A 57,671-nucleotide genomic window follows, 5' to 3' on the forward strand; every position below is an offset into this window, starting at 1 on the left:
CAGCACGAACAATGCGATCGAGAGCAAATTGAAAGAGGTGACCAGAACGAGGCCGAGAGCGGCCGTCGCCGCAAGCCCGGCAATCAGGCTGAAGAAGACCGCAGCAATGATCTTCCAGGAACGAAGACCCAGCCAGAGAATGATCAGAACGCCGAACACCGCCGTCAGCGTGTCACGCACAGCACTGTATCTGATGACCGAGAATTGATCATCATTCATCGGCACCTCACCGGTTAGATCAACCGTCGCGCCGAATTTGTTTTGCAGGTCCAGATCCGAGGCTGCTTGCCGTATTCCGTCTTCCGCCTTGTGACCAGGCTGAAGCGCGGCAAAATCGAGCGTGGGTTGAACTCCAATAAGGTGTCGCAACCGCCTTGCCGGCAGCAACTGATTTTCCAATAGTTCCTGCCAGGAAAATGTGGCCGGTTTCCCGGACAGAACCTGGTTGAGTGTTCGATTTGCCAATGACAGAGGCCACGCAAGCTGATCCAGCGTGATTTGGCCTGCCCGCATGCCCTCGGCCGCAAACGAGAGCGCCGTCATCACGCCGCGCAGACTCGGATCGCTTGCGAGCGCCGCAATGAGCGGCTTGGCTCTCGTCAATCCCTCCGCGGTCCTGTTGACGTCCGCCGGAGACTCGAACAATAATCCATTGCGTTCGAAAAAATCCCCGCTGTCGAGTAATTCCACGGTGGGAAACAGATCAGAGTTTTTCGAGAGGGCCTGCGCCAGCGTGCCAGTCGCCCGTTCGGCGTTTTCAGGCGTCATCGCTTTCACGACAACCAGAATGCCTTTCCTCGGAAAAGCCTTGGACAATTCCAGCTCGCGCTGACGCCATGGCAGATCCTGGGAAATCAAACCCTCTATGTTAGTATTGATCGAGAATCGGGCGGCATCAAAGGCCGAGGCTCCAAGCATCAGCAGCGCGCCGGCAATAACGATCGTCCACCGATTGCGAGCGCAGAAATCGACAATTCGCACGATCACAGAATGAATCATAGCCGGGCACCAGCTCTCGATTTGCTACGCCCAGGATCGAGATGAACCTAGAATCGATCAAGGATCGCAATTTGCGAGCGTTCGCATCCACGTACCGCAATCGAGTTCTTAGCATCATGGTATTGCCCGACGGAAATGTCGTTGACAAACGTCAAATGTCCATCAGTGCAGGACGCGCCTTGCTAATCGTCGCCGCTGCCATCTAGGTCGCCGCCACATTCTATGCAACGGCTCTCGTCGTCGGGATCTGTTTGATCTTTCGTAGTTGACGTCCGTCATTTTCAATCCCGTTGCCAATGCGTTACTCAAGGCGGAAAGCCGAAACCCAGTCAGCTTTAGCGGTCGAATCTATGGATAGCGTACTTATGTTGCGACGAAGGTGGACCAGCGCGACCTGCTTCGCTTTGCGATTGGCGGTACGGGAGCTGCCGCCGGTTGCCCGTGGTAGGGGAGCCGGCGACCGCCAAGGCTGTCAAATATCCCGGTGGTCGGCAAGAGCATGAGCACGTGCGACATGCGGCTAAGATCCAGCGACTGTCACGCAGGAGCCGAAGGCGAGCCACGGCCAGATCCGGGGGGAATGAAAGGAAGAAAGCGATGGTGCGCATGAAATTCCTTTGTGACGCGGATCGATGCATCGACTGCAACGCCTGCGTCACCGCATGCAAAAATGAGAACGAGGTGCCTTGGGGGATCAACCGCCGGCGGGTCGTCACGATCAACGATGGCAAGCCCGGCGAGCGCTCGGTGTCGATGGCCTGCATGCATTGCACCGATGCGCCCTGCGCGCACGTCTGTCCGGTCAGCTGCATCTATCCGACCGAAGACGGCGTCGTGCTTCATTCGAAGGATCTGTGCATCGGCTGCGGCTACTGCTTCTATGCGTGCCCATTCGGCGCGCCGCAATATCCGCAGGTCGGCAATTTCGGCTCGCGCGGCAAGATGGATAAATGCACCTACTGCGCCGGCGGCGGCGGACCCGAAGCGCCGGGCAGTGCCGAGGAATTCGCAAAATACGGATCGAACCGGTTCGGGGAGGGTAAGTTACCGATGTGTGCCGAGATGTGCTCGACCAAGTCGTTGCTGGCCGGCGACGGCGAAGTCATTGCTCAGATCTACAAGGAACGAGTATTGAAGCGGGGCTACGGTTCTGGCTCATGGGGTTGGATGACTGCTTATGGCGAGGCAGTTCGAGTTTGAACCGCAACGCGGAGTGGGCAGTGAAGTGCAAGGTGGAAATGCGGAGAGGCTGGTCGTCATGGCGTTTCGCGTGCGTGTTCGCCTTCTTGTCGTCGCAGTCGCCCTCCTTTCGATTGCCGCGGCGGTTCCGACCCAAGCGCAAAAACGCGGCCCGGATGGCGCCCCTAACCCAACAGCCAGCGTCATCGATGAGCAGACGCTTCTGAGTCAGGCCCCCCGTGTCGAAGGTCGGGTAGATATTCCCGACCCCAAGGCTGGTGTTTTGATCGAACCGGCTGGACGAACGTGGCAGTATGTCCATGAGGTGCTGCTGCATCGGGCCAGCGCAGTCATAATCCTCGGCACCATCGCGATCCTCGGATTGGCGTACTTGATTGTGGGACCGATCCGGATTGCCGAGGGGCGCTCGGGAAAGAAAATCTTCCGCTTCAAGGCGTATGAGAGATTTGCACATTGGCTGACGGCGGTGTCGTTCGTCGTTCTTGCCTTGACCGGCCTTAACGTTACCTTCGGCAAAGTGTTGCTGTTGCCGGTGATCGGCCCGGACGCGTTCACGCTCGTCTCGCAGGCGGCAAAGTACGTGCACAACTTCACAGGTTTCTCGTTTGCGATCGGCCTCGTCCTCATTGTCGTGATCTTCTTCAGGGACAACCTTTTCCAAAAAATTGACCTCGACTGGATCAAGCAGGGCGGGGGTTTCATCAAGAACAAACATGCCCCGGCCGGACGCTTTAACTTTGGCGAAAAGCTTGTCTATTGGCTTTCAGTGGCGGCTGGCGCTGCGGTCTCCGTATCGGGGTTCCTGATGCTGTTTCCTTTTTATGGTTTGAGCATCGCCGGGATGCAACTCGCGCAGATCGTTCATACTGTGGTGGCCGTTCTGTTCGTCGCCCTGATCTTGGCCCACATCTATATCGGTACGATCGGAATGGAGGGTGCATTCGAGGCCATGGGTACCGGCGAGGTCGATCTCAACTGGGCTAAAGAACACCACGATCATTGGATCGCTCAACAACTGGCAAATGAAGTTCGGTTGAGGCCGCCTTCGGCGACTGTGGCGGAATGAGCGTTGGCGGGACGGCGCGCTTCGATCCCAGCCGGCGCGCCGCATCTGGCTCATCGTCAGTCTGCATAAGGAGCAATTGCCGGCGGCCCGAAAGGAGGCGTTTCATTGAGATCAACAGCTCTTGCGGTGATTCCGGTCGGCGTCTTGGTTGAACGGCGCAAGGCGAGAAGCGTCTGGGCTGACTTTCTGTGGGGACCGGTTTCAGTGCTTGCCGGAACACCAACGGCCGCTCCTTGGACACCAGTTGACACGCGAGAGGACACGACCTTGTTTTTTGTAGGTCAAGCCGTGATCGAACTGCACCGAACCGAGACTGCCAACTATCACGCCAACCTCGCGTCGGGAACACCGGCGTTATGGACGGCCTTGCGTCCAGTTGCCTCGGAGCGAGGGCCGTATGAAATCCTCGCCGTAACGGCCGATCCAGCCGAGGGAGAAGGGTTCACCAACGCGGAAACCAACCATGTGGAAGCCGTGCCAATGCCGCCGGACGTCGTGAAGATTGTCGCCCAGTTCATCGCCGAGCATCATGTCGATCGTCCTTTCGTCAAGCGCCAACGTGACCAACAGACGTCCTCGCATCGGAAAGTAAGACAAGAGCGCGAGCGATAACGGAACGGGATAGTGTCATCTTGCGTTCGATGTAACCGGAAACAGGAGAAATACAATGCGCGCGTTCATCGTCGCATGCTTTGTCGTCGGCATCATTGCTGCGGGGGCGGCTGCTGTTCTCGACAATTTTGTGCAAAAATCTTCAGCGGCAGCGCTGACGGAACCGGGCGTGAGAATTTAGCGCGGGTTCTTCGGCCCCTTGGCCGCCCCGATCAAAAGTGCGCATGATCCCTAACTGCGTGCAAGGAGAAGTCCCATTTCAACCGAGTTCGAACTGAAATTCGCCGCACCGCCGGAGAAGTTCGAAAAGCTGAAGAGCATGCTCCTGGCGATGCCGTCCGCAAAATCGGAGGCCCGGTCGACGCTAGTCAGTACGTACTACGACACACCTACGCTTGCGCTCCACCGCGAGCGGTTATCGCTTCGGGTACGCAAGCAGGGCTCGGAGTTCGTCCAGACCGTCAAGGTCGAAGATCCAGCTCGGTTGGATACTTTGGAGAGGGGCGAGTGGGAGGACCATATCCGGAGCAAATGGCCGATTCTCGATGCGCCGATGACTGGAAGGTGGCTGCGCGACCTGGTCCGCGATGAGGAGTTGCGTCCCGTCTTCATGACGATAGTCACGCGAACAACGATCGAAATTACTCGGGACCCATCCGCGCGGATCGAGGCGGCCATTGACGAGGGAGAGATCCGCACTTGCACCCGCGGTGCAGGCGCGCCGGTCAGCGAAATCGAACTTGAGCTCAAGGAGGGCGATCCGCGAGTGATCTTCGATGTAGCGTTGCAACTGCTCGAAACTGAGCCAATCCGCATCGAGCCTTGTAGCAAGGCCGAGCGAGGTTATCGACTGCTTGGAGCCGATAGGTTGATACCGCAGGCAGTCCATGTGGGACCTATCACGCTCGATCCTGCCATGAGCGTCGAGGCCGCGCTACAACGCATCGGGCGACACTGCCTCACCCACGTTCTTAGCAACGAACAGGCCGTTCTCACGGGTGATCCGGAAGGCATCCACCAGATGCGGGTCGCCGTTCGCCGTCTTCGCTCCGCGCTTTTGGCCTTGAAGCGGCTCCTGCAGGAGAAGCATTACCACTGGGCCTCGGAGGAATTGAGATGGCTCGCTCACTCCCTTGCACCGGTGCGCAATCTGGACAGTTTTGCCGCCTCCCTGATCGGCGCGGTCACCCATGCATTGCCTGCCAGCTCAGACTTCGAACATCTCATCGATGCCACGGAGCGCCAGCGAGATGCGGCGCTTGAGCATGTTAAACAGGCGATCATGTCCGAAAGATACGCTACGTCGATGTTGCGGCTGTTGCGATGGTTTGCGGCCCGTGGGTGGCGTGATCAGGAAATATCAGAACATGCGGTCGTTCTTTTAGCGCCTATCGTCGATGTCGCTCCCGACCTGATCGATCGGCATCACCGCAAGGCTTGCAAACGTAGCAAGAAGTTCGAAGAGTTAACGGCAGCTCAGCGGCACAGGCTGCGTATCGCGCTGAAGCATTTGCACTACATCGTCGAATTTCTGGGAAGCCTGTTTAGCAGGGCCAGAATTCGAACGTTCGTCGGATATTTGAAGTCTTTGCAGGACGATCTCGGCTATACAAATGACGTGCGCGTCGCCCACGATCTCGTTGATCAGATTGGTAACGCAACGAACCGGGATGTTCGCGCGATTAATCGTGCGGGAGGGATCGTGCTAGGTTGGCATGAGCGGGTTCTGGCTGAACGACATCCGAAAATCAGAAAGCGTATTCGTCGCTTTAGACGGTTGGAGCCGTTCTGGTGAGGCAAAACGATGGCGTCGAGCAACTTCTTTCGAGGTCAGAGTGGTACTAACGCTGGGGCTTTCGCTCGCGTTCCGGTTGGTAGGTGAGCGCCCATGTTCGGCTGCGATCTGCTCGACCGACTACCCACTGACGCCAGGGCCCGGCTTCGAAAGCGCGCGCAGCCAGAATGGGTTGCGCCCATGTTGGCGACGCTTACGAATGAAGTCTTCTCGCGACAGGGATGGATATTTGAGCCGAAATGGGATGGGGAGCGCTGCCTCGCCTTTCGCCGAGGTCGCGATCTCGCTCTCTTTTCGCGGAATCGAATTCGACTGAATGCAAAATATCCCGAGGTGGTTCAGGCGATGCATCAGCAGGAAGCCACGTCCTTTATTGCGGATGGTGAGATTGTCGCGTTCGACGGCCAGATCACTAGCTTCGCAAAGCTGCAAGCTCGCATGCAGGTGGTGCGTCCGCCGACTGAACTGGTTCGCAAGGTGCCGGTATGGTTCTATATGTTCGACCTGCTCTACCTGGACCGGTACGACATCCGGCGGGTTCCGCTCCGGCACCGAAAGCAGGTACTTCGCCAGGCCTTTGACTTCCATGACGCCTTGCGGTTCACGGAACATCGCACGACTGAAGGCGAGGATTACTACCGACAGGCGTGTCGGACGGGAAGGGAAGGTATCATCGCAAAGGACGCGGACAGTGTGTACGTGTCCAAGCGAACGCGCGATTGGCTCAAATTCAAGTGCAAGCGAGAACAGGAGTTCGTCATTGGCGGTTACACCGATCCACGAGGTAGCCGCGGCGGATTCGGAGCGTTGCTGCTGGGTTACTACCGCGGAGGAAAGCTCGTGTATGCCGGGAAGGTAGGGACGGGGTTCGCCGACGATCTGCTGCGGCGTCTTAGCAAAATGCTCGCTCGGCTGGAGACGCCGATTTCCCCCTTTGCCGAGGATGGGTTGCCGCGGCGCGGCGTGCATTGGGTGAAGCCGGAGCTCGTCGCGCAGATCGGATTCACCGAGTGGACGGTAGGAGGTAAGTTAAGACACCCTCGATTTCTCGGCTTGCGGGATGACAAGCGGCCGGAGGATGTCGTGCGTGAGGGCTGATGTGCAATGAGGCGACATCGCCAAATACCGCCGGCGGAACTCTAAATCGGTCTAAAGGACAACAGGTGTCGCTCGCAGCATATCGAGGCAAAAGAGCCTTTACGGAAACGCCCGAACCGGTGGGGCGAGTGCGGCGACGCGGTCGCACGCGTGCCTTTGTGGTTCAAAAACACGCTGCCAGCCGGCTTCACTATGATTTCCGGCTCGCCGTAAATGGGGTTTTGGCATCCTGGGCAGTGCCAAAAGGCCCTTCAATGAACCCTGCAGACAAGCGCTTGGCCGTAAGGACGGAGGACCATCCGCTCGAATATGCGAAGTTCGAAGGCGTGATCCCGCCCGGCCAGTACGGAGCAGGGATCGTGATGGTCTGGGACTTGGGAACGTATGAGCCACCGGAAAATCAGCCGCCAGAGGAGCAACTGGCTCGCGGCAAAGTTCAAATTGTGCTGCAGGGAGAAAAACTGCGCGGCGGTTTCACGTTAATCCAAACCAAACATCGATCCACGAATTCTGGCCGAAGAGACTATTGGTTGCTCGTCAAAAGTCGCGACGAGTACGCTGATCCGTCGTGGGACATCGAGAGCGCACGTTTCGATCGCTCTGTTCTTACCGGCCGCCGCATGAAGGAGATCAGGGAGAGAAAACCAGCAAAGCCTCGACCTGGCCGGCAGCGTGTCTGAATGCAGCCGCGGCTGCCGATCGGAGAGCGGCATCTGCCGCGTGGGTCAATTCGTTAGCATGGCAGGGACTGGCAGCCTCATCCCTCACAGAGTTCCTTCGCGACTTGGCCTCTGTCAATGCGGAGCGCACGGGACCCCGTAGGATTGGCCCGGTAAGTGCAAAAAATGGAGGCGCGGCACCACCACTTAAGAGTCTTCGGAATCTGGAGAGTTCCTGATGTGGCTGTGGGTGGCATTCATTGTTTTCGTATTCTTCTTGGTGGCATTGGATCTCGGTGTACTTCATCGCGAGGCTCGCACGATAGCCTTCAAGGAGGCGCTGATGTTGAGCGCGGGGTGGATCACCGTCGCTCTCGCTTTCAATGTCGTGATCTTTTTTCTCTATGAGAATCATTGGTGCGGGCTTGATCTTGCCGGGAGTGAACCAGACGGACGAGCGGCCGCGGTTCTATTCCTTACAGGCTTCCTGATCGAAAAATCGCTCGGCCTGGACAATCTCTTTTTCATCGCCTTGATTTTTTCGTACTTCCGCATTCCGATCGCGTCTCAGCATCGCGTACTATATTGGGGAATCTTGGGTGCAGTAATCATGCGCGCCGCGATGATTCTTGCCGGCACCGCGTTAATCGAGCGTGTCGACTGGATTCTCTACATTTTCGGCGCGTCCTTGATTGTCAGCGGTGTCAGGATGGGACTGGTCGGACACCCCCCGGATATTGAAAAGAATCCGATCATAATATGGATAAGGCGTTTCTTTCCTGTCTTCCCGAAATTCGCGGGTGAACGATTTGTCGTGAGGCGAAGAGGGCAGCTGGCCCTTACGCCGCTTGCGCTGGCATTGATCATGATCGAAGCGTCTGATCTGATCTTCGCTCTGGATTCCATTCCGGCGATTTTTTCCATCACGCGCGATTCGTTCCTGGTGTTCACGAGCAATATCATGGCGCTGCTCGGCTTGCGTTCGCTCTATTTCGCGCTGGCCGGAGCCGTTGATCGGTTTCGCTATCTCAGAACCTCGCTTGGGCTGCTCCTGGTGCTGATCGGGATCAAGCTACTGCTGAAAGACGTTCTCGTTGAAGGACCGACCAGCATGTTCCTTACGCTCGGTGCCGTAGCGATCCTTTTGGCAAGCGGGGTCATTGCATCGTTGCTCTTTGGGAGGCGTGCGCCAAATTGCACTTAGGGAAATCGAGCGCAGCGAGAGTAAACAGCGCGTCAGCATGGGCTATGCTATAGTGTTGCCGAACGTTGCGGGCTGGACCTGTGGCTGGTCTAGTTTCCAATGTATGCGATCTCGCGGTTTAGCGGCCGACGTGCCCACGCAGTTCCGGATGGAGTTCGGCTCGAACTGCAGTGATGATGCGTGCGGCATCATCCTGGGAGAAACCGCAAACAAGGAGCACTTGGTCAGCCAGCGCGAGGCCGGCCGCGATGTTCTCTGGAAACACGGTGCTGGCGCCCGCCAGCGCCAGCGATGAGATTCCCTCATCATCGGTAGCACTTACGACGGAGGATGCCGCTGGATTTTGCTGGCGCACATAGTGAAGAATGCGTTCAATCAAATGACGTCGATCGAAGGTTACCACGACGAGGCGCGCTCGGGCGACGCCGGCAGCTTCCATAACCCGTTTGCGGCCCGCGTCGCCGAAGACGACCTTGTGTCCAGACTGTTTTGCCCTGCGAAAGCGCATTAAGTCAGACTCGATCGCAATGTACGGAGCCTTTGCTGCCTCCAGCACGAGCGCCACTGGACGGCCCACGCGTCCACAGCCACACAGGATCACGTGATCGCTGAGATCTCGGCTTTCCTGGCGGATGGCAGCCTCTTCGGCATGTGCTTTGAGGCGATGTGATGCTCCGCGAACGAGTTCTGCAAATCGGTAGCTCGCTTGAATCAGCATTGGACCGAGCGCCATGGTGACCGCTAGGGCCAACAGAGCCGGCTGCCCAACGCCCGCTTCCAGGGCATTCACTCGCACCGCCTGTGTGAGTAGGAGTAAACCGGCTTCTCCGCCGTGTGCTAGAATAAGGGCAACTCGCACTGCGACCGGTGCTGGCCAGCGCATGATTGCACCAACCAGGATCACGACGACGGCCTTTCCTGGCAGGCATACGGCTATCCACGCGAGGACGGTCATGGGCGCCACAGCCACGGTTGAGGGATCCACCTCCATGCCGACGGTGACGAAGAATAGGCCCAACAGGATGTCACGAAAGGGTCGGATATCGTCCTCTACCTGATGACGGAAGTCGCTTTCGCTGACCACCATACCGGCGAGGAATGCTCCGATCGGCCCGGAAAGACCGGCGACATGTCCGACGAACGCCGTACCGAGCGCGAGCAACAGAACGGTGAGCAGAAATAGATCCGCCGAGCTGGTCCGGGCAACCCAGGTAAGCCACGTGCGAAAAACCGGTTTGCAGACGAAAGCCGCGGCGCCGAGTGCAATCGTCGCTGTTGCGAGCTGGCGCAGTGCTCCCAACGGTTCCGGCCCACCGCCTGGTTGCCACCCACCCAGCACGACGAGAAAGGGAAGGACAGCAAGATCCTGAAAGAGCAGGATTCCCAGCACAAGGCGGCCTTGTTGGCTGCTGACCTCTCCCTGATCGACCAATTGCTTGAGCGTGATGGCGGTCGATGACATCGCAACTGCACCACCGAGCAGCACCGCGCCGGATAAGCTCACACCCGAAAGCGTCGCAATTCCCGTCACGATAAAAACGGTGAACCCGACTTGGAGACTGCCGGCGCCGAAAACGTCGCGGCGTGCGGCAATCATTGCCGAGAGCGAAAACTCGAGGCCGACCATAAACATTAGGAAAATGATGCCGAGCTCGGCCAGAAATCTTGCTTCATCGCTTGCGGTGATGAGTTGCAAACCGTGTGGCCCGATTACCAAGCCGGCCAGCAGGTAACCGCCGGCCGCCGCAAATCTCAGACGCGCGACCAGGCTGATGGCGCAGACCGAGGCAAGGATCACGATTAGTGTCTTGATCAATAGGTCGTCGGCCATGCGCAGCTCCGATGCGCTTCGCCCCCCAGTTCGTTGTCCAGATTTGTCATTGCCGTGATGAGCATCAAGTTCCGCTAATCGGAGAAAAATGTTTCAGCGCTCAGCGGCTGACAACCGTCAATGTGACGAGGCGGATGAAGGATAAGCATTTTGTCCCGAGGGCTATGACCGTTGCGCCACGCAGCAGAAAATCCGCATGACGGGCGCAACTCGGAGTCACTGAATATGGCCACGTTCAAAGCAACCGACACTATTACGGTGATTGAAGGCTATGACGCGATCCGGATCTTTCTCGAGGCCGTTTGGCGTCGCCATGGTAGGCCGGTCGAGCAGATCGCATTCTTGCTCGGTAGCTTGAAGTGGGCCGACGGGACGCCAGTCGATCCGACATCGTGGCAAGACTGGCAGGCAGCCGTCCAAATGGCGGTGTCGGCCGGATCCTGCGAGATTGCCGTCGGCAGATGATTGCTTTGCTGCAGCGTGAGCGCTGGACCCCGGGAACACGCTGTTAGGCGCGGTGAGGTCGTTTCTCGTGAAGGTGGAGCGCAAAGGCAGCCCGATTGTTCCGCAGGGGCGCACCGCTCGTCTCTGGCCAACGCAACTCCTCAGCGCCGCAAGCGAATCCTCAGCGTCGCAAGCGAGACCAACGGTAGGCGCACAACTCGACGAAATCCCATGTTCCGTTGACGCTCGTCAAGGTGACGTTTCTTCGCAATTGACAAGAATAGTGGTGCTACCTGCCAATCCGCAAGTGGCCGATCCGTGGCACTTTCACGCAACGGGAGCGTGTCATGCCAATCACTATCTGCCGCCTCTATGATTCACATGCTGACGCACGCCGGGTCATCTTCGCGCTTGCGATCGCGGGTCTGCCGCCTTCGGAGACTAGCGTGATTTCGAACAATTCCGACACCTGGTACCGAGCTACCGAGAGCACGAATGTTGTGCCTTTGCGGAAACAGGTTACGAGCAGCGACACCGCCCGCGACGGAAAGCTCGAGGGTGCGGCCGTTGGAGCCGCAATCGGCGCAACGGCGGCGACCGCTGCCAGTCTCGTTACAATGCTGGCGCTTCCCGGCATCGGCGCCGTGGTGGGCGTGGGATGGCTTGCAGCGATGTTGGGTAGCATGGCGATCGGTGGCGTTACCGGCGGCCTGCTGGGAGCGCTGACCAACGCCGGCATCAGCGAAGAAGATGCGCACGTCTTTGCCGAGGGCGTTCGCCGCGGAGGAACATTGGTCGCCGCGCGGGTGCCTCCGGCCGATATGCCGCGAATAGAGCCGATTATGAACCGGTCAGCGGTAAGGCTTCAGGAACGCTGCGAGCTATACCGCAGGTCGGGCTGGCAGGCGTTCGATCCAAACGCCGTGCCCTATAGCGCTGACCAGGTACGGAACGAGCGCGCTTTGCATACGAATTAGCAGGCCTATCGGCAACTGACGTTCAAGGTTGCTCGATCAGTCGACCGCACAGGAGTAAGCCATGAGCTATTATGATTTTGATGCTCGCAAGTCACGGGACGCGGGCTTTCCACCATCGGTCGCCGAGATCGACGCCGCCTTGCGGGCCCATATGCAGCGCATCTACGGCTATATGGCCGGTGGCCTCGCGCTGACCGGCCTCGTGGCCTACCTGGCCGCGGCCTCCGGTTTCTACCAGTCTATCGCGGCGACGCCATTGATTTGGCTTGTCATGCTGGCGCCCCTCGGCTTCGTACTGCTCTTGAGCTTCGGGATCCAGCGTATGGCCGCAGGAACGGCGATGCTGTTGTTCTGGCTCTATGCCGCCGTCATGGGGCTGTCGCTGGGAGGCATCTTCCTGGTATTCACCGGGGAATCGATTGCGCGTGTGTTTTTCATCACGGCGGCGACCTTCGGCGCGATGAGCCTCTACGGCTATACCACCAGAGCCGATCTTTCCCGCTTTGGATCGTTTCTCATGATGGGGCTGATCGGTATCGTGATCGCATCCCTCGTCAATATCTTCATCGGATCGAGCGCGCTTCAGTTCGCTATCTCGATCATCGGCGTCATCGTGTTCGTAGGCCTCACTGCCTACGACACACAGCGCATCAAGGAGATGTATCTTGAATCCGATACCGGCGAAATCGCCGGCAAGAAGGCCGTGCTTGGCGCGCTGGCACTTTACCTTGATTTCATCAACCTCTTCATGATGCTGCTCCAATTGTTCGGTCACCGCCGCGACAATTAGGCGGCGCACGGATTGATAGCGATGACACGTGTTCTGATCCTACTAGGCGCGCTGATCCTGGCGGTTGGCCTGCTTTGGCCCTATCTGAGCCAACTCGGATTGGGGCGGCTGCCCGGCGACATTGTCATCGAGCGGGGAAACACGACGTTCTATTTCCCGCTGATGACTTGTATACTTATCAGCTTGGTGTTCAGCCTCGTTCTTTGGGTCGCGAACCGTTGACGCGGCGTCGGAGCTAACGGGCAGTATGCCGGCCCCATGCGACACTTGTACTTGCAGCAGTCGCCTGTGCGCGCTCGGCGGCGACGTGGACGCGCGGCTTGCCGCGTTGACGACCATCAATTCCCCAATTGTCTTTGTACAGCGTTGCAGGGCGAAGCGACACAGGCGGCAAGCGATTCTTGACAGACGCCAATGTGGACCATTTTCCAGGCGGCTAGAGTCAGCGTCGCTGCGGGCTGGCGTCCGGGATCTCGGACACCGGGCGGTTGATTCGTCACAAGTGAAGAAGCGGAGGTCTCATGATGAGGAAAACAATGATTGCACTCGCGGTTGGTGCGACCGTTGTCGTCGGCTCGGTGGCAAGCTCAACCTCGGCGGACGCTCGATGGCGTCATGGATTTCCTGTCGCTCCGGTCGTCGGCGGCCTGGCGGCGGGCGCACTCATTGGCGCCGCACTCGCCGCACCGAAGCCATACTACTATAGCTACGCCTATGAGCCCGTCGATTTCGGGCCGTACTGTCGCGTTAGGCGTGAACGCTTCTGGGACGGTTGGAGGTGGCGAGTTCGCCGGATCGAGGATTGCTACTGATACTCTCACGTTCGGGAGGCGGTCCGGCAAGGGAACCCTGGCGAGGGTTGACGTCAGGTTTCTCCTTGATCTGTCGGAGTGAGTATCGTTCCGATGCTACGTTGCACCGTTAAAACTGCGGCCCGCCGATTGATCGTCATCAATGCCCGTTGCGCCGTGAGTCTTGAGACTGCGCTCAGGGGCCGCATCGTATATTTGCTGGAACGGTTCGATGATCAAGGACATTGTCATCAATCTCGAGCATCAGGTAACCCGCGATCCGGCCGGTGAGTTTGCCATTTCGATTGCGGAGATGTTTGGCGCCCACCTTGCCGGTGTTGCCTTCGCATATTCCCCTGAGTTTCCGGGTTACCCCGTGATGGAGCTTCCGCCTGATGTCCTGGCCCAGATGGTCGCGAGCAGTGAAAGATCTGCGCTCGCCGCGATCGAACGCTTCGATGCGGCGGCCGCGCGTTGCCTTGTTTCAACAGAGCACCGCTTGCTGAGGACGATAGGGGCGGAGGCGCCCGCGATCTTTGCGGCCCTGGCTCGGCGCTTCGATCTGAGCGTGTTCATGCAATCCGAGCCGTCTCGCGCGAACAACGATGACATGATCGAAACCGCGCTGTTCCAGTCAGGGCGCCCGCTGATTGTTGTGCCTTACGTCCAGAAAGACGGGTTGAAGCTCGATCGCGTGGTGTGCTGTTGGGATGGCGGCCGCGTGGCGGCACGCGCCTTCAGCGACGCGTTGCCGCTGCTCGCGAAGGCGACGGCTGTGGATCTTTTGATCGTGCTGAACGGGAAGACCAACGCAGAGAACAAGGAAGTCCGCGGTGTTGAGATGGCGGCTCACCTCGCGCATCATGACGTCAAGGTCGAGATCGCGACTGTTGTGACCCCTGACACTGATGTTACCTAATGCGATCCTTTCCTATGTCGCAGATAATTCCGGGACCCTGATCGTGATGGGGGGGTACGGTCACGGGAGGCTGCGCGAAGTCATTCTGGGTGGCGTGACCCACGATATGATGAAGTCGATGACGGTGCCCGTGTTCATGTCGCATTGAAGGGTACGACAACCGCCTGCGCCAGGAGTGAGATCGATGCGGCTCGGTCTTTACGCATTTGCTGTCGCCGCGGCCTTCTCCGGCGCTACGGTTTACATCGGCCTCGTTGAGCAGCCAGCGCGACTCAGGCTCAATACTCGTGCGATGATCGAGGAATGGAAACTGAGCAATCGGCGCGGCACGCTGGTGCTGTCGGGTGTGGCCGTGCTGTCGGCCGCAATCGCGCTTGTACAGTTCAGGCAGAGTGGCGACGTTCGGTGGATCATTGGGGGCACTACGATTCTGGCAAGCTGGCCGTATACCTATTTTGTAATGATTCCAGTGAACGTCTGGCTGTTTGCCGTTCGAATCGGAAAACCGGTTTCGCCGCTGCGCAGGCTGATGCGGGACTGGGGGCTCTTGGAATGGGGATACGCGCTGATCGGTTTCGCAGCCTGTGGCGTCTTCGCGTGGGCGTTGGAATTGCCGCCCTGATTGATCGCCGTCAATGTCAGAGTACCGCGCTTCGGCCAAAGTCGGTCTCTCAATGCTACAGGCGAGCGAAGGGTTCTGCCGGCGAGGGCCAATGTTGCATATCGATATTCCAACGTTGGAGGAGTTCAGGACGCTGGCGCAGATCAAGGGCGAGACCTGCGTTTCCCTGTATCTGCCGACATCTCCCTTGGGGAGTAACGCCCAGCTCAACCGTACTGTGTTCAAGGACTTGGCCAGGGACGCGCTATCGCAGCTCAGGGCAGGCGGCGCCGACAACAGCAAGATCGTTGCCTTCGAGGGGCAGTTCGATCACCTCGCGGGTGTAGAGCACAATGTCCAGGATGAAGACAAGATCAGAAGGCTCCAGCGTCGAAAGCCGGACCCGGTCGATTCGTTCTGGCATTACCTGTCTACTGGATTGGCGGTGCTCACCACGTCCGCGACAATGCGAACGTTCCGCCTGCCGGAGTCCCCAAAGCCGCTCGCCGAAGTCGCGGACCGCTTCCATCTAACACCGCTGACCCGCGCCATGACGTCGCCGCACGATATCTTCGTGCTTGCGTTGGCGGAGGAGAGCGTTCGGCTAATTCACGCCTTCGCCAATTTTCCGCCAGAACGGCTGCAGGTTCGTGGCCTGCCCAAGAACGCGGAGGAAGCGACCCGGCGGCCGTCATTTCACGTACGCGCCCCGCGCGGCAAACTGCAGAACCTCGAAGGCGAAAAGGTCCTGCTGCACCAGTATGTCAGGAAGGTCGAGCACGCCATCCGCAGTCTGCTTTCGGGACGCAATGCACCACCTTTGGCTCTTGCGGCGGAGGAGCCTCTCGCGTCGATGTTCCGGTCCGTCACTACGTATTCAAGGCTGGCCGACGAGACGATCGAAGGAAACCCAGGCCGGAAGACGGATGCCGAACTGGGAGATACAGCGATTCCGATTCTCGACCGTCTCTATTCCCGCGAATTGAGAGCTGTGATCGCGCGCTACGACGAGCTCAAGCCCCGACGTGCAACTACTGACGTTTCCTATGCGGCGCATGCTGCGACTGCAGGTGCTATCGATCAGCTCGTTGTCGATCTTGATGCAGTTGTGCCGGGTCTCGTCAGCGACTTCGATGGCAGCGTGACATATTCAGCTTCTGATGATGCCGAAACTTACAGCGTCGTTGACGAAGTCGCGCGGCGGGCGCTGTCCACCGGCGCTAGGGTCATGGGCGCCAAGCAACATGAACTACCGAATCGGGCTCCACTTACCGCCATCCTCCGCTACGCATTCCATTGAAGCACCGTCAGGCCGCCGTCAAGTGTCGCCACAGTTCGGTCGGACACCTCCGTTGTCTGCGTCCGTGTTTTCCGGATTGATGATGCTCTGCCGGTGCCCGACCAGGACTTCCCCATCGTCGAGGAACGCAACCATGGTGGTGTGCGCGCGGGCGCGCCGTCGACATTTTCGATCAACCTGGCCTTACTTCCCTTCGTCACGACGACGCAAGAGTTGGTGGTTCCGAGATCGATCCGAATTGCTTTTGACCAGGAGTTCTGCTTCGTGGCAAAAGCAATCTCTGCGGGAATGAGGGGGTGAGGCGCCGCGATGGGCTGTCGGCGATCGTATGCGGGACGCATTGGCCGAGGAGGAGGTGCTACCTACGCGTCCGCTGCTGCCGGCTCAGGCGGCTTTCTTGGCCTCCGCCTGCGAGGCGTCCTCGACCTCGATCTTCGTCGGCATGGACTTGGCCGGTTTAGGTATTGTGACCTTGAGGACGCCGTTGGACATGGCTGCCTGGACGCTGGACGGATCAATGCCGGAAGGCAACTGTAACACACACATGAACATACCGTAGATGCGCTCGCTGTGCTGCACGTTCTTGTTTTTTTGATTATCCTCGACCTTTTTCTCGCCCTGGATCGTGAGGTATCATCCTGGATCGATATTTCGACGTCCTTGCCCTCAAGGCCGGGCATCTCAGCGGTTACCTCAACGGCCTCCTCGGTCCGGTGATTTCGATGTTAGGGGTAAGCGACCTCGTGCCATCGTTTGAGGCTATTGCTTGCACGAGCTCGTTGAACAGCCCGTCGATCTCTCAATGCTGGCCGAACAGTCTGAAATTCGCTCGCGTCGGTGCGTCGCTCTCACGAAACGGAACTAATGACCTTGGCACTCTCCTTTTGCCTCGATAAGACGATAACTAACGGGCGGATAACAGGCCGGGGCCGTTATGGACTGACCACAATCCGGTCTTCGACACGGGTGATGCCTGGTGCCGACCATGCGACACGCTCAGCTTCCTCGCGTTCGATCCACGAGCGAACGGTGCCTTTCAGGATGACCTCGCTGCCGTGGGTTTCGACGGCGATGCGATTGGCATCGACCTCCGCATTCCGCTTGAACGCCTCTTGGATCCTGCGCTGAATGTCGGTAGGCTCGACCTTGGGCTTCAGTGAGATGACGTTAGTCACGCCCTTGACCCCTTTTACCTTTCGCACGGCATTTTCGGCGGTGGTTTTCTGGTATTGCCATTCCACTGTGCCTTCGAGGGTCAGCCAGCCGTCTTTGACGACGACCTTGATATTTTCGTGCGAAAGGGGCAGTTGAGCCTTCAGACTGTCAATCGCATCGCGCGCGATGTCTGGATCCGGCCTTTGATCGATCGACGGTAGCCGGACCTCGATGTCATTCGCGACGGCATGCACGCCCGCGACGCGCTTCGCCGCGTGCTCGGCTTCCAGCCGGTCACTGTAACTTCTGGTGAATCCAGCCAGTGTGACCACGCCATCCTTCACTGAGATGGCGATGTCCTCGGCATCGAGATCGGGATCCCAGTTTAACTCTTCGCGGACGTCGCGTTCTATTTCACGGTCGGATCTCATGATTGGCTCCTGGTCTGTACAATGCGGATTGTGGGATCGGCGGGTTAATTACGCTACCGATCAACGGCAATCCTAGGAGGTGTCACACGTCCAGCCATGATGCTCATCAACTTTCGCAGCAGGTTTCTCGGTGCGATCTTCGTGTAATCACTTTGCAGGATCGACCGAGTTAGCGGTTGGTTCAAATCGTGAGTGAGCCCTGCGGCCATCTGGCTGGCGGCCGGAGGCGTGCGATATGCAGCGGTTCGCTGTACAAATTTCAAGGCGGAGACCGGCTTGCGGGCGCTCGAGAGTGTCCGCCACGAGCGCGTCCTGTTTGCCTCCGCCAATTCGATCGGCGACGCCCAAGAGCGGCGATCGGGGACCGCAGAGCGAAGGTTGATGGTTCTTAGCTACCCGACCTTGCAGGAAAGATTGTGCCGGTCACCAATGCCGTTTTCGAGCAGACTTGGATTTGGCCCGTCGCTCAGGAACGCCAACGCGAGTGAGAGGTATCCAGGCGGGAGGATCGCTTGCCGGAAATGTCTCGATTAGGCTCATCAGGACGAATTCGTCCTCAGCCGGGGTCGTTTCAATTTCGCGGGGGAGCTGGGCTTTGGCCCCGCTCTTGTGACTTTGATGGCTCGATCGTCGTGGCGTCATCACAGGTCCGCTAGGCAACCGTGCCCACGGCCGCAGGATTGGTCGCCTGCTGCTGCCGCGCTCGAAGTCGGAACGAGAATATGATCAGGGCGACGCCAAAGGCGATGGCGTACGCGCCCATCCACCAAGTCAGAACGAGAGCTCCGATTAATGGCGTGAAGAAAAGCAGCGCGCCATATGCCAGCGACAGAATGCCACCCAAGACCAGCCACCATCGGCCATGCTCCAGGTTGAGGCGAGAACCCGCAGCCGTCATCAACGCGCCGGTGACGATCGCCCATGAGGCAACCAGTAACACGAAGGCAAGCACGGTAAGGCCCGGCCAGAGGAGGGCTCCGATGCCCACGGCGATATTGACCAGCCCTTCGAAGATCAGAAATCCCCAACGGCCCCTGCGGCGCATCGCGCGGACCGCCGAGACGATCCCGGCCACGCCATCGACCAGCATGTACGCGGAGAACAGGAGCGCCAGCGACAGCATTGTCGGGCCGGGAAAGATCAATGCGAGACATCCGAAGATGATGCCCAGAATGCCTCGCACCACGAACAGCCACCAGGTTGGAGCGAGCGCCGCCGTGGCAGCATCGGTATTGGCGTCCGAGGGGCCAGTGAACGTCGTGCTGGTCATGACATGCTCCCGCAATCTGATTGACCTTTGGTGATGCTTAGCGCGTGCCGGATGACGGGCGCCTTGACGGGCGTCAAAAATGTTTCCGTGCACCTTTGGGCCGTATCGATCTTCGCGGGTGACCGCTCAGTCGAAATTGTTGGAATTCTATCGGTCGTTCTCGAACTGGAGACCACGGCATTCCTCTCCTAAGCGTGCACTAAGCTTCCGGTGGAAAAGGAAACGCTTTATCCCACCCCAAATTTGTCTGATGTCCAGCACAATATGAACGAACTGCCGATTTCCGATCGGCCATTTCTGATCTAGTGGCAGATGTAATCGCGGGTACGTGGAAATTGCCTCCTGTCGGCGAGCTTGGGCGCGCGGAGCGCCGAGATACACGTCTCGCCACTACGAAGCGTGTATCGCTAGGATAATTTTGCCGACTACATGACCCTCGGCTAGACGTTCGTGCGCTTTGTGCGCGTGGGCCAGGGAATAGCATTCCGCGATCGGAACTTTGAGTTTCGCTGCGTGGGCCGCCGCGTTGAGGCGTTCGAACTCGCGAACGCCTGAAATGCCGTCGTAGCGGATCAATTCCGTGCCGCGCCGCTTCTTCGGGGCCGGCTCGATGCCGTTCGGGTGCGCCAGCCGGCCGCCCGGCCGCAGCACGTTCAGACATTTCTCCAGCGCATCTCCACCGACGAGCGCCAAGATGGCGTCGACGCCGTCGGGCGCGAAGCGGCGCGCTTGGTCATCAATGTCGATGCGCTTGCCGTCGACCACGACATGCGCGTTCATCTCCCGCACGAGTTCCACGCCTTCCTGGCTTGATGCTGTTGCGAAGACCCGGGCGCCGCGAAGTCTTGCGAATTGCACGGCAAGCGTTCCGACGCCGCCGGAAGCGCCGTGAATGATGATGGTCTCGCCCTTCTTCAGCTTCAGTGCGTCGTCAATCCCCTGCAGTGCCGTCAATCCCGTAATCGGGATCGCGCCAGCATGTCGCAGGTCAAGCCGTTTTGGGATCGGCGCGACCTTGTCGGCAGGCACGGCGACGTATTCGGCGTAGAAGCCGCCTTTCGGGTTCTCCCAATTGTAGGAATAGACCTCGTCGCCGACTTTCAACCGTCGCACCCGCGAGCCGACAGAGACGACGATTCCGGAACCGTCGTAGCCTAGTACCAATGGAAAATGCGGCTTGCGGGGCGCATAAAACCCCTCCCGGACGTCGGCATCCCACCCGCCGACGCCGGCGGTGTCGACGGCAATCATGACTTCGTCAGGGTCCAGCGGCGGCACCGCTAAAGCGTGACCAGTGATCACCTCCGGTCCGCCGAAGCGGTCGATGGCCGCCGCAAACATGGTGCGGGGGACGTGCATCGTGTGATGCCGAAAAAGCAAAGCATTGCGGGGACGATCGAGCATGGTGGCTATCTCGCGTGGGCCTTCCGCCTGCATGGAGGAAATTGCCGGCAGCGACGCTGACGTCGGTCAATTTCGGAAGGAAATGCGAGGGTCCGCCTGTGAGCCCGCCGCGCCGCCCTGTCGTTCCGCCGCGTGGACCAACCTTAACGGCCTTCAATCGCGGGTTCGGGGTGGAAGAACGCGCCCGAAATTCATGCGCGATGAGGAGGCAATGGCGAGATGCGCAGGATACGGATGGTCGTGCTGCGTAGCACTAATTCGTGCAAGCTGTGCCTGGCGATGTCCTCATGAGTTCGGGTTCGAAAGATTTGAGCAAGGGTCAACAGCAAGGCCGGCCCGAGATCACACTGGAACAGATAGCCTCAGCTCCGCGTCGAAACCACCTGATGCCTGTGAATTCGATCTGGGTAAATTGAAAACCGCGCCCGCGAAAGCGGCACCCACTCGAACGGCGCATCGGCATCGGCAAGTTGATGTCCATCAACGTGCGGAAGTAGCTAGCCATGTAGCTTGCGAGCAGACGGATCGGTGCCAGCACGATGGATCCCCAATGCAGCGCCATGACTTCGTGCGAAGCGACGACGGAAGTAGACTTCGCACGCTGGAAGAACCTCCACCCCCATTCGAATCGCACATGCGGGCGATCACCCAGACCGGTATCGCAGTCGCGGTGGTGTTGCTCGCGCTTTGGGTCGCGCGCGATTTCCTGGTTGCATTGATTTGGGCAGGCGTGATTGCCATCACGACCTGGCCGATCTATGTTAGGTTTGCGCAGCTGATTTCTGGCCGTCCTTCATCACTGCTAGCATCGTTGTTGTTTACTTGCATAATCGGCCTTGTTCTTCTCGTACCCATTGTCTTGACCGTGCGTCAGGTCGCCCAGGGGAGCGACGCTCTTGTGCACGTGCTCGATCGCCTGCGCGAGGGCGGCGTTGTTGTCCCTGCTTGGTTCGCGCAGCTGCCGATCGCCGGCAAATACCTCGATCTCTGGTGGCGTGCCAACCTCAGCAGACCCGAGGCTCTCACGGAATGGCTTCGCGGTGTAAACATCGAAAGTCTGACGAGCTGGACCGGAACGCTCGGCGGCGCACTGCTACATCGTCTCTTTCTCTTCGCCATTACGTTGATCGCGCTTTCCTTGATGCTGCGTGACGGAACATGGCTTGCGAACCGTTCGGTCGTCGCCGCTCGGCGGCTGCTCGGCAAACCCGGCACTCGCCTGATCGGCAAGATCGCCGACGCAACTCGCGCCACTGTGAACGGAACGATCGCAGCGGCGATTGTGAAGGGCGCTGTCGTCGGTATCGCCTACGTCATGGTGGGCGTGCCGCGCCCGCTGCTATTTTCGGTGATGACAATTGTGTTGGCGATGGTGCCGCTCGGCGCCTGGGTTGCGCTTGCGGCGGCTTCTCTGACCTTGGTTGTTCAAGACGGAAGCTTGTTGGCGCCTATCGGACTGTTTGTCTTTGGTGCGGCGGTGCTTCTGATCGGCGACAATTTCATTCAGCCGGCTCTTATCGGAGGCAGCGCTGAGCTGCCCTTCCTGCTGGTGCTGGTCGGAATTCTCGGCGGGATGCAGTCGTTTGGATTGGTAGGCCTCTTTCTTGGCCCGGTAATCATGGCGGCGCTCCTGACCGTATGGCGTGAATGGATCGGCATTCGGGAGTGACGGTTGGGGTGACCGTCACGAGGTCCCGTTGCTCTCTCGTCGTTCATCGGGCGGAAAAAGCGGACCGCGCGGCTTTCGCCGGCGGTCCAAGTCTTGGGAGGAGCGCCCACGCAGGGCAAGCGACGCGGGGGCGCCAAAGTCAAATCGCAAATCGAGCAGCCTCATGCATTGTCGAGGCTCAATTTTCTGCCTGGATTTTGTATTTTGCGAGAGGCTGACACCCATCAAGGTGCCGACGATCGATTGACGCAACATTGCGACTAACCGGGACGGCGAGTATCGCGCCATGCCAGATAGCGGCTTCGAAGCATTTACGAAAGTTGGCGAACCCACCACGGCCCGCGCACTCCCGAGGCGTTCTCCTTACCTGGATCGGGATCTTCAGGGTTCGACGGAGAAGCCTGGTGTAGAAGGCGCGCCGGCGCCATCGCGAAGCCGCTGGCGCCGACCGCTGTTGGCCCTTGGTCCGATCGCGCTGGTTGCCGGCGCGCTCGCGATTTATCTGATGACCGGCCGCTACGTGTCCGAGGAAGACGCTTATGTTCAGGCGGTGAGCGCGTCGATCAGCGCGCAGGTCTCGGGCCAGGTCATCGGCATCGCGGCGAAGTCGAACGCGCCGGTGAAGAAAGGCGACCCGCTCTTCAACATCGATACGGAGACATATCGGCTTGCGCTAGCCAACGCCGAAGCGCAGCTCGGCATTGCACGCGACCAGGCGCACACGCTGATCGAGACTTACCGCGCACGCCAGAAGCAGATCGATGAGGCAAGGGCCTCGGTCGACTACACGCAGGCCAATTATGAACGCCAGCAGCAGCTCTACAACACTGGCACCTCGCCTCGGGCGACGCTCGATGCCGCAATCCGCGACTTTCAGGCGGCCAAGGCCAATCTGGCCAGCTTGGAGCGGGAGGCAGCGGCGGCGCTCGCCCAGATTGGCGGCAACCTGGATTTGCCGGTCGACCAGCAATCCACGGTCAAACAGGCGCAGGCGGCCGTCGATCTGGCCGCGCGCAACCTGCGACTGACCTCTATCGTCGCACCTTTCGACGGCATTCCGCACAACGTCGAGAGCATCGCGATAGGCGTTTTTTTGAATGCCGGACAAGCCGCGTTTCCGCTGGTAGCGACGCGCGATCTCTATGTCGAAGCCAATATTAAGGAGACGGATCTCACTTATGTGAGGAAAGGAAATCCGGCGCGGGTCATCGTTGACGCCTACCCGGACACGCCGATTGCAGTGCAGGTAACGTCGCTGGCACCCGCGAGTGGATCGGTCTTCGCACTACTGCCGCCGCAAAATGCCACAGGCAACTGGGTGAAAGTCGTGCAGCGCATTCCGGTTCGTCTTTCTTTCGATCAACCCGCGAACCACCCGCCACTGCGCGCAGGGATGAGTGTCAAGATCTCGATCGACACCGGCCACCAGCGATCGCTCCGCGAGCTGTGGCGTGACTTCACCGCGATTTTCGGGGCCTGACATGGCGAGCAGCGCCGCAGGTAGCAGCATCATGAACCGCGGAATGATCACAGTAACCGTGATGCTTGCGACCCTGATGCAGGCGCTTGATACCACGATAGCCAATGTCGCGTTGCCATATATGCAGGGCAGCTTGTCGGCAACGAGCGACCAAATCAACTGGGTCCTGACTTCCTATATCGTCGCAGCGGCGATCGTTACGCCGGCGACTGGCTGGCTCGAAGCAAGGCTCGGGCGCAAGCTATTATTCCTGACAGCGGTGATCGGCTTCATTGTGACCTCGATGCTCTGCGGGGCGGCCGTATCGCTAGGACAGATGGTCGTCTTTCGGCTGCTTCAGGGTATCTTTGGCGCGCCGCTGGTGCCGCTCTCGCAATCCGTGCTGCTCGACGTTTATCCGCCGGAGCGGCAAGGACAGGCGACGGCGATATTCGGCCTCGGCGTCATGTTGGGCCCGATTCTCGGGCCGACACTCGGCGGCTGGTTGACCGACTCCTATAGCTGGCGCTGGGTGTTTTATGTCAACTTGCCGGTTGGCCTGCTGTGCGCGCTTGGCATTTTGCTGTTTCTCGGACGGCGCGCCGATCGGCCCCTTGCGCGGCGGCTCGATTGGCTCGGATTTGCGTCGCTCAGCCTGGGCATTGGTGCATTGCAGCTTTTCCTGGACCGGGGCGAGCGCCTCGACTGGCTTTCCTCTCCCGAGATTCAGTTGGAAGCCGCCCTTTTCGTGCTCGGCTTCTATCTCTTTACGGTCCACTCCCTGTCGATGGCCGATCCTTTCATTGATCTTGCGTTGTTCCGCGACCGGAATTTTGTCGTCGGGGTCATCCTGATTTTCATCGTCGGTGTCGTGCTGCTAGCGACGCTATCGATGCTGACGCCCTATCTCGAAAAGCTCATGAACTATCCAGTGCTGACGGCGGGCCTCGTGCTAGCGCCACGTGGTGTCGGGACCATGGTCGCGATGTTGTTGGTCGGGAAACTCATCCGCCATATCGACGGACGCATCTTGATCGCGACTGGTTTCGGACTGACGGCGCTGTCCCTCTATTTCATGACCGGCTTTACTCCCGACGTATCGCAGGGCACCCTGGTCCGCACCGGTTTACTGCAGGGTTTCGGCCTTGGATTCGTCTTCGTACCGCTCGGCACGGTGGCGTTCGGAACCCTTCCCTCGACGTTGCGCACGCAGGGAACCGGGCTCTTCAATTTGATGCGAAATATCGGGGCGAGCATCGGCATTTCCCTGATGAGCTATCTGCTGGTGCGCAATTCAGCCACCGCCCAGGGAGAACTGGTCGAGCACATCACCCCCTACCGGCAGGTGATACGCGACCATGCCCAGCATTTCGGTCTCGCAACCGTTCAGGGGCGGGCCGCACTTGCCCAGCTCGTTTCAGCACAGGCAGAAGCTATCGCGTTCATCGACAATTTCAAGCTGATGATGTTCGTGTCCTTGCTGGCGATCCCGCTGGTAATACTGATACAACGTCCACCCCGGGCGCCTGCAAAGAGAGTCCGCCAGGAAGGATTGTGGAAGCGTGAGACGCCAGAAGCGTGAGACGCGGCGTGTCGGAGGCCCTGATGTCGATCAAGCACGAGTTGAGGGATGCGAGAGAACGATTGGGGCTGCTGTCACTGTATCAACGCTTCGAGTACGTCGTCGTCATGTTCCTCACGGCGTTGATTGCCGTCATCGTCGTCGCCGCCATGTGGACCCTGACCTTGAAGATCTTGTTTGGCCTGGTTCTCGCTGGAGGATTCGATCCATCCGACTACTCGGCGTTTCAGGCTGCATTCGGCATGATCCTGACGGTGATCATTGCACTCGAGTTCAAGAAAACGCTTCTGGTGGTTGCTGAGCGCCGTGATACCGTTGTCCAGATACGCTCGGTCGTGATGATCACGTTATTGGCTATCTGCCGGAAGGTCATCATCCTCGATCTCACAGAGACGGACGCGCTGCACATCTTGTCGCTGGCGGCGGCGATCGTCGCGCTCGGCGTTATCTATTGGCTGATAGGTCGTCGCGATCTGGCGGAGGACGAGATGGCCTGACGTTAGTACGAAGCGCTATCAACTGCTGACGAAAGCCGGCAGTTTCGGGGCGCACTACCTCCGACGGAGGGAAAGGTTGAACTTAAGGTAATGGGGAATAGCGTAGGCTGGCCTACAAGACGGACGAAATCGTTGACGGCGACGATGGCATCGATGTTACCGTCTTTGCCGAAGATGAAATCATTGATACTCCGACCGTCTCGCTCTTCATTGACGGCAAGGTTTAGCTTTGGGCTACAGAAGGGTAGCCTTGGGCAAGCTCGTTCGTTGAGTGCGTGAGTCCGAGTTTCCTGCGGCAGCACGATTGATCCACGGAGCAAGAGCGACGATCGTCGAGACGACCGTCGCTGGCGATGGCAACGAGAAACGGGATTTGAAAATCAAATCACTTTCGGTTGCTGCCCGGAGACGCGCCATGCGATACACGCGCGTCGCCGGTATCATCCGACGAGATCAATCTAGCTGCGGATCGTTACCGAGAAGGCCGGTCCAAGGTATTGGTCGTCGATCCGCTGGTATTCGATCCCGTGGTGCTCGAATCCGTCGTGGTGCTGTCCATGACGATCTGCGTGACGAGCTTGTTGTCGGGATCGATCAGCACGATCCGGTCCGGCAGTTTGACGAAGAGAAGGTTCTTCGTCTCGGGAACCTTATCGGTAACGTTGTCCGGCATCGACTGCGCTGACATGGAATCGGGAACTTTATTGCCAACCTGCGGTTGCTCGCCGGAAGGCGCGGGCTGTGATGGCGAAGACACGAGTCCCTGGCTGACAGCCTGTTGCTGACTTGCCGTCAAATCGGGGTGAACGTCGCCAGAGGCGCGCTGGGCGGCGGCGAAGCTTACGCTGCCAAGAAGCGCAACGGCGATTGCGCCTCCGCGAATTAGTTGGTGCATGATCGTCTCCTGAATAGACTAAGGGATCAACCGAGGCGGTCGGGGATACCACGACACTCGAGCCGCTTGGTGATCAGGTATTTATACATGTGACAGAGCCGGGCACGTTGACTGCCGTCAAGTTCACACGAGTTTCGTGACTTGATAATTGATGAGGATGAATTGATCGTGCGACTTGGATGCCTTACGGAACCCGCGGCCATCCGAACGCATCCATCTACGGTCCTTCCGATCCGCGCCGCTCGACCGGCAGGTACTCCACGCCGCCGCCGCTTTGCATTCGGACGGGTTGCGGATAGAGCTTGAGCAGCTTGAGGACGTTGTGCGGCATGTCGGTGCTCACGGGCAAGCCGAGCGACGTCGCGACGGAGGCCCATATCGGATAGTCGTGGGTCCAGGTGCCGGAGGTTAGGGTGTCCGCGACGGCACCGGCTTTCTCCGCGGATAGTCGACGGGTCAGCAACTCGCATGCGGCCTGTTTGACCTGCGTGATCGCCTTGCGGCCGACGTCGGCCATGACCAGCGTGCGGTCGTCGACCTTTGCAATCGGCTTGTCTGCCAAGACCTTGATCAGCGAGGCGGCCGGCGAGTCCCCGAGTTGCGGATCGATCGGGCCCAGCATGGAATGCTTGCTCATGACGATTTCGTCAGCGGCGAGTGCGATCAGCGTACCGCCCGACATGGCGTGGTGTGGCACAAAGACGGTGACCTTCGCTTTGTGCTCCCGTACCGCTTTGGCGATCTGCAATGCGGCCAGGACGAGTCCGCCCGGAGTATGAAGCACGAGATCAATCGGCACATCGGCGTCCGTCATCTGGATAGCGCGCATCACGTCCTCGGAATCGTTGATGTCGATGTAGTGCGCAAGCGGAAAGCCGAGAAACCGCATCGTTTCCTGCCGGTGCACCAGCAGGATCACCCGGGACTGTCGCTCGCGCTCGATCTGCGAAATCTTGCGTACCCGCAAGACTTCGAGAAACTGCTGCCGCAGCATCGGTTGGAGCGCTGAGAATATGAAGAACATCCAGACAATATCGCCTGTCGACATCGTGTCCTCCTCAGCGAGCGGAACGCTGGTTAGTCGTAACGACTAGGCCAAGGGCAAAACGCTGCTCCGCGTGCAGAGCACAGAGATGTCGTCTTCATCCGAACTCGCACGGGGAACATTGAGCGCCGTCGTGTCGTGCACCATGATCGTTGTCAATATTGCGTGGCTCAAGGCGGCGCAAATTGACCTTCGTATCGCATTGGAATTGATGCCTCTTCCAACAGAGGCGCTACCATTTTCTTAGGCCGACCGAACCGAACAATCTGGCGAGCCATCCCCTCGCAAAATTAGTGCAACTCGTTCTTCCATCAGGGAGATGAACGACGAGCCTGGTCCCCAATTCCCGCGCAGCTGCTTGCGCGGCAAATTCGGCGTTTTCCCTGGTCGGATAGTGACCGAGCTCGCACCCCTTGTCGTCGCGAACGACCCAGTCGTCGAAATTGTCGTCGGGAAAAACGTGAATGGCCGCAACCATAGGGGAACTCCGCACCACGTACAAAGATACTGCAATGTCGAACAGGGCGCCGTGATAAAGATCAATTTCGTGCCCGGTCCGGGCCGGGGTGGTGGTGTGTGAGAGAATGCGAAACTGATGACAATTATCAAGGAGGAGGCTGATCCGTCCGTCGAACTTCCAATCGCCGCGGGGAAGGCCATTTCGGACTCTTCCGCGCGATGCTTATGGAATTCTCGTTGCAAGAGGGCTGATTTGCGAGCTTCGCAATCAGTTCGCGTTCTCCTGCTTGCACACGAAGCCGTTCTGGCTGTTCCTACAATGGGTGCCGGCTCAGTGCTTCGTGATCATACTCTACCGAGAAGCGGCACGATCATCCCTCCATTGACGGACGTCATGGTCGGGCGAGACCTTGTTGGGCAAAGTTCTTCCAAAAGCTCGCTGCGAACCAAGCTGCGAGCCAAGGTGTATTGCTCGCGATCAGTGCCTATTGGCAAGGCAAGCGGCGTTTTCGCTCCCAGCGGATAGGCGGGAGAGATAGCGGTCGCCGCAGCGCATTTCAGGAAGGAAAGTGACGATGCGCAATCCTGCCGCTCTAGCGATTGAGGACCAGCTAGTAGCCATCCCGGCGGGCTCGGAATCGCTCTACGGCAGGCTGACGGTGCCGCTAGAATCCAGCGGCCTTATTCTCTTCGCGCAAGGCAGCAGTGGCTTTCACAATCCTCGCAGTCGCTACCTGGATCGCTATGTGGAGCGTCTGCTCAACGAGTCCAATCTTGCGACTCTCCTTGTTGATTTGCTGACGGTCGAGGAGCAAGAAATAGACCTCCGCACGAAAAGGTTGCGGCTCAACATTGCGCTGCTCGGCGAACGGCTGATTGGTGTAGCCGATTGGATCACGCAATACCCGGATACGAAGGGCCTACGGCTCGGCTATTTCGGAACTGACACCGGCATAGCGGCAGCATTGGAAGCGGCGGCGGTACGTTCCGATCAAGTTGGTGCGATCACATCGCGAGGAGGCCGTCCCGATCTTGCCGGTGCTGCCTTGGTGCGCGTCTGCGCACCGACGCTGCTCATAGTAGGCGGAAACGACCTTGAGGCGGTTAAGCCGAACCGGGAAGCGTTCAAGCAGCTGAAATGCGAAAAGCAATTCGCCCTCGTGCCAGGCGCAACACGCTTCTTCGAGGAGCCCGTTGCGCTGGACGAAGTGGCAGCGCTGGCGCGTCGGTGGTATTACAGACACCTCGTTGGGTGAACTCGATCCGCGAAGAGGCGGCAAGGGATCGGTTGAACGACCGTTTCGAAGCCGCTGCGCGAAGCCTGGACGTAAGACATCTAGAGGCGGAGTTCTCGCAGGCTGCCGACGTCAGGGATGTCAAGACCGTTTACCGACTACTCGTCAGCGAGTTCAGCCAAGTCGGACAAAGCGAGGGCAGGCCGCACGCGGAGCGATTGGTCAGTATAGGTAACTGCTGTCTTCTCATATTTCTGTAGATGCTTGGTTGATGCGAATGCCGATGGAATCTTACGCACAGCAAATCATCGACTTCGTGCGTCAGAACGAGGCCTGGGCGCCGCCGATTGTTTTTGCGCTCGCTTTCGGTGAGTCGCTAGCATTCATCTCGGTGTTGGTTCCGGCTTGGGCTGCGTTGATCGCGATTGGTGGGCTGGTCAGCGTGAGCGAGATCAAGTTCTGGCCGATCTGGGTCGCCGCCTCGACGGGCGCTGGGCTCGGCGATTGGGTATCCTACTGGATCGGCTTGAAACTGGGGAAGGCCATCTACTACAGGTGGCCTTTCTCCCGGCATCCGCATCTCATTTCGAAGGGGGAGTCCTTCGTGAGGAAATGGGGCGTGTCCGGCGTCTTCATCGGTCGTTTCTTCGGCCCGTTGCGCGCGGTCGTTCCACTTGTCGCTGGCATCTTCGCCATGCCCTATTGGCCCTTTCAGGTCGCCAATTTCGCTTCGGCATTCCTGTGGGCGGCCGTGGTGCTGCAAATTGGCAAATTCGGATCGGAAGCCCTGACTTGGCTCTGGGAGTAGGCGACACCAATTTCGGCGCCCAAGAGCGATGCAATGGAGAAATTCAATGCGAGAAATACTGCTTGGCTGAGGAGGCAACTGGGTATTGCGATTCGTCATTCACACCCGGCGCTGCGAACGCCCACGGCTCGAACGAGACAATCAGGAATATATTCGAGGTCGCGAGCCCGCAGCCTCGCAAGATCAAAATCGACGGCCGCAAAGGGTTATCGAAACCGACAACGTCGGCGATAACCGGTCCGTTTAGGCTGCCGCGGGCCGGTGGCCGCTGCTCAGTCGGTATCCTGGCGGCATGGCGCTCGCGATCATCAGCATTTCGCCTAGCCTTTCGGAACTCACAAGTCCAACCAGCCGGTCCGCACCATCAAGGATGCCGACGGCGGGCGCACCTTTTTCCTGCAGGAGTTTGAGTGCGTCTTCCAGCGTGCAGCGACGATTGCAGGTCGGGAAAGGCGACAATGTCGCGTCCTTTAGCCGAGCCTCGGGACCGAACTCTTTCAGAGCGCGGATCAGGTCGGCGCGGGACAGGATACCGACTGGCCGCTGTGCATGATCGACGATCGGGAATTCGCTCTGGCTCGTGTGCAGCAGGAGCTCGATCGCCTCGTTGAGACGCGATTGCGGCGTGAGCATTGCGAACTGCGTCATCGTCGCGGCGTCGACCGGCACGCCTTGCGACAAGGAGCGGAGGGCGACCATATGGGCCTCCGAGGAGGCCGCCAGATAAACGAAGATCGCGATGAAGATCAGCATCGGGCTTCCGAACAGACCGATAAAGCCGAGCGCGAACGCGACCCATTGACCGATCATTGCAGCGATCTCGGTGGCGCGAACGAAGCCGAGCCGCGCTGAGAGGAGCGCGCGCAGGATGCGTCCGCCATCCATCGGGAAGGCGGGGACCAGGTTGAAGAGCGCGAGGAACAGATTCACCGATGCGAGCCGGTCGACCATTGAGACCTGGGCGCTTTCGACCGCCGCGAGCGAGCCGCCGTCCAGTGTCGCGCTCGTGAGGAGGACGAGACCGAACGCGATCACGACATTGACCAGTGGGCCCGCGATCGCGATGAGAAATTCCTCAAGCGGCGTTTGCGGAATGCGTTCCAGCCGCGCGACGCCGCCGATTGGAAGCAAAATGACATCGGGTGTCAGAACGCCGAAGGCGCGCGCCATCAGGATGTGGCCGAACTCATGCGCCAGCACGCAGATGAACAGGAGCATCATGAACAGAAGGCTGCTCCAGGCCGCATTGGTCCCGCCCGAGACGTAACTCGCGCCGAAAATCCAGGCGAGGAAGAGGAGGAAAGTGATGTGGATTCGGACGGCTGTTCCGGCGATGGAGCCGAGCTTCAGGTACCAAGACATGGCTTGCCTCACAACGGTCGAGCTTCGGGGCAGGGGCAGGATGAAGTGGCTGTCCTGCTGCTGCGCTGACAGACCGCAACCCCAACGGTGTCAATCCGCTTGCATATTTGGAGGCCGACCCCCGGCTCAGGGTCATATCGCTGCAGGCCGAACACGCTAAGAATTTCGAAATTCTCCGTATGCCCGTAATCAGGGGGAACTCGCAGTTGTCTCGTGCGTGCCTCGATCGCCACTTCGTGACAAGAGCGGCCCTCTCATCAAAGGCGGCTGTCGTGAGCAGGCCGGAGGAGGTGACGTCGTTAGACATCTGAGACGATCACACGCGGCTCCTGCACTGACGACAAGGACCAAGCGAGCCAGAAGTCGTTACAAAAAGGCTGCCGTGCGAACGAGCGTTTCCTCTCAACGCGGCTGATTGCGCCTGCAAAATGGGGTCCGCGGCTGTGCCAGGAAGGTGCGTGAGGTATCTTGAGCGTGGCCGTGCCGCGCGTGGAGGCGTCATCGACGGCCGCCAACCTCGTCGACATGCCTCAACAGATCGGCCGGATCATCGTAAACGCGGATTGCACCGGATTGCCTCAACTCGTCTTGCCCATAGCCACCGCTCAAAAGACCAACACCCAGGGCCCGGCAGCGTATTGCCGCCAGCATGTCCCAGACGCTATCACCCATAACCACTGCTGTTTCGATAGGTGCTTCCAGTCGGGCGGCGGCCGCGAGAAACAGGTCCGGATCGGGTTTGGCATATTTGACCTGATCGCGCGTCACTACCGGGATCCTGTCTGGATCGACGCTGAGCGCGGCCAGATTGACGGCTGCGGTTTCCATGCGGCCGCTGGTCGCAATCGTCCACGGAATACCGGCCTCCGACAACCACGACAGCAATTCTCGCGCTCCCGGCAGAGGCCGGATGTATCTGGCCTGCTGACGGTACGCGGCGGCGTGGCCCTCGCGCAGCCGTTCCGCGCGCTCATCGCTAATCTCGAACCCGGTCTCGCGCAGAAGCTGGTCGGTGAACAAGCCGCCGCTCATGCCGATCTTGCGATGGATGCGCCACACCGATAGCTCAATGCCTTCAGCGTCAAGCGCGTGCTTCCAGGCAAGGACGTGTTGGTACACGCTGTCCACCAGGGTTCCATCAAGGTCAAATATAAAGACGGGCTCGATCCGCATCGATTTCTCCTTCTTCGATAGCATTGTCATCTGCAATGACCGAGCATCTTCGATTTGACGGTGCCAGCGAGCGGCAATCCTCGGCCTTGGCGATCAAAAGCCGTTCAGGCGGCGAAGACAAAGGCCACCACAGCGCAACTGCTCCGACCAGGTAGCGATTTTGCTGACGGTACGACGCCAAGAATGGCCACCGCCGCATCTGACGTGCTCAAGATGTCAGGTGTGAGGCGCGCCATGGACACCCAGGGCTCGCTTAACGTCGACGCCAGCCCCGTTCGAGGCGACCAATAGCCCGATGCCGAGCGCGACCGCGAGACGGGAGACCAGCGCTTGGGGGGCTTTGGACGGGTCCATGTCCGGACTGTTCTAGGCGCGACCATTGCGCCGCTCGGTAATGACTACCAGCGTTCGACCGGGTCTCCTTGGTTGCAACAGCGCAATCCAGCATTCACCGAAATCTAGGGGCTCCCGCATCGCGAGCACCTTGATTGACGTCAGCTTGCTTGAGGGTTTTCAGTGGCCAATATCTTTGTCGGCCGCTCGGTGCAGCAATCGCGATGCGGATCGTGCGCGCGCAAGCACGGTATGCAGGCTGTGCTACTACGACCGAGTGACAGCCAAAGCTTTCGGGAAGCTTTATGGAGGTCAACGCGCTGTGGGTTCGGCCTGGACGATCGAAAAACAGGACGTGGAGCGTAAACGTCTTGCCACACAATCGGATGCAATTCCCTCATTCAACCGGCGCGCCGAGCTAGAGATACTAGTCGGGCTGGTAGCCGGCGGAGAACGGCACCGCTGCGGCGGGGGGCGCGGCTATGCCAAATGAGGTCGACGACCACCGGCCGGTTGACCGATATCAACGCGGCCAGGCGGAAACTCAATAATGATATTAGGGAGTGCCTTCGGGCTTGAGCGTCGCGCTGAAGGAAGCAAACCGATGAATATCGAGAAATATACCGAGCGTTCGCGCGGCTTCATCCAGTCGGCGCAATCGCTCGCCATGCGCGAGGGCCACCAGCAGTTCTCGACACTGCATCTGTTGAAAGTGCTGCTGGATGACAATGAGGGGCTTGCGAGCGGCCTGATTGACCGTGCGGGCGGCAACTCCCGCGCCATCCTGAAAGCGACCGAGGACGCGCTGAACAAATTGCCAAAAGTGTCCGGCGGCGGGGCCGGACAGGTCTATCTCGCGCCGGAACTGGCGCGCGCCTTCGATGCTTCCGAGAAGGCGGCCGACAAGGCCGGCGACAGCTTTGTCACCGTCGAGCGGCTGCTACTGGGCCTCGCGATGGACAAGAACAGCGAAGCCGGCAATATTTTGAGCAATGGCGGCGTCACAGCGCAGAATCTTAACGCGGCGATCGAGTCCCTGCGCAAGGGCCGCACCGCGGATTCCGCGACAGCCGAAAACGCCTATGACGCGCTGAAGAAATATGCCCGCGACCTGACCCAGGCTGCGCGCGACGGCAAGCTCGACCCGGTGATCGGCCGCGACGAGGAGATCCGTCGCACGATTCAAGTGCTCTCGCGCCGCACCAAGAACAATCCCGTGCTGATCGGCGAGCCCGGCGTCGGCAAGACCGCTATCGTCGAGGGCCTCGCGCTGCGCATCGTCAATGGCGACGTGCCGGAAAGCCTGAAGGACAAAAAGCTGCTCTCCCTCGACATGGGCGCGTTGATTGCCGGCGCAAAGTATCGCGGCGAGTTCGAGGAGCGGCTGAAAGCCGTGCTGCAGGAGGTCATCTCCGCGGAGGGCAGCATCATCCTGTTTATCGACGAGATGCACACGCTGATCGGCGCCGGCAAGGCCGACGGCGCGATGGACGCGTCCAATCTGTTGAAGCCTGCGCTCGCGCGCGGCGAGCTGCACTGCATCGGCGCCACAACGCTCGACGAATACCAGAAGCATGTCGAAAAGGATGCCGCGCTCGCCCGGCGCTTCCAGCCGATCTATGTCAACGAGCCGACAGTCGAGGACACCATCTCGATCCTGCGCGGCCTGAAGGACAAATATGAGCAGCATCATGGGGTGCGCATCACCGATTCCGCGCTGGTGGCCGCGACCACGCTGTCGAACCGCTACATCACCGACCGCTTCCTGCCGGACAAGGCCATCGACTTGATGGACGAGGCGGCGGCGCGGCTGAAGATGCAGGTCGATTCGAAGCCGGAAGAGCTCGATTCGTTGGATCGCGACATCATCCGGCTGAAGATCGAGCAGGAGGCGCTAAAGAAGGAAAGCGATCCGGGTTCCAAGACCCGGCTGCAGACGCTGGAGAAGGAACTTGCCGATCTCGAAGAGAAATCCGCGGCGCTGACGGCGCGCTGGAGCAAGGAGAAGAACAAGCTTTCCGATGCGGCGAAGCTGAAGAGCGAGCTCGATGCCTTGCGCATTGAACTTGCCAACGCGCAGCGCCGCGGCGAATTCCAGCGCGCGGGCGAACTTGCCTATGGCACGATTCCCGAGCTGGAGAAGAAACTCGCCTCCATCGAGGACAACGAGGCGCCCGGCGAAATGATGGAGGAGGCGGTCACCGCCAACCACATCGCGCAGGTCGTGTCGCGCTGGACCGGCGTGCCCGTCGACAAGATGCTGGAAGGCGAAAAGGACAAGCTCCTCAAGATGGAGGAGGCGCTTTCCAGGCGCGTCGTTGGCCAGGCCGAAGCGGTGCACGCGGTGGCGACCGCCGTTCGGCGTTCGCGCGCGGGCCTGCAGGATCCGAACCGGCCGACCGGCTCGTTCATGTTCTTAGGCCCCACCGGCGTCGGCAAGACCGAGCTGACGAAAGCCTTGGCGGAGTATCTCTTCAACGACGAGACCGCGATGGTCCGCCTCGACATGTCCGAATACATGGAGAAACACTCGGTCTCCCGTCTGATCGGCGCGCCTCCGGGCTATGTGGGTTATGACGAGGGCGGCGCGCTCACGGAAGCGGTGCGGCGGCGGCCCTACCAGGTCGTGCTGTTCGACGAGATCGAGAAGGCGCACCCGGACGTCTTCAACGTGCTGCTGCAGGTGCTCGACGACGGCCGCTTGACCGACGGGCAGGGCCGCACAGTCGACTTCCGCAATACCCTGATCATCATGACGTCGAACCTCGGTTCGGAATTTTTGGTGAACCAGCCGGAAGGCGAGGACACCTCGGCCGTTCGCGATCAGGTGATGGGGATGGTGCGGGCACATTTCCGCCCTGAGTTCCTCAACCGCGTCGATGAGATCATCCTGTTCCACCGCCTGCAGAAGAGCGAGATGGGCCGGATCGTCGAGATCCAGTTCGCGCGGCTGCAAGAGCTGCTCGAGGATCGAAAGATCGCGCTGACGCTCGATGCTTCCGCACGCGACTGGCTCGCCGACAAGGGCTGGGACCCCGCCTATGGCGCGCGCCCCCTGAAGCGGGTGATCCAGCGCAGCGTGCAGGACCCGCTCGCCGAGATGATTCTGGCCGGCGAGGTCGCCGACGGGGACCGCGTTGTGATCTCGAGCGAAGGCAATGTGCTGACCTTCAATGGCAAGGCGGCGCAGACCGCCGAGGTCGCCCAGTTCGAGGCGCCGCAGGCCAGGCGCAAGCTGCATTAAAAGGAATGACGTCGTGCTGATCGACGGCGCCTCATAGCCGGCCAGCCATGTGTGCGGGCGATTAAGCTGAAGTATCCCACCAGGATAGAAGCGAGTGGAGCTGGGGAGTAGCCCGCGGAGGCGGAACCCGGGGAGGGTGCCCGGGTTCCTAGCCCGCCGCAACAACATCCCTCCCTCCAGGGACCGCTCGGCATGGCCGCCCTGTTATGTTCACAAGCCAGCTGAACGGTCGGTGAACTATGCACTTTTAGGAACTAAGAGCGCATGAAACAATTGGTTCGGCCGTGAGAGGTGGCCGGGTGTGCGACAATAAGCGATTTCCGCGAGCCGCCAAGCCGACTTCACCCCGGTCATCACAGAAGTCCGTTTTTGAGCCGGGCCATTGCTGCGCGGCTATGAACACGTTCTGGGGGAGCAAGGTACGAGGAGGACCGAACACACAGCCGATTATTATGTGCCTCACCGGGCGTGAGCACGAGACGGGCCGGTAACCCGTCGGTGTCCACCACCGCGTGTATCTTGCCCGTGAGACCTCCTCGCGAGGGACCCATACTTGCGGGGACCAAGCAAACTTCTTGACGCTTGATTGCCCCGGCCAATCTATCGTACTTCAGAACAATAACGTCCGTTTCGCCTGCGCCCGCGAGAAGGCCCAGTGGGCAAGGACCTTCACCGAGGACGATCAGCTTGGCCGTCCAGCGGCGGCGAGATGGGCGCGCGCGATCGTACTTCAGGACAATGATGTCCTTTTCGCCAGCGCCCGCGAGAAGCCCAGGTGGGCAAGGACCTTCACCTAGGACGATCAGCTTGGCCATCCAGCAGCGGCGAGATGGGCGCGCGCGTTCGCGCGTTCGATTGGGAGAAGACTCCGCTTGGGCCGATTGCCAGTTGGCCCCAGAGCCTCAAGACCACCATTGACCTCATGATGGCATCGCAACTCGCGATGAATCTGATCTGGGGTCCCGAGCGCATCCTAATCTACAATGAGGTCCATCGGGCGTTCATGGGGACGATGCATCCTCGTGCCTTCGGTCGACCGGGGCGCGAAGTCTGGGGCGAGGTATGGGAGGCGGCTGAAAGCGGCGATCCACCGTCGTGTTTTCGCGGGCGAGACCGTTACGTTGGAAGACCATCCCTGGACACTCCTGCGCAACGACGGTCCTGAGGAAGCGTTTTTCACGTCGTATTTTACGCCCATCCGCGACGAGACGGGCGCGGTCGTCGCCAATCTCGCCACTGCTTTCGAAACCACCAACGCCGTGAAGGAAAAGGCGGCGCGGGACCAGGCCGAACGGGCCTTGCGCAAGAGCGAAGCCAGACTGCGCGAGGTACTCGAAGGGATCGGCGAGGCCTTTTATGCGCTTGATCAGGATCAACGTTTTCTTTACGCAAGCCGCAAGGCACTCGAGATTTGGGACAAGAAGCCCGACGATTTGATAGGCGTCCCGTTTCTCTCAGTGTTCCCGAACGCTGTCGGCGCGCTGGACTATGAGGCGCAGCGGCGCGCACTCGAGACAGGCACAGCCCAGCATTTCGAGAGCGCCTCGCCTTTGATTGGGCGTTGGTTCGAGGTCGACATCTATCCAACCTCGACCGGTGTTTCTGTTGCGTTCCGAGACATCGATCGGCGTAAACAAGCAGAAGCGTTACTGCGGGCCAGCGAAGCGCGGCTAAAGGCGGCAGTCGAACTAATCGGCTTATCGCCTTATTCTGGCGATCCTAGGACCGGCGCTCTCGACTGGGATGCACGCCTTAAGTCAATGTGGGGATTACCCGCTGACACCACCGTCGACGCGCCGATGGCTGTCGCGGCCATACACCGTGACGACCAGGCTCGGGTCGCAGCGGCGTGGGAAGCCTCACTCGACCCCGATAGCGATGGCGTTTTCGTGGCCGAGTACCGTGTGCAGGGAATCGAGGATGGCATAGAACGTTGGGTCTCTACCCACGCCCGAAATTTCTTTAAAGGCCGACAGCCGGTCGGATTCATCGGTGCCATACGCGAGATCACGGAGGAGAAGCATGCCGAGGCGCGTCTGCGCGAGAGCGAAGCACGGCTCCAGGCGGCCGTCGATCTCGCGCGGCTCGGCCGCTATGCTTGGAATCCGCAAACCAATGAGTTGCAATGGGACGATACGCTGCGGGCAATGTGGGGCCTGGCTGCAGGCGCGCCTGTCGATTACGAGGTGTGGAGGGCCGGCGTGCATCCAGACGATCTTGCACGTGTCGAGGCTGCGGTCCAGCGGTGCGTCGACCCGCGGGGCGATGGGGTCTACGATATCGAGTACCGGGTCATCGGAAATACGGACGGCGTGGAACGCTGGATCGCGACGCGCGGGCGGACCAATTTCGAGAACGAGGCGCCAGTTGCGTTTTTCGGTATCGCCCTGGAGGTCACCGAGCGCAAACGTATTGAAGAAAGGCTCGAGCGCCGCATTGAAGACCTAAGGCGCGAACTGGAGGAGGCCAACCGGCAGCTCCGCTCTCAAATGGAGAAACGTGAGTTTGCCGAAACTGTGGTCCAGCAGTTGCAGCGGCTCGATGCGATCGGGCAGATCACGTCAGGCGTGGCTCACGATTTCAACAACCTACTCACAGTCGTGCTCACCAATGCGCATCTGCTCGCTCGCACAATGGAACGCCCTGACGATCTGGAAGGCGTCGAACTCATCCGGACCGCTGCTGACCGGGGCAGGAAGCTCGTTGCGCAACTCCTCGCCTTTTCGCGGAAACAGCAACTTGCACCCCTCGAGGTTGATCTAAACAGAAAGATCGCCGGAATCCGCGATCTGCTCGTCGCCACCTTGGGCGGGACGGTGCAACTCAAAACAATATTTGCTCCGGATCTCTGGCCCGCTCTGGTCGATCCAAACCAAATCGAGATGATCGTTCTCAATCTCGCCATCAACGCCAGGGACGCGATGCAGCCGGGCGACACACTCACTATCGAGACGCTCAACACCGTCATCGAAAGCGAGTCCTTTCGGCCGGAAGAGCCGTTGCCGGGAGACTACGTGGTTCTCGCCGTCAAGGATACCGGCACTGGTATCCCAGACGATGTCCTGCTGCATGTGTTCGAGCCTTTCTACACGACGAAAGAACCAGGAAAGGGCTCGGGCCTCGGATTGGCGCAAGTCTTCGGTTTTGCCAAACAGTCCGGTGGTGGCGTGCGTATTGAGACTCGCCTCGGTCAGGGCACTGCGGTGAAGGTTTTCTTGCCTCGCGCGGGGGGCGACAATGCTGATCACCGTGCGGACACCGTTGATGCGAGCAAGCGTCTGCAGACCACCAAGAGATTTCGTGTTCTGGTCGCCGATGACGAAAGGGCTGTCCTGAGGTCCATGGTTAGGATGCTCGATGTTCTCGGATATGCAACGGTGTCGGCGGAGAGCGGCGGCGAAGCGCTTCGCATGCTCGCAAGCAATCAGGAAATAGATCTCGTTCTCGCGGATCTCGCCATGCCGGAAATGAGCGGCGGCGAGCTTGCGAAAGCGATCCGTGCAATGCGGCCAACTTTGCCAGTCATCCTTATCACCGGCTATGGCGATCGCGCCGCCCTGAATGAGTTGAACGACTTGCGAATTATTTTGAAGCCGTTCACGGAAGACGAACTAGTTAACGCGATCAGCGCCGCACTAGAATAGGCGAGCTTCCGATGTCGTTGATGGCCCGTCGTATCATTCGCTGCGATGCGGAATTTGATCGCTACGGGGGCATAGCGGACTTTCGCGAGCCGTCAGTCGGCCCATTTAGGTGGTGCCGGATGAAAGCTTTTCACGTGAGTCTAATTGAGATGCGAGGCCGATCGGGATTCTTGTCGAGCAACGACAAAAATGCGCGTCTTCCTTTGAGGAAAGATGCTCTCCCTATTGATTCTCGAACGCGGACAGCCACGCGAGCGGCACTCACCATCCTTGTAGAAAATTCCGCGCTTTTGGGTTGCCCTGTCGGCACTGAGCTGGGCCGGGTAATTGCAATCAGCACTTGGCTGATCTAGGTTCGCTTCAGGCCTCTTTCTTTGGTGGGCGTTCATCACCCTCAGAGATGCCACCGAGTACGTCGGCAAGCTGCCCGAGGCGAAAACTTACCCTGCCGGACGGGCAAGCCGCTATGGAAGCGCTGATCCTGGTGGCGGAGAGCGGCGGCCCGGTGATGCTGGCGCGGATCGGCGTCATGCGGCATTGAACCGCAACCAAGTCCGCGAATTCAATCCGACGCGAAAGGATCCGCTCCGGGGCCGGCACAAGCTCAAGAGGATTCAGCCATCGCCGTTTTCGTCTATGTCCACATCAGGAAGCCGGTCGGCGAGGTTAAACACCGGGGTGTCTGCAAACCGGGTTGCCGCGGAAACGTGCAGCTCCTCACCCGACCCTCTCCCCGCAAGAACGGGAAGAGGGAGAACAGCCAGCCTCAGTCGATCACCTGGACGATCTTCTGCTGCTGCGGGTCAACCAGCACCACCTCGTCGCCGATGGCGAGATAGCGGTAGTTTGCGAGCTCCGGATGGTTGCGCGCCAGTTCTTCCGGCACCGGCTGCAGCGACAGACAGTTCGACGCGGAGGTTCCGCCGCCGGCCGAAGGCGAGGTCGAGCCGACCGTCGTCGAAGAGCTCCGCACCAATTCTCTGAACCGTCTGCGCGTGTCATCGCCGATGACGATATGATCGCGGCTGTAAGCGGCTGCCCTGCCGTAACCCGGTCCGTCGTCGAGAATATCGACAACCTCGCGCCGCCGCGGATCGATAATGGCAACGCGGTTGTCGATCACCGTGTACTCATAGTCCCGGTATTGCGGCATAATCCGCACGATATCGGGCGGCAACCGGCGCGCCTGCACGCCCCGCGGCAACCGCGTGCCGACATTGACCTGAACATTGAGCTTTTGGCTGGTGGCAGTCCTGTCGCGCCGCAACTGATCGACGACTTGCCGGCGCTGATCGTCGTTGAGCGCGGCCGAGGAAGTCTGGCCGTTCGATTGGTCCGGCTTTTGGCCAGTCTTCTGGGTCTGTGTGTTGTCTGCCGGCCGCGCGTTCTGCTGCGGGGACGTGAAGGGCCGGGCGGCCTGATCGCGTTGCTCCTTGCGATCGCGATCGATCTGCTGCTGGGTCTGCTGCTGCTTCGTATCGGCCGGCCTGGTGGCGTCCTGCGCGCGGTCCTGCTTGGCCTGACCCTCGCGGCCCCGCAGCTTTTCCTCAGCCTGTTGCTTCTGATCGGCAGCCGGCTTGGCATCGCGGCCCTGCTGCAGTTCCTTCTGCTGCGCCGTGCTCGAGGGAGCGCGCTCGCCACGGCTGGGCTGATCCTGGCTCTGCCGGGTCGGTTCCTTGGACTCGCGGCCCTGCGGCTTCTGCGCCTCCTTACTGCGCTCGGCCGGCGACGGGACCTCACCGCGCTGCATATCCTTGGTGCCACCCTTCGGCTCGGACTGCGCGCGCTCCTTGATGCGATCGGCCGCGCCGCCGCGATCCATCTCCTTCGACTGGGCGGCTGGACGGTCCATTTCCCTAGACTGAGACGCCGGTGACTGGGCGCGGGGGCTCTCCTCGCGCTTCTGCGAACCTTCCGGCGATTGCGCAATGGCGGGACCAGCGCCAATCACCAACGCCATCGCCGTCGTGTAAAGCCAATTAATCCTCATGGGAGAATCTCCTGTTGGTTCCCCCCGTCTCGGATTCGGCAAACTAGGTTGCCGCGTTTGGTTCCACCATGACGACGGTCAACGGGGCCGAGGCGATCCGCGCAGCGGGAGGACCAAATTCCAGGCAAGTGGCTGGTAGCCCGCTGGCGGACGGTGCAGCCTTTTCTTGACGCCTGGAAGAAGGTAGCTGCAAACAAAGGTTTGGAATTGTAGGCGGCCGGTCAGCTAGGCGCCGAATTGTTGAAGCGGGATGGGGCGCGGCTTTCGGAAACTCTGGCGGAACTTAGCGGCTGATTTGCGTTTATGACAGCCAGAATAATTTTGTTGATAGGAACGAAAGCTGGCCCTCCTCATTCCTTGGCATGACCCGATTTTACTTCCATCGACACCTGAACGGGCAGGCGGTAATAGATCAGAAGGGTGTAGTGCTTGACGACGCCGGCGCAGCATGCAGTTACGCTGTGCGTCGCATGCCAGGTGCGCTTAGTCGAGCTCTTGGCCAGCAACGACCTGATGTTCACGCGGCGACAGAAATTTCCAACGGCACAAGAACCCTCTATATTATCAGGGGGAAAATCGTCGTGGAGAAAAAGTAGATTGGTCCATTAGCCTCGATGTAATATCACCGATCCGCCGCGTTTTCTACGCGCTGATCCCGCCACATTTTGGGTAGCGCGGTCGACGTGTCGCGTTCATTTGCATTGATAGTACGTCGCGATGGTGCTCCGAGTGACTCGCCCTCTTCGACGCCTCGACGAACGATGTATCACCCACCTGTTTAGCCTGCCTGCTACATCAACAGCCTGTTACAAGACGTGTGACGACGGCTGAGATCGGCAAGATCCCGCAAGCTATTACGACTTAGCGAGACGTTCGTGCTAGCGAGGCTAAGATCTTAGCACAGCGATGATTTCCGGCACGAAGCAAAGAGGCGCAGCTTCCTCCTGTCGAACAATGCCATTGGACCCATTTGATGCATTTAAGGAGCTGCTGCGAAGGGGCAGCCCGCCGTCGCTGTGTGCCTGCTTCCAGGGACCGAACTCACATTCGATCACGATGTGAAATACAGGTGCACCGTTGTTTCACGAGAAGCGGATACAGTTGGATCCGCTCCGCCGGCTTTAGCGTGGCTCGGTTTTGCAAAATTGACCCACTTGTTTCGGATCCTCACCGTGATGCCCTGTCCTTTCCAGATGGAACGATGGTTCTCGTGAACATGTTGGAGGAGTGGCAGTGCGCCCGTGTAATCCAATTGCCTGTTGTAGAGCGGCAGCGGCAAGAGAGGACAATCGACATGCGCGGCTCGCGTGGTTCGCTTTCTGAGGCCGACCCGTCGGGCCTTGGCCCAATGGCGCTCCAGAGCTTATGAGATTTTTTGAGACGAGCGAAAGCGTCGCCGGCAGAGCAGTTAAGCTGCACTACTATACGTGACCACGTGTCAATTACATGACTAGGTGTCAACCGGGAAACGAGCGTGCTCGGCCTTGTTGATGATCATGGCCGGCAATGACGAGTTACTGCGGATCAGCCAGGCCTAAGCCTCGCCACGACGCCGAGCCGGATGGCTTCTGAGAGCTGGCGTACTTCAAGCCGATCCATCATGCGCGCGCGATGTACCTCAACGGTACGCACGCTCAGGCCGAGTTCGTATGCAATCAACTTGTTGGGACGACCAGCCATCAGCCCGTCAAGGACGTCCCGCTCGCGTGGGCTGAGGCTTGCCACCCGCCGGACTGCGTCGGCGCCCTCACGATCGCCCGTGATCTGGGGCTCCTTAGTGAATGTCGCCTCGATTGCCCCCAGCAACGCGTGATCGCTGTACGGCTTTTCTATGAAATCGCAGGCACCCGCCCTCATCGCCCGGACTGCCGTTTGGATGTCGCCCTGAGCGGTGACGATAATGACCGACAGGTCGCTCCGCATCCGGGTCAACTGTGCCTGGACTTCCAGCCCGTTTGTGTCTGGCAGACGGACGTCAAGCAGCACGCATGCCGGTTTGAACCCCATGGCGGCTGCCAAGAACTGATCCGCTCTCTCGAAGGTAACCGGCTCGAAATTGGCGGAACTCAATAGACGTTCCAGCGAACGAAGCACGGCTTCGTCGTCGTCGAGAACGTAGACGGTTCGCTCAATTGGCATCGCCTACACCTTCGGACGGAATGGTGAAGCGGAAGCTGGTGCCGCCGCCCGCCTTTGACTCTGCAGTCAACTGTCCGCCGTGCGTCTCGATAATCCAGCGTGAAATTGGCAGGCCAAGTCCCATGCCATTGTGCTTGCTTGAAACGAACGGCTCGAAGAGCCGGCAGGCTATATCCTCGCTGATTCCGGGGCCGACGTCAGCGACCGTAACCTCGATCATCCCATCGTCTACTACTCTTGTCGCCAGAGTAATTTCGCGCTGTTCCTGATCTGCCATCGCTTCAAGCGCATTGCGAATGAGATTTACCAGGACCTGTTGGATTTGGACCCGACTTACAAATGCGTGCGTGGCTCTAGCGTCTAGTTCAAACTTGAGGTTTGCCCCGGGCGAAGCAGCACTGCCCAACGCGAGCTTGCCGGCTTCCTCAATCATCAAAGACAATGCTTCAATTCGTCGTTCCTTCTCCTCTGGTCTGACGAGTTGGCGGTGCCGCCGGAGGATTTCGCTTGCTCGAAGCGCCTCGGCAGCCGCTTCGCTCGCAACGTCTTGCGCTATCGCGAGGCTGGCGGGGTCCGTGCGGTTCAGAAGCCGCTTTGCCGCATTCATCGAGTTGATGATGGCTGTGAGCGGCTGTGAGAGTTCGTGGGCAATCGACGCAGCCATCCGGCCAGCTGCCGTGAAGCGCGCCATACGATACATTTCGTCGCGCAAGCTCCGGAAGCGGAAATCGGATTGCTCACGTTCGAATTTTTCCGCCATGAGCTTTTTGTGTGCCGCGGCCAGTTCGATTGTTAGCTGCTCCAGGCGTCGTTCGAGAGTTTCGTTGAGGTGGCGCGATTCTGCCGCGGCATGATTCTCCAAGCTGAGATCGCGGCTAACGGTTGCGACGTTCATCGGTTGCCCGGTTCGCGGATCGTCTATCCTAAAGCAATCCACAAGGAAAGGCATCGGAAGTCCGGACCCGAAGTGCACAAGATCGAGTTCTCCTTTCCATTGACCTGTACGCAGCACCAAGGGCCAAATCGTTTTTCGGACGACCTGCCGGTTTTCGCGTGATACGAAGTCGAGTACGCGAAGTCGCAATGCATCGTCGGGCGTGGCAAGACCCACCGATTGTAGGCCAGCCGGGTTGACGTATTGAATATGACCGCTCAATGAGGCAATGCCTATAAAGTCAGTCGATCGCTTCGCCAACATGGTGAATCGTCTCTTGTCGGCATCGTCCAACCAGTGCGGGAACGCGATCGCCGCCTGATTAGCCCCGATAGTGAGCAGCAATCGTTCCGCTTTGGTTGGAAACGCGGCGCGAAAGGAGCCGGCAGCAAGCACAGCATACTCGCTTAGCCCGATTGGTGCGGTTGCGACCTGCAGGTTGCGGCCGCTGGATCCGTTGGCGACGATAAACCCCTGATCGTCGCCAAATGTCGCTCTTTCGCGCTTCAGCACGGCCCGTACATGATCCACACTTGCAGGATCCAAGTCAGGATGACAGCGGAGCAGCTCCGTGAGGTGAGTGTCATGATTTTGCAGGATAATGAGGACAAAGTCAGCGCGGAGCATCGTGAATAGTGCGCCGGCGATGCTGTCGCACATCCGCCGCAAATCATAGTTTCGCCACGCCTTGGGAAGCATCGAAAGGGCGACAACGTCGCGCATACAACGCCGCAACTCATCAGGATCTGCAATGGGATCGGTCCACGGCATTGCGCTGGCCTCGCAGCGACCCGGATGAATTTGATACCTATTTTGCGAGGCCGGCAACTTCCGGGCGGCCCTCATGGCGGTATCCTCGTCTGTGTATTCCAGAATGATGATGCTGCCTGTTCCCGAAACGCAGCGGGGTCCGATACGTCGAGAATAATCAGTGGTGGCTTGGTCATTCCGACGGTGACCCGTCAGGCCTTTGGTGATGGTCTACGGTAGGCCCCCTGACCAACCTTGCATTTAGCTAGGTTAAAGGGCGGCCAAGGCGCGGCGTTACTCCTTCCGCTCGACCATCCGGTTCACGACCTTGCCAGATTGCTCTAGAAGGCGAGCGCTTTCGGCGAGCACGCGATAGCTATCTGCAAGCGTGCTAAGTTGTTGCCGCGAATGTCGATCAGGGGCAGCGTCGGCAGCCAACGCGTAGTGACGTTCCAGCCGCGAATACTCTTTGGACGACGTTAATGACGGGGAGCGCGCGACCGTTCCGGCTCACCGGATCGATTTCAACAACGCCTCAATAGACCTCATGCCGTATCTAAGTTCCTCTCGAGGGAACGGCTCTTCTTCTTGCGGTCCATGAAGATGTCAGGCGGCGGCAGTGGGTCAGTTTGATTGTGGCAGGGTTCCTCACTGGTATGTTGACTGTCGAGGGCATACACGCGCGGCGTCAGCTTAACTTGGCCCGCGTGGCATAGCGGCCGATTTGATTGCAGAAGGTACCGCAGGTTTTCCGGGTGTGGGGAAAGGCGGTAACGCTCCACTGACTCGAACCCCGCCGCGACGCTTCATCCCTTGGTTTGTTCGGGCGGCTCGAATTTGGTATCACGCCGGGGGGCGATCCCCTCCGCTCGGCTCGCTCTGGCACTTGCTACCCCGGATCGGCTCGCGGAGGCCGTGTCCGTCGATATGCTGGGCTACTGGCGGCCGACGCGTCACCAAGGCGCGTATTCTGAAGGCAGTCTGCGAAGGCGTGAGCGAGGAAGCGGCCAGCTTGGGGGACATGAAGAAGGTCGACATGGCAGAAGCTGCCAAGCAGTCGCTAGCCGCGACCGACTGGCTGCGTTCCTTGCTGAGGACGGTTAAGCCGCAAGATCTGGTCGATGCATCCAGCGAGTCCCAGGGTGGAGGCATTTTCTCGCAAGCGGCCGAATGAGATTCGCGCCGGGGCCACGCGAAAGCGGCCCGGCACATTGCGGAAATTTTGGCCTCGCGCCTGACCGCGCGCGGCCGTTTTCGATGGAAGCAAAGCCGCGACTGTCCGAAGGCCCCGACTAGGCGCTGCGCCTGACCTCGGCTGTCATCAGGCTTTCCAGCTCTTTCCCGGCTTCTTCTTCGGTCATGCCGCTTACAAGAGCAACTTCTTCGGACAAGCGATCAACCGCCGCCGTGTAGAGTCGCCGTTCGGCGTAGCTCTGGTCTGGGCTGTTAGCGCGTCGGTGGAGGTCGCGCACCACTTCAGCAATGGCGACAATATCACCCGAATTGATCTTGATTTCGTACTGTTGAGCAAGTCGAGGCCAATTGCCCCGTCCCTTATGAGGTGGTTGACCCAGGATTCGTCGTATGTGCTGGATGGAGCCCGGATCGGATAGGTGACGCATACCGGTGTTTGTCGCTTTGCTCGTTGGAACGCGTAGCGTCATCTTGCTCTTTGCGAAATAGATGACAAAGAACTCGAGACGAACGCCGGCCACCGTCTGCTCTTCGAGCGCAACGATTTGTCCGACACCGTGTGCAGGGTAAACGATCGAGTCAGTTGCTTTGAATCCAAAGCGCGTTTCACTGCACTGGCCTTCATTCGCTGGACCGGCAGAAGTCGTAGCTGAATGCGTGGGGACTGAATGGTTAGTCCTGGATCGATTGTCAAAATTCATTTCGTAACTAGCTCCAATAACATCTCGAATTGGCTTGCCGCCAATTCTGGCGTTGATCAATGAACTTATTAGAAACAAACTGGCGGGGCTCAAAGATAGTCGCCCCAATTATTCCTCACCAATAAGCTGGGAGCGCGAGCGCCGCCACGATAATGACGCCGCCAATGTCCATTCCGTTCGATGACGTGGCTTCTTGGCAACGTGTTCACAGCCTACGAATCCAGCAGTTGCCATGCTTGCAGGCAAGTGTCTGACAAACCTGGCGTGCGAATGGGAGACACAGTGAACTTTCACTGCCACACGAATCGAAGATCGTCGGGAATAAATTGCGAACATATGAGGCCAATGCACCGGCATGCGCGCGTGCGCTGTCAGGAATTGTCTGCTGTACCGCAACGGTCTTTACGCGATGATGTGGCTGAGGTTGGACGTCTCGTTTGTTTGATGTCTTTGTCACGATGGCGGGTGACCCGGGCTCGCTTTTCGATCTGGAGCGCGGGAATGGGATGGCGTCCATAGCATTTGCCAATGACCCGGCCGGTTGCGACGTCGAGGGCGGCAAACAGCGAGGTGACGCCATGGCGTTTGTAGTCGTGACTACGGCGCGCCGGCTGGCCAGGTCGCATGGGCAGCATGGGCTGGCTGCGATCCAGCGCCTGGATTTGCGACTTCTCATCGACACACAGTACGATGGCGCGCTCGGGCGGAGCTACGTAAAGGCCGACGATGTCGCGAACCTTGGCGACAAAGTCGGGGTCGGTTGAGAGCTTGAAGGTCTCCAACCGATGCGGCTGCAAGCCGAAAGCGCGCCATATACGCTGTACTGTTGAGACTGACAGCCCGCTGGCCCGCGCCATGCTGCGCGAACTCCAGTGGGTGGCCCCGGGAGGCTCGGTCTCAAGGGTGCGAACGATCACCGCCTCGATCCGGGCATCCTCAATCGTGCGTGGCGTCCCCGATCGCGGCTCGTCCCAAAGACCTTCAAGCCGATGCTCGGAGAACCGCCGCCGCCATTTGCCGACCGTGTCGGGATCGACAGCCAAACGGGCCGCCACGACCTTGCTCTGCTCGCCCTCAGCACAGGCCAGGACGATCCGAGCCCGCAGTGCCAACGCCTGAGCAGTGCTTCGACGCGACGCCAACGATGTCAACTCAGCACGTTCCACCTCATCAAGCTCCGGCGGAGCAAAGCGTCGACCCATCGCCAATCCTCCCCAAATCAGGAGAGTCCGCTATCATCGAGTCGATTTGGAGTCCGCCGAACTTTTGATTCAGGACACTAGTGCTGGATTTGCGAATCCAAACGAGGCGGCCTCAGCAAACCTCGGAGGCCCTAGGGCAATTGCTGAGGCCGCGATGACCAGTCCCTCGTTACGAGAGTGGTCAGTTCGATCGCACTCCGAATCCGATGAGGAGACAAGCGCTAACCGGAGCGCCGCGGCGCGCCGCCGGGAAACAGTGGCAGCATTATCACGGGGATTAACGTGGGTTATTTCACCCCGTGCAAACATCTGCAACGCACGATGATGTTGGATTGATGTTGAAGAGAGTTTTGTCCGCTAAGCCATGGTCCCAAGAGGACGAGTCCCGAGAATGCGTCAGGATTTAAAAGTTTGATGATGAACAACGGTCTTTTCTGGACGATCATTTCACCGTGCGTTTAGGGCGGCCTTGACGCATTGCGAATGCTGCCGGCCGGCCCCGACCTCCGCCGCGCGAATTCGGTTCCTCAGCTCCTTCGCTACTATCTCAGCTTGTTCTTTGGTCAGCTTTTCAGCAAAGTGGCCTCTTTCTTGATCTGTGCGGGTCCCTTGAGTTCGCTGTCGTAGACCATCCAACCAGTGCTTCCCTGCGCGCGGTCGCATCGGGGACCGCGCTGCACGCGGACGGGCTTCTTCATTTGGAAACGACTGCCAAGCTATTGAATTTACTGGAGCGCGTTCGTGATACCTTTTCCAAATGCGCCTTGAAATCGTTGAATAATCAAACTGATTTTGATTCCGCCATTCGGAGGTTCGATCCCTCCCGCCCCAGCCAGCAAGCAAGCCGTTGATTTCAAGAGAGGAATCGTTTTTTGCCGGCCGCCCCCGCCGCCATTTCGGGCGGATTGGGCCGGCTTGGCTGGAAATCTGTGCCGCTTTCGCTTCCATGGCGGCGGGCGACAAGCCCCGAGTCGCCCGGAGATCCAGGTCAACGGGCGATCGTAATCACGACATAACGACGGATCTGACGTGGCGAATACCAAGAAGGCCCGCGCTGCTGCTGGCGCGAAGAAGAAAAGCAAGGGATCGGCGCGTTCCGGGATCTCGTCTTCCTCACCGCTTGGCATGCTGGCGCTTCATCTTCTCGAGCAATGGAAGAAGTCCGGGCGGGACGGCATCGTTTTCCTTGCGGAAAGCGAGAACAGGGCAGAGCGTCTCGGCAGCGTGCTGCATTCGCTCGATCCCTCGCTCGAGGTGCTGGTGTTCCCGAGGCTGAATACCTTGCCCTTTGACGGGCTGGAGCCGTCACGAGAGATCGCCGGCCGGCGCAGTTCGGTGTTGAGGCGCCTCGCCCGGAGCAAGAAGCCGGTCTTCCTGGTGTCGACGGCCGAGGCGATCATGGAGCGGTTGCCGTTGCCCGCCAGCTCGGCGCGCCTCAGCATCAGCCTGAAGGTGGGGGCGGGCTATTCCGAGCAGGAACTCAAGGATCGTCTGGAAGCTCTGGGATACGATCTCGACGAAGAGGCGGATTATCCCGGCAGCGCTCTGTTCCACGGAATGACGTTCGAGGTATTTCCCGCGGGCGCGCTGGGGCCGTTCAGAATTGAGCATTCCGGTGGCGTGATCCGCAGAATCGCCGGTGTCGATCCGGACGAGCACGACGTCGTGTTCGACGCGGAGGAACTGCACATCGACCCGATGTCCGAACGGATCGCGTTGGGAGGCAAGCGGGCACAGCGGGCGGCGCTGCCGGATTATTGTCAGCGCGCGCGCTGGATCGCGGACGCCGGCGTTTCGGGCCACGCCGATAGCTGGCTGAGCACGATCAAGGAGGCGGCCGGCCGCAGGGAGGCGGAGCGCGAGTATCTGGGGCCCGCTGACTGGAAACGGCTGACCAAACGGATGAGCTCGCTGCCCCGAAAGGCAGCTTTCACCGCCACGCCTGATTTCTCGAAGGTCGCCTCATCGCGGAAGGCTCTTCGCGCATTTGTCGCCGACACCGAGCGCGCCGGATCGCGGCTGCTGTTTGTCGCGGCGGTCGAAGATGACCTGCGCGCGATGGAGCGAATGAGCGGGATCAAGGCGGAGCGCTTCGCCGACTGGAACGAGGCGGCGAAGGGGCGGGGCGGCGAAGGCGCGCTGCTGGCCGACTTCGACACCGGCTTCATCGGCTCAGGGCGCAAGCCGCTCGTCGTCGTGACGGCGACCGACGTGCTCGGCAGCAGGGCGCATCATCCGCAGCCCATGGCGCGAGCCTGGAGCTCGGCTTTCGATCATCCCGACGTGCCGGAGCGCGGCGCGGTCGTCGTGCATCTGCAGCGCGGGCTGGCCGTGCTCGATGGCTTGCAGACCTTCGATATGGGGAAGGGATCATCGCGCGAGATGATCAGGCTGGCATTCGCGGGGGATGATGCCGTCCTCGTTCCGCCGGCCGATCTTGCGCTGATCTGGCCGTATGCCGCGGAGCTCGGCAAGCTGGCATTGGACAGGGCCGATGGCAGTACGTGGTGGACGCGGCGTGGCAAGGCGGAGCGGGAAATCCAGACTGCCGCCAAGGCGCTTGCCAAACACATCGCGCAACGGCGCCGCCGGCGCGCTCCCAAGCTGGTCGCTCCCGGTCCCGCCTATGAGCGGTTCGTCGCGCGCTTTCCGTATTTCACGACCGTCGACCAGGCGAAGGCAATTCGCGACGTCCTCGATGATCTGGCGTCCGGTCATCCGATGGATCGGGTCGTCTGCGGCGACGTCGGGTTTGGCAAGACCGAGGTGGCATTGCGCGCGGCGGCGGCCGTTGCGCTGTCGGGCAAGCAGGTCGCCGTCGTCGTGCCGACGACTGTTCTGGCAAGGCAGCACGTTGCAACCTTCCGCAAACGGTTTGCTCCGCTTGGCATCGAAGTGGGAAGCCTGTCGCGGGCGACGTCGGCTCCGGAGATGAAGGAGACCAAGGAGGGCCTGCGAAGCGGCAAGATGAAGGTCGTGGTCGGCACGCAGGCGATCGCATCGAAGGACGTGAGGTTCGCCAAGCTGAGCCTGGTCATTGTCGACGAAGAGCAGCACTTCGGCGCGGCCGAGAAGGCGAAGCTTTCAGGGCTGGCGAAGGGCGCCCATACGCTGTGGATGAGTGCCACGCCGATTCCGCGCACACTTGCGGCGGGCCTTGCCGGATTCAGGGAGCTGAGCGTGATCGCATCCCCGCCCGTTCATCGGCTTCCGGTCGCGACCAAGATCGCTCCGCTCTCGGACGCCGCCATCGCCGCAGCATTGCTGCGCGAGCAGCGACGTCACGGGCAAAGCTTTCTGATCTGTCCGCGCATCCAGGATCTGGATCCGATGCTGGCGCGCGTGCAGTCGATGGCGCCGGAGCTCCGTATCGTCTGCCTGCATGGCAAGCTACCCGTCGACGAAATCGACGATCGAATGATGAGCTTCGTCGAAGGCGAGGCGGACGTCCTCCTGGCGACCAACATCGTGGAAAGCGGTCTCGACATCCCCCGGGCGAACACCATCGTGGTCTGCTGGCCGGAAAAGTTCGGTCTGGCACAGCTCCACCAGCTCAGAGGCCGGGTGGGACGCGGCGGGACACGAGCCTTCGCATACATGCTGACCGAATCCAGTTCGGAACAATCCGGGAGGCGTTTGGCCGTTCTGGAGGAGTTCAGCAGACCGGGCGCCGGTTTTGCGATCAGCGAGCGGGATCTCGACCTCAGAGGCGCCGGGGATCTGCTTTCGGAGCGGCAATCCGGCCACGTGCAGGTTTTCGGTCCGGTGCTCTACAGCCACCTTCTGAAGCAAGCCTCGGAGAAGACCAACGACCGGTCCGCCGATATGTGGGTGCCCGATGTCAACCTTCCGCTCGCGGATCTGCTGCCCAGGAGCTATGTGCAATCGGAATCCGTGCGGCTTGAAATCTATGGCCGTGCCGCGAGGTGCCGGAGCGAAGACGATCTGGAGGATCTCGAGGAAGAGACCTCGCGCCGCTTCGGCAGGCTGCCGTCGGCGGGGCGGGACTTCTTCGCCGCGGCGAGGCTCAGGATCGATTGCAAGCGGCGAGGGATCGTGAGGCTCGATGTCGGCCCGGAGGCCGTCGCGGCGACGTTCCTTCCCGGGAGGCTGCCCAAATCCAGAGCACGTTCGCTCCAGCGCGACGGCGATCGCGTGTTCTATTCGGACAACATACACGAGCCGCCTTTCGAGCGGATCGAGGATCTCCTGGACATTTTGGACGAGTGAGGGCGACGCGGCTCCGTCGGAGACGAGCCTTGCGGGTGCGCCGCGCGCAGTAGAGATATTTCAGCGCGCCGGAGCTGCGGAGAACAAATCGACCGATTCTGCGCGCTGACATCCCAGTGACATGTAGCATCGTTACTGCACATGCGTGGCGAACCGCCCGCCGTCATTCGGCCTGCTCCGAGCCATCGGAAAGCCCTTCCAGGCGCGAGTCGACGGTATTCAGGGCGGGTTATGTTGTTCAAATCGCGGCGTTTTGGGCCGAAACGTCGTGCCCGGATACCGGAATCAGCGCTGCCGAAGCCGGCTTCAGCAATCACTTTCTCAGTAGGACTACGCGTTTTGCACACCGTTCCGCGTGGTGTTGCCCAATCTTGTGCCCGATAGCGGTAACTGAAATATTCGTATTTTGTTTCAATGGCTTGCGGAAATGCCGCAATTCAAAAGTCCGTGATATTTGTGCAACATTTGCCCGAAAACAGCCGCAACTCGCCCCAAACCGAGCGGTCTTTTGTTGCGTGATCGGGGGCCTTCTGTCTCATATGGAACTACGACGGAGGGGGGCATCCCGAGGTCGTCCCGTTCTAGGTGGTTCGCTTAAGTCCCTCGCGTTCATGCGGGTGTGTCCGAAGACGCGAAGCGACTAAGCGGGGATTTAAGGGACAAGGGAACCAACCTGAGGGTGTTTTACCCGGCGGATCCGGAACCTTCCCTGAGATAGAGCAACTTGGAGGTTTAACATGAAGATGGTTAAGAGCCTTATCCTCGGCTCGGCGGCGGCTCTCGTCGCGGTCGGCGGAGCTCAGGCGGCCGATCTTCCCGTCAAGGCCAAAGCGGTCGAGTACGTGAAGGTTTGCTCCCTGTATGGTCCCGGTTTCTACTACATCCCGGGCACCGACACTTGTATCAAGCTGGGCGGCTACCTGCGCGTCGACGTTCTGGCGAACACCAACTCGGACCACACCGGCAACACCTCGGGTGCTGGTGGTGCGAACAACCGCTTCACCAACGGCTACACCTGGCGTTCGCGTGAAGATCTGAACATCGATACGCGCACCGCGACCGAATACGGCGTGGTCCGCACCTTCTTCGATGCGACGTTCTCCTGGACGACAGACAACTATGCCGGTCTGGGCAACGGCTCGACCGTTTACTCGCCGATCGGTACGTCTGCGGCTCCGAACAATGCCGGCTCTGGTAACGTCGCCGCTGGTACGGTCGGTGTCTACTACGCATTCATTCAGTTCGCCGGCTTCACCATCGGTAAGGCGGTCTCGCAGTTCTCGGCTCCGTGGGCCAACTACCCGGGCAACAGCTACGACGGTCTCGTCGGCGGCGGCGGCACGATCACTGGTGTGAACCAGTTCACCTACACCGCGCAGTTCGGCAACGGCGTGTCGCTGTCTTTGTCGGCTCAGGACCAGACGGCTTACTATCAGGCTGGCGTGGTCAACCTCGGCGCGCCGGTCACCTTCGGCGTTCCCGGCAACACCAACGTGTTCGGTATCAGCGACTACGCCGGCACGATCGCTCCGGATCTCGTCGCGATGCTGCGCGTCGATCAGGCCTGGGGTCTGTTCCAGGCATCGTTCGCCGCGCATAACAACCACGCGGCCTACTACGGCGGCACCGAGTTGACCGGTCACCCGGACGACAAGTGGGGCTGGGCCGGTGCGTTGGCCTTGTCGATCAAGAACATCCCGACCGGACCTGGCGACACCATCAACTTGCAGGGTGTCTACACCAACGGTGCAACCCGCTACAACATCCAGGACCTCGCCGGTTCGGCTGGTGGCAACACCATCTTCGGCGGAACCAACGTTCCGGGCGCCTATCAGAGCATCGGCTTCGGCATCGCGCCGGACTCGATCTTCGTGACCGGCGGTCAGCAGCAGCTGATCACGACCTACGGCTTCCGCGGTGCCTACGTGCACAACTGGAACCCGAACTGGAACACCAGCATCTACGGTGCCTGGGCCCAGGTTAACTACAACAGCACGGCCAAGGGCTACATCTGCGGTCCGGCCGGCAACGGCGTGGGTGGCTCGCTCAGCAACTTCTTCGGTGCTGGTTCGGCTCTGACGTCCTGCAACCCCGACTACAGCATCGCGCAGCTCGGCACGCAGACCCAGTGGACCCCGGTGAAGAACCTGACCTTCTCGGCCGACTTCACCTACACCCGTCTGGACCAGAGCTTCGCTGGTACGGTCGCTTTCCCCGGCAGCGCCGCGATTGGCAAGCCGGCCGCGGTCTACGAGCTGAAGGACCAGAACACCTACATGTTGCTGCTCCGCGCTCAGCGCAACTGGTAATGCCGGTTGATCTGACTGTGATCTAACAGAGCCCCCGGTGCGAAAGCGCCGGGGGTTTTGCTTGGTGTGCCGAGCATGTTCGACAGCTTGGAGGTGGAAGTCCTTTACCCAGCCTGATGGCGGCGAAGGGTTAGCGAAGCGCAAGGGCGTCATCGCGAGGTGGGGTCTGAAGGAAGCGTGGAGCAAACCTGCGGCCCGATGGACAAAAACCGGATAACGAGGCCTACCCAACCGGACGAGCGAGCCAATGATCGCAAAGTCCACAGTCATCAAGGGTTGGGGTGGTAAATCCGGCGGGCGTGCAGGGAAGGCGGTCGAACTTACCTCGGGAGATCTTCGGCGTGTCCGGGCGACCGGACTGAGCGGGCCGCAAGGTCCGTGATCGCGACGGAGAAGTCAGCAGACGGCATAGTAGGCGGAACGAGTTTCGCTGAAGGCCCGAACGCTGGAAAGACGTTTGGATGTGGAAGCCTCGAGCCGGCCATGCGGCTGAAATCCAGGTCACTGGCCTTTGGAGCGGCGGGAAAGGGTGAAGCCCGGACGGCGCCGCTCAAAGGGGCCGAAGCCGACACGACGGAGACCACTATCTGAGCCTCTGGCGCGGACGCAAAACAAACCGTTCGCGCTTAATCCGGTGAACCGCCGTATACGGACCCGTATGTACGGTGGTGTGGGAGTTGCGCCTTGCAAGCGCGTTGAAGTCTGCCGTCTGAGATGACGGCCGCGGCAAAGCCTAGCGAGCAGCCGCGAACCGAGTCTTGCGTGGCGTCCGGTAACGGCCGTTGCGAAGCGTAGACAGGGAGGTTGTAGGCCGGAATGAAGTGAACGGGAAAATAGCCCCGAAATCGAACGTGATCGGAGTAGCCGACCCTGTCTCTCAAAGGGGAAGGCGGAACCGCAGGCCGCGACAACGCGAGCGGTCAGAGGTGCTCCCGGGGTTCGTACCGCCAGCATGCAATCAAAGGAAGCAGCGTGAACAAGGGAGATCCATCCGGTTCAAGCGCAAGCTTGTAAGACCTGCCAAGCCGCTGAGGTGAGAAGGGTCTGACGACCGGGTGGAAGTCAGACTGACCGATAGTACTCCGAGGACGGGAGAGCCGGCCACATGGGGAAGCGGTCAGCGGTAGTTGAATTGTTCTTGGGCGACATGGGCTCCATTCAACGGGAGTTACGGCCTTCTATGCAAAGAGAAGATCAGCTGACCATGGAAACGAAACTTGAACAAATAGCAGTGAAAGCTCGGCGCGAGACAAATCTTCGCTTCACCTCGTTGGCCCATCACATCACGCGCGACCGAGTGCAAAAGAATCTATTACAGATTCCGAAGCGCTCCGCCGCCGGGGTGGACGGACAGACGGTGGAGGCGGCGAAGGAGAGCTTCGAGGACTGGATAGGGCCAATGCTCCAATCCATCCATCGCCAGGGATATCGGGCGCCGAACATTCGGCGGGTCTATATCCCCAAGCCCGGTAAGACGGAGAAGCGCCCCCTCGGGGTTCCAACTGTCGCCGACCGGGCGCTCCAGCGCAGCACGGCTGAGGTGCTGGCCGCTATTTACGAGCAGGACTTCTTACCCTGCTCGTTCGGCGGCAGGCCGAAGCTCAGCGCCCATCATGCCTTGGCGACCCTCAATGAGGTGATCGCCGGCGGCATGATCAGCTGGGTGTTGGAGGCGGATTTGAAGAACTTCTTCGGGAGTCTCGATCATGATCGGGTCCTCCGGTTTGTCGAACATCGAGTCGGTGATCCGCGCCTGATCAGCTTGATCCGGCGCTGGTTGAAAGCGGGCATCCTGGAAGACGGAGCGGTGCACCCGAGCGAACAAGGAACGCCACAAGGCGGATCGATCAGTGTGCTTTTGAGCAACCTCTACCTTCATTACGTTCTCGACCTCTGGTTCGAACGCGTGGTGAAGGGTCGGTTGCGGGGCGAAGCCCGACTGGTGCGCTATATCGACGACTTTGTGATCTGCTTCCAATATCGATCGGACGCCACCCGCGTACAGGAGGCCTTGCGTCTTCGGTTGGGGAAGTTCGGCCTCACTCTAGAGCCGACCAAGACCAAGTTGGTCGAGTTTGGTCGGTTCGCGCAAAGACATGCGGGCAAACGCGGCAGAAACCGCCCGGAAACAATCTACTTTCTGGGGCTGACGCTCTATTGCACGCGAAACCAAAAAGGCAACTTCAAGGTTGGGATGCGCACCGAGAAATCTCGGCTAAAGCGCAGCCTTATGTCTCTGCAGGAGCTGATGCGGCAAATACGGCATTACAA

At 59.8% G+C, this 57,671-nt stretch carries 46 protein-coding genes and 3 pseudogenes (2 of these 49 cut by a window edge); 30 read left to right on the top strand and 19 right to left on the bottom strand.

Annotated elements, in window-relative coordinates:
* Positions 1–999 carry the start of a hopanoid transporter HpnN gene (gene hpnN / locus ACVMDN_RS07660; RefSeq protein WP_456835388.1) on the bottom strand. It extends 1,626 nt beyond the left edge of the window, so 999 of the gene's 2,625 nt are visible here — the first part of the coding sequence; its start codon is at positions 997–999; its stop codon lies beyond the left edge, outside the window.
* Positions 1,000–1,596: 597 nt separating this feature from the next.
* On the opposite strand from hpnN, the gene fdh3B reads away from it, so the two are divergent.
* From fdh3B to ACVMDN_RS07700, 8 genes are all read left to right on the top strand, one after another.
* Positions 1,597–2,199 (top strand): formate dehydrogenase FDH3 subunit beta, encoded by a 603-nt coding sequence (fdh3B, locus tag ACVMDN_RS07665; RefSeq protein ID WP_253587556.1) that lies wholly within the window; start codon positions 1,597–1,599, stop codon positions 2,197–2,199.
* Positions 2,177–3,265, top strand: coding sequence for a formate dehydrogenase subunit gamma (locus ACVMDN_RS07670; RefSeq protein ID WP_253587555.1), 1,089 nt, complete (start codon positions 2,177–2,179; stop codon positions 3,263–3,265). The genes fdh3B and ACVMDN_RS07670 overlap by 23 nt, the downstream gene beginning before the upstream one ends.
* A gap of 105 nt (positions 3,266–3,370) precedes the next feature.
* On the top strand, positions 3,371–3,877 hold the full coding sequence (locus ACVMDN_RS07675; protein ID WP_253587554.1) for a DUF3305 domain-containing protein: 507 nt from the start codon (positions 3,371–3,373) through the stop codon (positions 3,875–3,877).
* 55 nt (positions 3,878–3,932) lie between these two features.
* Positions 3,933–4,058, top strand: coding sequence for a hypothetical protein (locus tag ACVMDN_RS07680; protein WP_283090002.1), 126 nt, complete (start codon positions 3,933–3,935; stop codon positions 4,056–4,058).
* Positions 4,059–4,151: 93 nt separating this feature from the next.
* Positions 4,152–5,672: a CYTH and CHAD domain-containing protein gene (locus ACVMDN_RS07685; RefSeq protein ID WP_301322361.1), complete on the top strand. Its 1,521-nt coding sequence runs from the start codon at positions 4,152–4,154 to the stop codon at positions 5,670–5,672.
* Between the two features lie 93 nt (positions 5,673–5,765).
* A complete protein-coding gene (gene ligD, locus ACVMDN_RS07690) occupies positions 5,766–6,770 on the top strand; it encodes a non-homologous end-joining DNA ligase (RefSeq protein WP_253587552.1) in 1,005 nt (334 codons plus the stop codon).
* Complete coding sequence (locus ACVMDN_RS07695; protein ID WP_253587551.1) at positions 6,770–7,450, top strand: DNA polymerase ligase N-terminal domain-containing protein; 681 nt, start codon at positions 6,770–6,772, stop codon at positions 7,448–7,450. Before ligD ends, ACVMDN_RS07695 begins: the two co-directional genes overlap by 1 nt.
* Before the next feature lie 217 nt (positions 7,451–7,667).
* Positions 7,668–8,633 carry a TerC/Alx family metal homeostasis membrane protein gene (locus ACVMDN_RS07700; RefSeq protein ID WP_253587550.1) on the top strand — a complete coding sequence of 322 codons (966 nt, stop codon included), beginning with the start codon at positions 7,668–7,670 and terminating at the stop codon, positions 8,631–8,633.
* Positions 8,634–8,751: 118 nt separating this feature from the next.
* On the opposite strand, the gene ACVMDN_RS07705 is transcribed toward ACVMDN_RS07700, so the two are convergent.
* Complete coding sequence (locus ACVMDN_RS07705) at positions 8,752–10,464, bottom strand: cation:proton antiporter domain-containing protein (RefSeq protein WP_253587549.1); 1,713 nt, start codon at positions 10,462–10,464, stop codon at positions 8,752–8,754.
* A gap of 225 nt (positions 10,465–10,689) precedes the next feature.
* Between ACVMDN_RS07705 and ACVMDN_RS07710 the strand changes: the two genes are divergently transcribed.
* The 8 genes from ACVMDN_RS07710 to ACVMDN_RS07745 all read left to right on the top strand — a co-directional run bounded on the left by ACVMDN_RS07710 (position 10,690) and on the right by ACVMDN_RS07745 (position 16,286).
* Positions 10,690–10,929: a hypothetical protein gene (locus ACVMDN_RS07710; protein WP_456835387.1), complete on the top strand. Its 240-nt coding sequence runs from the start codon at positions 10,690–10,692 to the stop codon at positions 10,927–10,929.
* A gap of 326 nt (positions 10,930–11,255) precedes the next feature.
* Positions 11,256–11,885, top strand: a complete 630-nt coding sequence (locus ACVMDN_RS07715) for a hypothetical protein (protein WP_225645997.1) — start codon at positions 11,256–11,258, stop codon at positions 11,883–11,885.
* Positions 11,886–11,946: 61 nt separating this feature from the next.
* Complete coding sequence (locus ACVMDN_RS07720) at positions 11,947–12,675, top strand: Bax inhibitor-1/YccA family protein (RefSeq protein WP_225645998.1); 729 nt, start codon at positions 11,947–11,949, stop codon at positions 12,673–12,675.
* 21 nt (positions 12,676–12,696) lie between these two features.
* On the top strand, positions 12,697–12,897 hold the full coding sequence (locus ACVMDN_RS07725; protein ID WP_148772456.1) for a DUF2905 domain-containing protein: 201 nt from the start codon (positions 12,697–12,699) through the stop codon (positions 12,895–12,897).
* Positions 12,898–13,698: 801 nt separating this feature from the next.
* A complete protein-coding gene (locus ACVMDN_RS07730) occupies positions 13,699–14,385 on the top strand; it encodes a universal stress protein (protein WP_456843630.1) in 687 nt (228 codons plus the stop codon).
* Between the two features lie 46 nt (positions 14,386–14,431).
* The gene (locus ACVMDN_RS07735; protein WP_456843688.1) at positions 14,432–14,533 is read left to right on the top strand and encodes a hypothetical protein; all 102 of its coding nucleotides are present in this window, start codon (positions 14,432–14,434) and stop codon (positions 14,531–14,533) included.
* A 36-nt stretch (positions 14,534–14,569) separates the two neighbouring features.
* Complete coding sequence (locus ACVMDN_RS07740; protein ID WP_253587547.1) at positions 14,570–15,007, top strand: DUF1772 domain-containing protein; 438 nt, start codon at positions 14,570–14,572, stop codon at positions 15,005–15,007.
* A 91-nt stretch (positions 15,008–15,098) separates the two neighbouring features.
* The gene (locus ACVMDN_RS07745; RefSeq protein ID WP_225646002.1) at positions 15,099–16,286 is read left to right on the top strand and encodes a baeRF11 domain-containing protein; all 1,188 of its coding nucleotides are present in this window, start codon (positions 15,099–15,101) and stop codon (positions 16,284–16,286) included.
* A gap of 63 nt (positions 16,287–16,349) precedes the next feature.
* On the opposite strand, the pseudogene ACVMDN_RS07750 reads toward ACVMDN_RS07745, so the two are convergent.
* The 5 genes and pseudogenes from ACVMDN_RS07750 to ACVMDN_RS07770 form a co-directional block, all read right to left on the bottom strand.
* Positions 16,350–16,564 (bottom strand): annotated as a pseudogene (locus ACVMDN_RS07750) (Hsp70 family protein); the annotation flags it as partial.
* Positions 16,565–16,670: 106 nt separating this feature from the next.
* Positions 16,671–16,910, bottom strand: coding sequence for an Hsp20/alpha crystallin family protein (locus ACVMDN_RS07755; RefSeq protein WP_309249328.1), 240 nt, complete (start codon positions 16,908–16,910; stop codon positions 16,671–16,673).
* 308 nt (positions 16,911–17,218) lie between these two features.
* The gene (locus ACVMDN_RS07760; protein WP_283090013.1) at positions 17,219–17,872 is read right to left on the bottom strand and encodes a BON domain-containing protein; all 654 of its coding nucleotides are present in this window, start codon (positions 17,870–17,872) and stop codon (positions 17,219–17,221) included.
* A gap of 652 nt (positions 17,873–18,524) precedes the next feature.
* On the bottom strand, positions 18,525–19,142 hold the full coding sequence (locus tag ACVMDN_RS07765; RefSeq protein ID WP_253587544.1) for an HdeD family acid-resistance protein: 618 nt from the start codon (positions 19,140–19,142) through the stop codon (positions 18,525–18,527).
* 390 nt (positions 19,143–19,532) lie between these two features.
* Complete coding sequence (locus tag ACVMDN_RS07770; RefSeq protein WP_253587543.1) at positions 19,533–20,546, bottom strand: NADP-dependent oxidoreductase; 1,014 nt, start codon at positions 20,544–20,546, stop codon at positions 19,533–19,535.
* Between the two features lie 634 nt (positions 20,547–21,180).
* Between ACVMDN_RS07770 and ACVMDN_RS07775 the strand changes: the two genes are divergently transcribed.
* From ACVMDN_RS07775 to ACVMDN_RS07790, 4 genes are all read left to right on the top strand, one after another.
* A complete protein-coding gene (locus ACVMDN_RS07775; RefSeq protein WP_253587542.1) occupies positions 21,181–22,215 on the top strand; it encodes an AI-2E family transporter in 1,035 nt (344 codons plus the stop codon).
* Between the two features lie 286 nt (positions 22,216–22,501).
* Positions 22,502–23,695, top strand: a complete 1,194-nt coding sequence (locus ACVMDN_RS07780) for an HlyD family secretion protein (protein WP_253587541.1) — start codon at positions 22,502–22,504, stop codon at positions 23,693–23,695.
* A 1-nt stretch (position 23,696) separates the two neighbouring features.
* Positions 23,697–25,256 (top strand): DHA2 family efflux MFS transporter permease subunit, encoded by a 1,560-nt coding sequence (locus tag ACVMDN_RS07785; protein ID WP_253587540.1) that lies wholly within the window; start codon positions 23,697–23,699, stop codon positions 25,254–25,256.
* A 23-nt stretch (positions 25,257–25,279) separates the two neighbouring features.
* Positions 25,280–25,753, top strand: a complete 474-nt coding sequence (locus tag ACVMDN_RS07790; RefSeq protein ID WP_225646010.1) for a phosphate-starvation-inducible PsiE family protein — start codon at positions 25,280–25,282, stop codon at positions 25,751–25,753.
* Positions 25,754–26,225: 472 nt separating this feature from the next.
* On the opposite strand, the gene ACVMDN_RS07795 is transcribed toward ACVMDN_RS07790, so the two are convergent.
* The 3 genes from ACVMDN_RS07795 to ACVMDN_RS07805 all read right to left on the bottom strand — a co-directional run bounded on the left by ACVMDN_RS07795 (position 26,226) and on the right by ACVMDN_RS07805 (position 28,171).
* On the bottom strand, positions 26,226–26,648 hold the full coding sequence (locus ACVMDN_RS07795; RefSeq protein WP_253587539.1) for a hypothetical protein: 423 nt from the start codon (positions 26,646–26,648) through the stop codon (positions 26,226–26,228).
* 217 nt (positions 26,649–26,865) lie between these two features.
* Entirely contained in the window at positions 26,866–27,696 is an 831-nt protein-coding gene (locus tag ACVMDN_RS07800; protein WP_253587538.1) for an SDH family Clp fold serine proteinase, read from the bottom strand.
* Between the two features lie 229 nt (positions 27,697–27,925).
* Positions 27,926–28,171 carry a DUF2188 domain-containing protein gene (locus tag ACVMDN_RS07805; protein WP_456835386.1) on the bottom strand — a complete coding sequence of 82 codons (246 nt, stop codon included), beginning with the start codon at positions 28,169–28,171 and terminating at the stop codon, positions 27,926–27,928.
* Between the two features lie 556 nt (positions 28,172–28,727).
* Between ACVMDN_RS07805 and ACVMDN_RS07810 the strand changes: the two genes are divergently transcribed.
* Positions 28,728–29,408 carry an alpha/beta hydrolase gene (locus tag ACVMDN_RS07810; RefSeq protein WP_253587537.1) on the top strand — a complete coding sequence of 227 codons (681 nt, stop codon included), beginning with the start codon at positions 28,728–28,730 and terminating at the stop codon, positions 29,406–29,408.
* A 262-nt stretch (positions 29,409–29,670) separates the two neighbouring features.
* Positions 29,671–30,195: a DedA family protein gene (locus ACVMDN_RS07815; protein WP_253587536.1), complete on the top strand. Its 525-nt coding sequence runs from the start codon at positions 29,671–29,673 to the stop codon at positions 30,193–30,195.
* A 243-nt stretch (positions 30,196–30,438) separates the two neighbouring features.
* Here ACVMDN_RS07815 and ACVMDN_RS07820 read toward each other — a convergent pair whose 3' ends face one another.
* Entirely contained in the window at positions 30,439–31,365 is a 927-nt protein-coding gene (locus tag ACVMDN_RS07820) for a site-2 protease family protein (protein ID WP_456835385.1), read from the bottom strand.
* Positions 31,366–31,383: 18 nt separating this feature from the next.
* Here ACVMDN_RS07820 and ACVMDN_RS07825 point away from each other — a divergent pair, with 18 nt between their 5' ends.
* The gene (locus ACVMDN_RS07825; protein WP_253587534.1) at positions 31,384–31,626 is read left to right on the top strand and encodes a hypothetical protein; all 243 of its coding nucleotides are present in this window, start codon (positions 31,384–31,386) and stop codon (positions 31,624–31,626) included.
* A gap of 429 nt (positions 31,627–32,055) precedes the next feature.
* On the opposite strand, the gene ACVMDN_RS07830 is transcribed toward ACVMDN_RS07825, so the two are convergent.
* Positions 32,056–32,730: an HAD family hydrolase gene (locus ACVMDN_RS07830; RefSeq protein WP_456835384.1), complete on the bottom strand. Its 675-nt coding sequence runs from the start codon at positions 32,728–32,730 to the stop codon at positions 32,056–32,058.
* A complete protein-coding gene (locus ACVMDN_RS07835; protein ID WP_253587533.1) occupies positions 32,702–32,911 on the bottom strand; it encodes a hypothetical protein in 210 nt (69 codons plus the stop codon). Before ACVMDN_RS07835 ends, ACVMDN_RS07830 begins: the two co-directional genes overlap by 29 nt.
* Positions 32,912–33,667: 756 nt before the next feature.
* Here ACVMDN_RS07835 and clpB point away from each other — a divergent pair.
* On the top strand, positions 33,668–36,307 hold the full coding sequence (gene clpB, locus ACVMDN_RS07840) for an ATP-dependent chaperone ClpB (protein ID WP_253587532.1): 2,640 nt from the start codon (positions 33,668–33,670) through the stop codon (positions 36,305–36,307).
* 443 nt (positions 36,308–36,750) lie between these two features.
* Here the strand turns inward: clpB and ACVMDN_RS07845 are convergent.
* Positions 36,751–36,858: pseudogene (locus tag ACVMDN_RS07845) on the bottom strand (IS5/IS1182 family transposase); the annotation flags it as partial.
* Positions 36,859–37,428: 570 nt separating this feature from the next.
* On the opposite strand from ACVMDN_RS07845, the gene ACVMDN_RS07850 reads away from it, so the two are divergent.
* Positions 37,429–39,951: a PAS domain S-box protein gene (locus ACVMDN_RS07850; RefSeq protein ID WP_456843631.1), complete on the top strand. Its 2,523-nt coding sequence runs from the start codon at positions 37,429–37,431 to the stop codon at positions 39,949–39,951.
* Positions 39,952–40,717: 766 nt separating this feature from the next.
* Here the strand turns inward: ACVMDN_RS07850 and ACVMDN_RS07855 are convergent.
* Positions 40,718–41,773, bottom strand: a complete 1,056-nt coding sequence (locus ACVMDN_RS07855) for a DUF1236 domain-containing protein (protein WP_456835382.1) — start codon at positions 41,771–41,773, stop codon at positions 40,718–40,720.
* A 530-nt stretch (positions 41,774–42,303) separates the two neighbouring features.
* Between ACVMDN_RS07855 and ACVMDN_RS07860 the strand changes: the two genes are divergently transcribed.
* Positions 42,304–42,537, top strand: coding sequence for a DUF6894 family protein (locus ACVMDN_RS07860; RefSeq protein WP_376708539.1), 234 nt, complete (start codon positions 42,304–42,306; stop codon positions 42,535–42,537).
* Between the two features lie 928 nt (positions 42,538–43,465).
* Here ACVMDN_RS07860 and ACVMDN_RS07865 read toward each other — a convergent pair.
* Positions 43,466–44,080, bottom strand: a complete 615-nt coding sequence (locus ACVMDN_RS07865) for a response regulator (protein ID WP_253587528.1) — start codon at positions 44,078–44,080, stop codon at positions 43,466–43,468.
* A complete protein-coding gene (locus ACVMDN_RS07870; RefSeq protein WP_253587527.1) occupies positions 44,070–45,785 on the bottom strand; it encodes an ATP-binding protein in 1,716 nt (571 codons plus the stop codon). The genes ACVMDN_RS07865 and ACVMDN_RS07870 overlap by 11 nt, the downstream gene beginning before the upstream one ends.
* A 1,000-nt stretch (positions 45,786–46,785) precedes the next feature.
* On the opposite strand from ACVMDN_RS07870, the gene ACVMDN_RS07875 reads away from it, so the two are divergent.
* Positions 46,786–46,938: a hypothetical protein gene (locus tag ACVMDN_RS07875; RefSeq protein WP_253587526.1), complete on the top strand. Its 153-nt coding sequence runs from the start codon at positions 46,786–46,788 to the stop codon at positions 46,936–46,938.
* A 118-nt stretch (positions 46,939–47,056) separates the two neighbouring features.
* Here the strand turns inward: ACVMDN_RS07875 and ACVMDN_RS07880 are convergent, their stop codons facing one another.
* A complete protein-coding gene (locus ACVMDN_RS07880) occupies positions 47,057–47,719 on the bottom strand; it encodes a CarD family transcriptional regulator (RefSeq protein WP_456835381.1) in 663 nt (220 codons plus the stop codon).
* 446 nt (positions 47,720–48,165) lie between these two features.
* Positions 48,166–48,861: pseudogene (locus ACVMDN_RS07885) on the bottom strand (IS630 family transposase); the annotation flags it as partial.
* 1,125 nt (positions 48,862–49,986) lie between these two features.
* Between ACVMDN_RS07885 and ACVMDN_RS07890 the strand changes: the two are divergent.
* The 3 genes from ACVMDN_RS07890 to ltrA all read left to right on the top strand — a co-directional run.
* Complete coding sequence (locus ACVMDN_RS07890; RefSeq protein ID WP_456835886.1) at positions 49,987–53,091, top strand: DEAD/DEAH box helicase; 3,105 nt, start codon at positions 49,987–49,989, stop codon at positions 53,089–53,091.
* Between the two features lie 737 nt (positions 53,092–53,828).
* Positions 53,829–55,400, top strand: coding sequence for a porin (locus ACVMDN_RS07895; protein ID WP_456835380.1), 1,572 nt, complete (start codon positions 53,829–53,831; stop codon positions 55,398–55,400).
* Positions 55,401–56,547: 1,147 nt separating this feature from the next.
* On the top strand, positions 56,548–57,671 hold the 5' portion of the coding sequence (ltrA, locus tag ACVMDN_RS07900; protein ID WP_456835857.1) for a group II intron reverse transcriptase/maturase. 259 nt of this gene lie beyond the right edge of the window; only the first 1,124 of its 1,383 coding nucleotides appear in the window; the start codon lies at positions 56,548–56,550; the stop codon falls past the right edge of the window.

Source organism: Bradyrhizobium sp. USDA 4510, assembly GCF_054059095.1.

Excerpts from the sequence above, each read along its gene's own strand:
- fdh3B (WP_253587556.1), top strand. The coding sequence starts at position 1,597 with ATGGTGCGCATGAAATTCCTTTGTGACGCGGATCGATGCATCGACTGC.
- ACVMDN_RS07670 (WP_253587555.1), top strand. The coding sequence starts at position 2,177 with ATGGCGAGGCAGTTCGAGTTTGAACCGCAACGCGGAGTGGGCAGTGAA.
- ACVMDN_RS07680 (WP_283090002.1), top strand. The coding sequence starts at position 3,933 with ATGCGCGCGTTCATCGTCGCATGCTTTGTCGTCGGCATCATTGCTGCG.
- ligD (WP_253587552.1), top strand. The coding sequence starts at position 5,766 with ATGTTCGGCTGCGATCTGCTCGACCGACTACCCACTGACGCCAGGGCC.
- ACVMDN_RS07695 (WP_253587551.1), top strand. The coding sequence starts at position 6,770 with ATGTGCAATGAGGCGACATCGCCAAATACCGCCGGCGGAACTCTAAAT.
- ACVMDN_RS07700 (WP_253587550.1), top strand. The coding sequence starts at position 7,668 with ATGTGGCTGTGGGTGGCATTCATTGTTTTCGTATTCTTCTTGGTGGCA.
- ACVMDN_RS07705 (WP_253587549.1), bottom strand. The coding sequence starts at position 10,464 with ATGGCCGACGACCTATTGATCAAGACACTAATCGTGATCCTTGCCTCG.
- ACVMDN_RS07710 (WP_456835387.1), top strand. The coding sequence starts at position 10,690 with ATGGCCACGTTCAAAGCAACCGACACTATTACGGTGATTGAAGGCTAT.
- ACVMDN_RS07715 (WP_225645997.1), top strand. The coding sequence starts at position 11,256 with ATGCCAATCACTATCTGCCGCCTCTATGATTCACATGCTGACGCACGC.
- ACVMDN_RS07720 (WP_225645998.1), top strand. The coding sequence starts at position 11,947 with ATGAGCTATTATGATTTTGATGCTCGCAAGTCACGGGACGCGGGCTTT.
- ACVMDN_RS07725 (WP_148772456.1), top strand. The coding sequence starts at position 12,697 with ATGACACGTGTTCTGATCCTACTAGGCGCGCTGATCCTGGCGGTTGGC.
- ACVMDN_RS07730 (WP_456843630.1), top strand. The coding sequence starts at position 13,699 with ATGATCAAGGACATTGTCATCAATCTCGAGCATCAGGTAACCCGCGAT.
- ACVMDN_RS07735 (WP_456843688.1), top strand. The coding sequence starts at position 14,432 with ATGGGGGGGTACGGTCACGGGAGGCTGCGCGAAGTCATTCTGGGTGGC.
- ACVMDN_RS07740 (WP_253587547.1), top strand. The coding sequence starts at position 14,570 with ATGCGGCTCGGTCTTTACGCATTTGCTGTCGCCGCGGCCTTCTCCGGC.
- ACVMDN_RS07745 (WP_225646002.1), top strand. The coding sequence starts at position 15,099 with ATGTTGCATATCGATATTCCAACGTTGGAGGAGTTCAGGACGCTGGCG.
- ACVMDN_RS07760 (WP_283090013.1), bottom strand. The coding sequence starts at position 17,872 with ATGAGATCCGACCGTGAAATAGAACGCGACGTCCGCGAAGAGTTAAAC.
- ACVMDN_RS07765 (WP_253587544.1), bottom strand. The coding sequence starts at position 19,142 with ATGACCAGCACGACGTTCACTGGCCCCTCGGACGCCAATACCGATGCT.
- ACVMDN_RS07770 (WP_253587543.1), bottom strand. The coding sequence starts at position 20,546 with ATGCTCGATCGTCCCCGCAATGCTTTGCTTTTTCGGCATCACACGATG.
- ACVMDN_RS07775 (WP_253587542.1), top strand. The coding sequence starts at position 21,181 with ATGCGGGCGATCACCCAGACCGGTATCGCAGTCGCGGTGGTGTTGCTC.
- ACVMDN_RS07780 (WP_253587541.1), top strand. The coding sequence starts at position 22,502 with ATGCCAGATAGCGGCTTCGAAGCATTTACGAAAGTTGGCGAACCCACC.
- ACVMDN_RS07785 (WP_253587540.1), top strand. The coding sequence starts at position 23,697 with ATGGCGAGCAGCGCCGCAGGTAGCAGCATCATGAACCGCGGAATGATC.
- ACVMDN_RS07790 (WP_225646010.1), top strand. The coding sequence starts at position 25,280 with ATGTCGATCAAGCACGAGTTGAGGGATGCGAGAGAACGATTGGGGCTG.
- ACVMDN_RS07795 (WP_253587539.1), bottom strand. The coding sequence starts at position 26,648 with ATGCACCAACTAATTCGCGGAGGCGCAATCGCCGTTGCGCTTCTTGGC.
- ACVMDN_RS07800 (WP_253587538.1), bottom strand. The coding sequence starts at position 27,696 with ATGTCGACAGGCGATATTGTCTGGATGTTCTTCATATTCTCAGCGCTC.
- ACVMDN_RS07805 (WP_456835386.1), bottom strand. The coding sequence starts at position 28,171 with ATGGTTGCGGCCATTCACGTTTTTCCCGACGACAATTTCGACGACTGG.
- ACVMDN_RS07810 (WP_253587537.1), top strand. The coding sequence starts at position 28,728 with ATGCGCAATCCTGCCGCTCTAGCGATTGAGGACCAGCTAGTAGCCATC.
- ACVMDN_RS07815 (WP_253587536.1), top strand. The coding sequence starts at position 29,671 with ATGGAATCTTACGCACAGCAAATCATCGACTTCGTGCGTCAGAACGAG.
- ACVMDN_RS07820 (WP_456835385.1), bottom strand. The coding sequence starts at position 31,365 with ATGGCGCGCGCCTTCGGCGTTCTGACACCCGATGTCATTTTGCTTCCA.
- ACVMDN_RS07825 (WP_253587534.1), top strand. The coding sequence starts at position 31,384 with ATGCGCCAGCACGCAGATGAACAGGAGCATCATGAACAGAAGGCTGCT.
- ACVMDN_RS07830 (WP_456835384.1), bottom strand. The coding sequence starts at position 32,730 with ATGCGGATCGAGCCCGTCTTTATATTTGACCTTGATGGAACCCTGGTG.
- clpB (WP_253587532.1), top strand. The coding sequence starts at position 33,668 with ATGAATATCGAGAAATATACCGAGCGTTCGCGCGGCTTCATCCAGTCG.
- ACVMDN_RS07855 (WP_456835382.1), bottom strand. The coding sequence starts at position 41,773 with ATGGATCGCGGCGGCGCGGCCGATCGCATCAAGGAGCGCGCGCAGTCC.
- ACVMDN_RS07860 (WP_376708539.1), top strand. The coding sequence starts at position 42,304 with ATGACCCGATTTTACTTCCATCGACACCTGAACGGGCAGGCGGTAATA.
- ACVMDN_RS07865 (WP_253587528.1), bottom strand. The coding sequence starts at position 44,080 with ATGCCAATTGAGCGAACCGTCTACGTTCTCGACGACGACGAAGCCGTG.
- ACVMDN_RS07870 (WP_253587527.1), bottom strand. The coding sequence starts at position 45,785 with ATGCCGTGGACCGATCCCATTGCAGATCCTGATGAGTTGCGGCGTTGT.
- ACVMDN_RS07875 (WP_253587526.1), top strand. The coding sequence starts at position 46,786 with ATGAAGAAGGTCGACATGGCAGAAGCTGCCAAGCAGTCGCTAGCCGCG.
- ACVMDN_RS07890 (WP_456835886.1), top strand. The coding sequence starts at position 49,987 with ATGCTGGCGCTTCATCTTCTCGAGCAATGGAAGAAGTCCGGGCGGGAC.
- ACVMDN_RS07895 (WP_456835380.1), top strand. The coding sequence starts at position 53,829 with ATGAAGATGGTTAAGAGCCTTATCCTCGGCTCGGCGGCGGCTCTCGTC.